Annotated in this window: 50 protein-coding genes (1 of these 50 running past the window's edge); 22 read left to right on the plus strand and 28 right to left on the minus strand. The window is 41.6% G+C overall.

Annotated features, from left to right (window positions below; all coding sequences use genetic code 11):
• Positions 1–466: 466 nt before the first annotated feature.
• The 3 genes from HWQ42_RS17825 to HWQ42_RS17835 all read right to left on the minus strand — a co-directional run bounded on the left by HWQ42_RS17825 (position 467) and on the right by HWQ42_RS17835 (position 3,911).
• Positions 467–1,555, minus strand: a complete 1,089-nt coding sequence (locus HWQ42_RS17825) for a fatty acid desaturase (protein WP_292814521.1) — start codon at positions 1,553–1,555, stop codon at positions 467–469.
• A 584-nt stretch (positions 1,556–2,139) separates the two neighbouring features.
• Positions 2,140–3,042 carry a S1 RNA-binding domain-containing protein gene (locus HWQ42_RS17830; protein ID WP_292732559.1) on the minus strand — a complete coding sequence of 301 codons (903 nt, stop codon included), beginning with the start codon at positions 3,040–3,042 and terminating at the stop codon, positions 2,140–2,142.
• A 128-nt stretch (positions 3,043–3,170) separates the two neighbouring features.
• Positions 3,171–3,911 (minus strand): dienelactone hydrolase family protein, encoded by a 741-nt coding sequence (locus tag HWQ42_RS17835; RefSeq protein WP_292814523.1) that lies wholly within the window; start codon positions 3,909–3,911, stop codon positions 3,171–3,173.
• Between the two features lie 286 nt (positions 3,912–4,197).
• Here HWQ42_RS17835 and HWQ42_RS17840 point away from each other — a divergent pair, with 286 nt between their 5' ends.
• Both HWQ42_RS17840 and HWQ42_RS17845 read left to right on the plus strand, forming a co-directional pair.
• The gene (locus tag HWQ42_RS17840) at positions 4,198–5,181 is read left to right on the plus strand and encodes a GntR family transcriptional regulator (protein WP_292732563.1); all 984 of its coding nucleotides are present in this window, start codon (positions 4,198–4,200) and stop codon (positions 5,179–5,181) included.
• Positions 5,182–5,235: 54 nt separating this feature from the next.
• A complete protein-coding gene (locus HWQ42_RS17845; protein ID WP_292814979.1) occupies positions 5,236–6,435 on the plus strand; it encodes an FAD-dependent monooxygenase in 1,200 nt (399 codons plus the stop codon).
• 135 nt (positions 6,436–6,570) lie between these two features.
• Here HWQ42_RS17845 and HWQ42_RS17850 read toward each other — a convergent pair whose 3' ends face one another.
• The 4 genes from HWQ42_RS17850 to tig all read right to left on the minus strand — a co-directional run bounded on the left by HWQ42_RS17850 (position 6,571) and on the right by tig (position 11,395).
• Positions 6,571–7,491, minus strand: a complete 921-nt coding sequence (locus HWQ42_RS17850; RefSeq protein ID WP_292814526.1) for an alpha/beta hydrolase — start codon at positions 7,489–7,491, stop codon at positions 6,571–6,573.
• A 90-nt stretch (positions 7,492–7,581) separates the two neighbouring features.
• Entirely contained in the window at positions 7,582–8,922 is a 1,341-nt protein-coding gene (gene clpX, locus HWQ42_RS17855; RefSeq protein ID WP_094348623.1) for an ATP-dependent protease ATP-binding subunit ClpX, read from the minus strand.
• Between the two features lie 9 nt (positions 8,923–8,931).
• A complete protein-coding gene (gene clpP / locus HWQ42_RS17860) occupies positions 8,932–9,630 on the minus strand; it encodes an ATP-dependent Clp endopeptidase proteolytic subunit ClpP (RefSeq protein WP_292814528.1) in 699 nt (232 codons plus the stop codon).
• A gap of 325 nt (positions 9,631–9,955) precedes the next feature.
• On the minus strand, positions 9,956–11,395 hold the full coding sequence (gene tig / locus HWQ42_RS17865) for a trigger factor (RefSeq protein ID WP_292814531.1): 1,440 nt from the start codon (positions 11,393–11,395) through the stop codon (positions 9,956–9,958).
• Positions 11,396–12,286: 891 nt separating this feature from the next.
• On the opposite strand from tig, the gene HWQ42_RS17870 reads away from it, so the two are divergent.
• The 4 genes from HWQ42_RS17870 (at position 12,287) to HWQ42_RS17885 (ending at position 17,542) form a co-directional block, all read left to right on the plus strand.
• Entirely contained in the window at positions 12,287–13,324 is a 1,038-nt protein-coding gene (locus HWQ42_RS17870) for an aspartate-semialdehyde dehydrogenase (RefSeq protein WP_292814534.1), read from the plus strand.
• Between the two features lie 141 nt (positions 13,325–13,465).
• The gene (gene dapA / locus HWQ42_RS17875) at positions 13,466–14,350 is read left to right on the plus strand and encodes a 4-hydroxy-tetrahydrodipicolinate synthase (protein WP_094348620.1); all 885 of its coding nucleotides are present in this window, start codon (positions 13,466–13,468) and stop codon (positions 14,348–14,350) included.
• Positions 14,351–14,631: 281 nt separating this feature from the next.
• Positions 14,632–16,404, plus strand: coding sequence for a ribonuclease J (locus HWQ42_RS17880; RefSeq protein ID WP_292814539.1), 1,773 nt, complete (start codon positions 14,632–14,634; stop codon positions 16,402–16,404).
• 760 nt (positions 16,405–17,164) lie between these two features.
• Positions 17,165–17,542, plus strand: coding sequence for a Mo-dependent nitrogenase C-terminal domain-containing protein (locus HWQ42_RS17885; RefSeq protein ID WP_292730353.1), 378 nt, complete (start codon positions 17,165–17,167; stop codon positions 17,540–17,542).
• Positions 17,543–17,652: 110 nt separating this feature from the next.
• Here HWQ42_RS17885 and HWQ42_RS17890 read toward each other — a convergent pair whose 3' ends face one another.
• Positions 17,653–19,509 carry a caspase family protein gene (locus HWQ42_RS17890; RefSeq protein WP_292814542.1) on the minus strand — a complete coding sequence of 619 codons (1,857 nt, stop codon included), beginning with the start codon at positions 19,507–19,509 and terminating at the stop codon, positions 17,653–17,655.
• A gap of 202 nt (positions 19,510–19,711) precedes the next feature.
• Between HWQ42_RS17890 and HWQ42_RS17895 the strand changes: the two genes are divergently transcribed.
• The 3 genes from HWQ42_RS17895 to HWQ42_RS17905 all read left to right on the plus strand — a co-directional run bounded on the left by HWQ42_RS17895 (position 19,712) and on the right by HWQ42_RS17905 (position 21,683).
• On the plus strand, positions 19,712–20,203 hold the full coding sequence (locus HWQ42_RS17895; protein WP_292814545.1) for a hypothetical protein: 492 nt from the start codon (positions 19,712–19,714) through the stop codon (positions 20,201–20,203).
• 405 nt (positions 20,204–20,608) lie between these two features.
• The gene (gene rpmF / locus HWQ42_RS17900) at positions 20,609–20,782 is read left to right on the plus strand and encodes a 50S ribosomal protein L32 (protein ID WP_012407602.1); all 174 of its coding nucleotides are present in this window, start codon (positions 20,609–20,611) and stop codon (positions 20,780–20,782) included.
• A 295-nt stretch (positions 20,783–21,077) separates the two neighbouring features.
• Positions 21,078–21,683 carry a sulfite oxidase-like oxidoreductase gene (locus HWQ42_RS17905; protein ID WP_292814547.1) on the plus strand — a complete coding sequence of 202 codons (606 nt, stop codon included), beginning with the start codon at positions 21,078–21,080 and terminating at the stop codon, positions 21,681–21,683.
• Positions 21,684–21,751: 68 nt separating this feature from the next.
• Here HWQ42_RS17905 and HWQ42_RS17910 read toward each other — a convergent pair whose 3' ends face one another.
• Together HWQ42_RS17910 and HWQ42_RS17915 are read right to left on the minus strand one after the other, a co-directional pair.
• A complete protein-coding gene (locus HWQ42_RS17910; protein WP_292814550.1) occupies positions 21,752–23,134 on the minus strand; it encodes an aldehyde dehydrogenase in 1,383 nt (460 codons plus the stop codon).
• Positions 23,135–23,325: 191 nt separating this feature from the next.
• Complete coding sequence (locus tag HWQ42_RS17915; protein WP_292814552.1) at positions 23,326–24,465, minus strand: hybrid sensor histidine kinase/response regulator; 1,140 nt, start codon at positions 24,463–24,465, stop codon at positions 23,326–23,328.
• Positions 24,466–24,638: 173 nt separating this feature from the next.
• Between HWQ42_RS17915 and HWQ42_RS17920 the strand changes: the two genes are divergently transcribed.
• The 4 genes from HWQ42_RS17920 to HWQ42_RS17935 are packed head-to-tail and all read left to right on the plus strand — an operon-like array spanning position 24,639 to position 30,653.
• Positions 24,639–24,983, plus strand: coding sequence for a CU044_2847 family protein (locus tag HWQ42_RS17920; protein WP_292814555.1), 345 nt, complete (start codon positions 24,639–24,641; stop codon positions 24,981–24,983).
• A gap of 9 nt (positions 24,984–24,992) precedes the next feature.
• Positions 24,993–27,146 carry an AAA-like domain-containing protein gene (locus tag HWQ42_RS17925; protein ID WP_292814557.1) on the plus strand — a complete coding sequence of 718 codons (2,154 nt, stop codon included), beginning with the start codon at positions 24,993–24,995 and terminating at the stop codon, positions 27,144–27,146.
• A gap of 3 nt (positions 27,147–27,149) precedes the next feature.
• Positions 27,150–28,298, plus strand: a complete 1,149-nt coding sequence (locus tag HWQ42_RS17930; protein WP_292814560.1) for an AAA-like domain-containing protein — start codon at positions 27,150–27,152, stop codon at positions 28,296–28,298.
• A 30-nt stretch (positions 28,299–28,328) separates the two neighbouring features.
• Entirely contained in the window at positions 28,329–30,653 is a 2,325-nt protein-coding gene (locus HWQ42_RS17935; protein ID WP_292814562.1) for a family 16 glycoside hydrolase, read from the plus strand.
• A gap of 68 nt (positions 30,654–30,721) precedes the next feature.
• Here HWQ42_RS17935 and HWQ42_RS17940 read toward each other — a convergent pair whose 3' ends face one another.
• From HWQ42_RS17940 to HWQ42_RS17980, 9 genes are all read right to left on the minus strand, one after another.
• Positions 30,722–30,937 carry a hypothetical protein gene (locus HWQ42_RS17940; protein ID WP_292814565.1) on the minus strand — a complete coding sequence of 72 codons (216 nt, stop codon included), beginning with the start codon at positions 30,935–30,937 and terminating at the stop codon, positions 30,722–30,724.
• Positions 30,938–31,062: 125 nt separating this feature from the next.
• Entirely contained in the window at positions 31,063–32,016 is a 954-nt protein-coding gene (locus HWQ42_RS17945) for a transposase (RefSeq protein WP_292814567.1), read from the minus strand.
• Between the two features lie 3 nt (positions 32,017–32,019).
• The gene (ureC, locus tag HWQ42_RS17950; protein ID WP_292814568.1) at positions 32,020–33,735 is read right to left on the minus strand and encodes an urease subunit alpha; all 1,716 of its coding nucleotides are present in this window, start codon (positions 33,733–33,735) and stop codon (positions 32,020–32,022) included.
• Positions 33,736–33,797: 62 nt separating this feature from the next.
• Entirely contained in the window at positions 33,798–34,103 is a 306-nt protein-coding gene (locus HWQ42_RS17955) for an urease subunit beta (RefSeq protein ID WP_292814571.1), read from the minus strand.
• Positions 34,104–34,117: 14 nt separating this feature from the next.
• Positions 34,118–34,420 (minus strand): urease subunit gamma, encoded by a 303-nt coding sequence (gene ureA / locus HWQ42_RS17960; protein WP_012407584.1) that lies wholly within the window; start codon positions 34,418–34,420, stop codon positions 34,118–34,120.
• Between the two features lie 39 nt (positions 34,421–34,459).
• Complete coding sequence (locus tag HWQ42_RS17965) at positions 34,460–35,299, minus strand: urease accessory protein UreD (RefSeq protein WP_292814574.1); 840 nt, start codon at positions 35,297–35,299, stop codon at positions 34,460–34,462.
• A 276-nt stretch (positions 35,300–35,575) separates the two neighbouring features.
• On the minus strand, positions 35,576–36,658 hold the full coding sequence (locus tag HWQ42_RS17970; protein ID WP_292814577.1) for a photosystem II assembly protein: 1,083 nt from the start codon (positions 36,656–36,658) through the stop codon (positions 35,576–35,578).
• Positions 36,651–37,571 (minus strand): radical SAM protein, encoded by a 921-nt coding sequence (locus tag HWQ42_RS17975; RefSeq protein WP_292814579.1) that lies wholly within the window; start codon positions 37,569–37,571, stop codon positions 36,651–36,653. Before HWQ42_RS17975 ends, HWQ42_RS17970 begins: the two co-directional genes overlap by 8 nt.
• Positions 37,572–37,637: 66 nt before the next feature.
• Entirely contained in the window at positions 37,638–38,417 is a 780-nt protein-coding gene (locus tag HWQ42_RS17980; RefSeq protein WP_292814582.1) for a class I SAM-dependent methyltransferase, read from the minus strand.
• Positions 38,418–38,516: 99 nt separating this feature from the next.
• Here HWQ42_RS17980 and HWQ42_RS17985 point away from each other — a divergent pair, with 99 nt between their 5' ends.
• Entirely contained in the window at positions 38,517–39,371 is an 855-nt protein-coding gene (locus HWQ42_RS17985) for a ParA family protein (RefSeq protein WP_292814585.1), read from the plus strand.
• Between the two features lie 96 nt (positions 39,372–39,467).
• Here HWQ42_RS17985 and HWQ42_RS17990 read toward each other — a convergent pair whose 3' ends face one another.
• The 3 genes from HWQ42_RS17990 to groES form a co-directional block, all read right to left on the minus strand.
• Positions 39,468–40,271, minus strand: a complete 804-nt coding sequence (locus HWQ42_RS17990; protein WP_292814588.1) for a DUF4351 domain-containing protein — start codon at positions 40,269–40,271, stop codon at positions 39,468–39,470.
• 83 nt (positions 40,272–40,354) lie between these two features.
• Entirely contained in the window at positions 40,355–41,989 is a 1,635-nt protein-coding gene (groL, locus tag HWQ42_RS17995; RefSeq protein ID WP_099099977.1) for a chaperonin GroEL, read from the minus strand.
• Positions 41,990–42,091: 102 nt separating this feature from the next.
• Positions 42,092–42,403 (minus strand): co-chaperone GroES, encoded by a 312-nt coding sequence (groES, locus tag HWQ42_RS18000; protein WP_094348596.1) that lies wholly within the window; start codon positions 42,401–42,403, stop codon positions 42,092–42,094.
• 309 nt (positions 42,404–42,712) lie between these two features.
• On the opposite strand from groES, the gene HWQ42_RS18005 reads away from it, so the two are divergent.
• Both HWQ42_RS18005 and HWQ42_RS18010 read left to right on the plus strand, forming a co-directional pair.
• Complete coding sequence (locus HWQ42_RS18005; RefSeq protein WP_292814590.1) at positions 42,713–42,907, plus strand: hypothetical protein; 195 nt, start codon at positions 42,713–42,715, stop codon at positions 42,905–42,907.
• Between the two features lie 606 nt (positions 42,908–43,513).
• Entirely contained in the window at positions 43,514–44,191 is a 678-nt protein-coding gene (locus HWQ42_RS18010) for a response regulator transcription factor (RefSeq protein ID WP_012407592.1), read from the plus strand.
• 77 nt (positions 44,192–44,268) lie between these two features.
• Here HWQ42_RS18010 and HWQ42_RS18015 read toward each other — a convergent pair whose 3' ends face one another.
• On the minus strand, positions 44,269–44,577 hold the full coding sequence (locus tag HWQ42_RS18015; RefSeq protein ID WP_181927876.1) for an NIL domain-containing protein: 309 nt from the start codon (positions 44,575–44,577) through the stop codon (positions 44,269–44,271).
• 402 nt (positions 44,578–44,979) lie between these two features.
• On the opposite strand from HWQ42_RS18015, the gene HWQ42_RS18020 reads away from it, so the two are divergent.
• Together HWQ42_RS18020 and HWQ42_RS18025 are read left to right on the plus strand one after the other, a co-directional pair.
• Entirely contained in the window at positions 44,980–46,413 is a 1,434-nt protein-coding gene (locus HWQ42_RS18020; RefSeq protein ID WP_334813409.1) for a serine/threonine-protein kinase, read from the plus strand.
• A complete protein-coding gene (locus HWQ42_RS18025; RefSeq protein WP_292814596.1) occupies positions 46,410–47,084 on the plus strand; it encodes a hypothetical protein in 675 nt (224 codons plus the stop codon). The genes HWQ42_RS18020 and HWQ42_RS18025 overlap by 4 nt, the downstream gene beginning before the upstream one ends.
• Positions 47,085–47,195: 111 nt before the next feature.
• Here the strand turns inward: HWQ42_RS18025 and asnS are convergent, their stop codons facing one another.
• Both asnS and HWQ42_RS18035 read right to left on the minus strand, forming a co-directional pair.
• Positions 47,196–48,587 (minus strand): asparagine--tRNA ligase, encoded by a 1,392-nt coding sequence (asnS, locus tag HWQ42_RS18030; protein ID WP_292814597.1) that lies wholly within the window; start codon positions 48,585–48,587, stop codon positions 47,196–47,198.
• Positions 48,588–48,589: 2 nt separating this feature from the next.
• Complete coding sequence (locus tag HWQ42_RS18035) at positions 48,590–48,952, minus strand: hypothetical protein (protein ID WP_292814599.1); 363 nt, start codon at positions 48,950–48,952, stop codon at positions 48,590–48,592.
• Positions 48,953–49,074: 122 nt separating this feature from the next.
• Here HWQ42_RS18035 and HWQ42_RS18040 point away from each other — a divergent pair, with 122 nt between their 5' ends.
• Positions 49,075–49,353 carry a DUF6439 family protein gene (locus tag HWQ42_RS18040; protein WP_292730277.1) on the plus strand — a complete coding sequence of 93 codons (279 nt, stop codon included), beginning with the start codon at positions 49,075–49,077 and terminating at the stop codon, positions 49,351–49,353.
• Positions 49,354–49,407: 54 nt separating this feature from the next.
• On the opposite strand, the gene HWQ42_RS18045 is transcribed toward HWQ42_RS18040, so the two are convergent.
• Together HWQ42_RS18045 and rlmD are read right to left on the minus strand one after the other, a co-directional pair.
• A complete protein-coding gene (locus HWQ42_RS18045) occupies positions 49,408–49,857 on the minus strand; it encodes an anti-sigma regulatory factor (protein ID WP_094348589.1) in 450 nt (149 codons plus the stop codon).
• Between the two features lie 390 nt (positions 49,858–50,247).
• On the minus strand, positions 50,248–51,654 hold the full coding sequence (gene rlmD / locus HWQ42_RS18050; protein ID WP_292814601.1) for a 23S rRNA (uracil(1939)-C(5))-methyltransferase RlmD: 1,407 nt from the start codon (positions 51,652–51,654) through the stop codon (positions 50,248–50,250).
• Between the two features lie 187 nt (positions 51,655–51,841).
• On the opposite strand from rlmD, the gene HWQ42_RS18055 reads away from it, so the two are divergent.
• The 3 genes from HWQ42_RS18055 (at position 51,842) to purF (ending at position 57,460) form a co-directional block, all read left to right on the plus strand.
• The gene (locus HWQ42_RS18055; protein WP_094348587.1) at positions 51,842–52,327 is read left to right on the plus strand and encodes an allophycocyanin subunit alpha-B; all 486 of its coding nucleotides are present in this window, start codon (positions 51,842–51,844) and stop codon (positions 52,325–52,327) included.
• A gap of 859 nt (positions 52,328–53,186) precedes the next feature.
• Positions 53,187–55,637, plus strand: coding sequence for a phosphoribosylformylglycinamidine synthase subunit PurL (gene purL, locus HWQ42_RS18060; protein ID WP_292814604.1), 2,451 nt, complete (start codon positions 53,187–53,189; stop codon positions 55,635–55,637).
• A 323-nt stretch (positions 55,638–55,960) separates the two neighbouring features.
• Entirely contained in the window at positions 55,961–57,460 is a 1,500-nt protein-coding gene (gene purF, locus HWQ42_RS18065) for an amidophosphoribosyltransferase (protein ID WP_292814607.1), read from the plus strand.
• Positions 57,461–57,552: 92 nt separating this feature from the next.
• On the opposite strand, the gene lysS is transcribed toward purF, so the two are convergent.
• A protein-coding gene (lysS, locus tag HWQ42_RS18070) for a lysine--tRNA ligase (RefSeq protein ID WP_292814609.1) crosses the window boundary here: on the minus strand, positions 57,553–57,671 show its 3' end. It continues 1,405 nt past the right edge of the window; 119 of the gene's 1,524 nt are visible here — the last part of the coding sequence; its start codon lies off the right edge, out of view — the gene reads right to left on this strand; its stop codon occupies positions 57,553–57,555.

The following is a 57,671-nucleotide window of genomic DNA, read 5'->3' on the forward strand; positions in this document are numbered from 1 at the left end:
TTACTTGCGGAAAACACCAAAATGAGAAAGCAAACTGGGGTTTGAGTAAGTCAAATGTCATTTTACTTGCGGAAAACACCAAAATGAGAAAGCAAACCGGGATTTGAATAAGTCAAACGTCATTTTGCTTGCGGAAAACACTGAAATGAGAAAGCAAACACAGCTTTTGAGTAAGCAAACTGGGGTTTGAGTAAGTCAAATGCCATTTTGCTTATTAAATTAGACTTTATATATTTTTTCGATAAATTAACTAGTACAACACGGCGGAAATAAACCACCCATTCCAAATCAATGAAATGCTTATGCTATATTCATTTTTAATTTTTAATTCCGCCTTGCGGTACTAGTTATTGTCCATCGTGACCTTTTCGGCTTATTTCCTGGCTTGGACTGTGGTCGATATTTCTTGCAAAATCCTTGGTATTTAGCAGTGTATTCATTTGCAATTCATTTGCAATAAACCTTTTTAACTGTCGCTTGTAGGACAAGGAACAGACTTTTCTCCTGACCAATCTGTAAGAGTATTTTCATCTTTATAATGCCGGGGAGTTTTCAGCAACAAATACCAAGCTTCCCCAGCATTCAATAAATTAAACTTTTCAGAATATTGAGTTTCTAATAAATCCCTAACCATCACATAATAGTCAGAGTTCATTGCTGGGAAAATATGATGTTCAGTGTGGTGAGAAAAATTTAAATGCAACAAGTCAAATATTTTGTAAACCCGGAGAGACATACTATTAATTAGTGGGTCATTAACGTAGGTCATCGGACAAAGTAAATGATTTGTATAAATATAAAAAATTACTCCAGCATAACCAATTGCAATCGGTAAAAAGTAACCAAGTATGAGCTTTATGGGTTCAAATTGAAGATAGATGATGATACTCAGATGAATCACGATCATCATCAATAATTCCCCTGCGATCGCTTGACGATCTTTAGCACTGACTGTAAATGCAGCAGGAACATAATCGACGGATTCATGATTGAAAAACAGCACAGATGTCAGATTACGAAAAGTATGTACACCCCAAGCAGAAGTCATTCCCACTATGAACCATATAGGATTGACTTCAGTAGAAGGCACAAATAAGTCCTGAATCCATTTTCCCCAGGTTGAAGATTGTTTATATAAGTAATTACGATCTGGGTCGCCTAAATCATTAGTGTGATTATGATGTACTCGATTATGAACTGCTTTCCATAATGTTGGTGGCATCCACAACATTGTTAGTCCTATAAAGCTAATTATATAGATTAATCGCGGGTTTTTAATTACGCTACCATGCATCAAATCGTGGGTGCTAAATAGTAAGACAACGACGCTATTGCCCATAACTATGCTTAAAGGTACATAAAGCCATAAAAGGTATGGCGACCAAGAATCTAACCGCGCTGCTATCATCCAACCTAGTATCAAAATTGCCAGATTAATGAACAAGATAATTAACTTACTTGGATCGGGAATAAATGCTTCAGGTGGCATCAGAGAACGTAATTCTTTCGCATATATTTTCTGGTGAATAAGTGTCTGATCTGTACTAACATTCATAAATAATTTTTCAGTTAGATAATTTCACTGGGTAAAGTTTTGCGGGAAATCGTAGCGTTTTTCAACTGGAATAATTAAATTCACAAGTACGTAAGTATCTAAATCGTAACACAAAATATTTCTGCGGTAGACCTCTTGCATAATTTTGGCATTGCCTACATGTCTTCCTCAGAATAATTTCTGTGGTTCAAAGTGAAAGTTATCTGAAGCTGACTAAAATTATTGTTTTACCCACATTACTAGCTAGAGGCTATTAGGATGTCAAGTTTATCTTGGTAGGTAGTAAATTTTTTAGTAATAGCTTTAGTCTTTATTTTCTAATCACTAAAGTGCTTACTAAAAACCCTCGATACTAGCTTGACAAAGTACTAAAAAAACGTAAGTTAGTTAAAAGTTTTCCCAATTTCCAATCCCCCCCACATCTTTATAGATGCAGGGGGAGTAATAAAATAACCCACAATTTGGATTTTTGCTCAATTTTTGGGCAGTATTCACCGATTAATCCTACATACCGCAGGTGCGATGTCTACGAAGAGCTACGCCTACGCACTATTTATACTTTGTGCAAGCAGCCCACCTCAAAACTATTCAGACGCTTTGTTATTAGCTCTATTAGCACGCGCCTCAGCTGAAGCCATGACTTCATCAAAATTTTCTAGCACTTCGCCAGGGAAGTTTTCCAAAACTCTGGTAGAAAGAGCAACCCGCCCTTTACCTTCATCCAAGTCAATAATTACAGCTTTAATTGGCTGACCAACTTGAAATACTTTTTCTAAAGAATCAATAAATTTCTGGCTTACTTGCTTGATATGAAGTAAGGCGCTCATCCCACTTAAATCGACAAATACACCAAAAGGTTTGATGCCAGTAACTTTACCTTCCACCAGTTGACCTAGTTCTAATAAGCTGAAGTTGCTAGAACGGGTTGCTAAACGCTGGGAAAGGATGAGTTTGTTGGTGTTACGATTAATTTCCAAAAAACCCACAGTCAGATTTTGGCCTTTGAGTGCTTCTAAATTATCACGCTCTGCCAGGTGCGATCGCGGAATAAATCCCCGCAAAGAAAGAATATCGACAGTTACACCACCTTTATTCACACCCATAACTCGTACTTGCACAGTCTGAGCATTTTCCTGCATTTCAGTCAGTCGTTCCCAGATGTGCTGAATTTCCAACTGCTTTCGGGAAAGGGTAACTTGCCCTTCTGCATCCTGATCTCGGATAATCAAAAACTGCATTTCCTCTTGCAATGGCAGCACTTCCGATAAATCGGTAACTGCTCTCAAAGAAGCCTCATCGCGTGGCAGAAAAGCTGACGACTTACCACCAATATCCACATAAGCTCCATCATGGTCAAGTTGGAACACTTTGCCATGTACAAGCTGTCCCTTTTGAAATTGGTAGTCGTGTTTTTCTAGTGCTTTGGCAAAATCGTCCATTGTAAAGGGCGAATTGGCTGTTTGAGAAAGTTTCGATTCGGAATTCATGACTTTTGAAGATTAATTGTTATTTGATATGGTGCAACTGAAGTTTAGATTGTCATTTGTCATTTGTCATTTGTCCTTTGTTATTCACCAATGACTAATGACCAATGACGAACTTGGGTGCGTATGCTTCAGTTTAGTTGACCAAAGAGTTGTTTTACTTGCTCCCAAGCATCGGCCGCAGCTTTAGGATTATAACTGGCACGGTGGTCGCAGAAAAATCCGTGATCAGCTCCATCGTAGCGAAACACACGATGAGGAATTTTATATTTTTCTAACTCTGTTGCAATCTCATCTACTTGTTCGCCTGGAATGCTAGCATCTTCTGCACCAAAAAAGGCATAGAGAGTACCTGTTATTTCTTTGGTGCGGGTGACAGTAGGAGCGCCGCCTCCCGGTGTGCGAGTGGTAATTCCAGCACCGTAGAAGGAAGCCGTAGCTTTCATATCTGGCAAGGTGGCTGCAAGATATGCAACATGACCGCCAAAGCAGAAGCCAATACAGCCAAAGCCATCTTTTTTCACTTGGGGCAGATTTTTGAGGTAGTCAATTGCTAGTTGAATATCGCTCAATAACTCTGAGGCTTTAGTTTGTATGGCGTAGCTTCTGCCCGTTTCAATATCTTCGGGTGTATATCCAGTTTCAAAGCCAGGAGCAATACGTTGAAAAAGTGCAGGTGCGATCGCTACATAACCAAGTTTGGCAATTCGTTCTGTAACTTCCCGAATGTGAACGTTGACACCAAAAATTTCTTGTAATACTACAACTCCTGAATAAGAACCAGATTCTTTTGGCTCTGCTAGATAAGCAGACACTTGAATATTATCTTGCAAAAGATTAACCGTTGTGGTAATTGTTGCTTGCTCTGTCATAATAATTTTTACCAGTGCTGTGTGATTAGCCGTGTGTTTATTTGATATAACTATGCCAGTATGCCCAACTTTTTTCTAATTAAATTATCAATTACCAATAGTGAGAGCATTAGAAATTGAGTTTAGAAAAAATTTATATGTAAATAACTGATTTTATATGTAATAAATACAACTAGTTATCCAGGGATGCTGAGTTAAAAGTGCTGAGTAGGAAAGCAACACCTAAGACTCAAACCTCAGCACTCAAGACTCAGCACTCAGCACTTAGTATTCAGGAGGTTTGGTGATGATTCAATTCCGTATTCAGCCAGACAGCGAAATTCCCGCATCAACCCAGCTGTTTAATCAAATCCGATTTGCGATCGCTTCTCGGCAATATCCCCCTGCTTACAAATTACCAAGCACACGCGCGCTGGCAATGCAAACAGGGTTACATCGAAACACCATTAGTAAAGTTTACCGTCAACTGGAGGAAGACGGATTTGTTGAAAGTATGGCTGGTTCGGGTATTTATGTTCGTGCCCAAGGTCATGAGGGCGGTAGCAGGTTACAATCACCAATTCTCAAACAAAATCCTGATGCATATCAAGTTGTCCAGCAAGCACTTGACGAGTTGCTCTCACAAGGATGTTCGCTGAATCAAGCCAGAGAGCTATTTTTAGCGGAAATTGACTGGCGCTTGCGTTGTAGTGCGCGGGTACTGGTTGCAGTGCCATCTTATGATATGGGTGCTGGTGAGTTGATGGTGTATGAATTAGAGCGATCGCTAAAAATACCAGTCCAGTTGGTAGCAATGGAAGAATTAACAGCTGTGTTAGATAAAACCACCTCTGCGACAGTAGTCACAAGTCGGTATTTTATCAGTAATGTGGAAGCGATCGCAGCTCCAAAAGCTGCACGAGTAATTCCTCTCGATATCTACGACTACAGCAAAGAACTCAGCATCTTGAAAACCCTACCAAAAGAAAACTGTGTTGGGATAGTTAGCCTCAGTTCCGGTATTGCACGAGCCGCAGAAGTCATCCTCCACGGTTTGCGCGGTGATGAACTATTGGTGATGACTTCGCAACCAAAAGATGCATATAAACTTCAGGCAATGGTTAAGCGGGCTGAGGTAATCATAAGCGATCAAGCCAGTTTTGCGGCAGTACAAGCAGCCGTGCAAGCATCTGATGAAGATATTATTCGCCCACCAAAGCTGATTAAGGTTGAAAATTATATCGGTGCTAACTCGATTAACTTGCTAAAACGAGAATTGGGTTTAAGTTAATCTCAAGATAATTCTACCAACATCTTTGAGAGCAACTAATACAGGAGGGATGGGATAGTGCAGATTGTGATTGTGGGCGCAGGCCCAACAGGTGTAACCCTTGCCCTGCTCCTTGTAAAACGTGGTATTGCTGTAACGTTAATTGAAGCGGCAAAAGACTTTCATCGTGTATTTCGCGGCGAAGGATTAATGCCCAGTGGCTTAGAAGCTTTAGAGGAAATGGGCCTATCAGCGTTGTTGGAACATATTCCCCATCGGCAACTCGACGCGTGGGAATTCATTATAGGGGACAAGCAGTTGTTTCGAGTTGATGAACCAATGGGGGCAACTCGACCCTGTACACTGGTTTCACAACCACCACTGCTCAAAGCACTGATTTCAGAAGCCCAAACCAATGATGGGTTTGAATTTATCCAGGGTGTTCCGGTCAAGGATTTACTGTGGGGTAACCAACGTGTCGCAGGTGTAGTATTGAGCGATGGGAGAGAACTAACTGCTGACCTAGTGATTGGGGCAGATGGGAGAAATTCTCTTGTGCGACAACGTATAGGATTGGAATTGGTACGCCAACCCAAAAATATTGATATTCTCTGGTTTAAACTTGCTGCTACTTCTGAGTTTGCAGGCGATAATGTGTTTCGTACAATTGTAAATGGCGATCGCGTATTTACCATCTTTCACGGAGCAGAATCAGGAAAACTGCATCTGGCTTGGGTGATGTCCGCAACCGAAAACACTGACTCCAAGCAAGCCAACTGGGTAGAGATTTTTGCCTCCTTATCACCCTCATGGCTAGCAGAGCATTTCCGTAATCATGCAGACACCATCGAATCTCCCATTCGGCTCTCTGTTGTGGTTGGTTATTGTCCCCAATGGCACGCACCAGGAGTACTGCTTCTAGGTGATGCTGCACACCCAATGTCTCCCGTCCGTGCCCAAGGAATTAATCTCGCATTCCGTGATGTGATTGTCGCTGCTAATCATCTTGTGCCGTTGTTGCAAAAAGAAGCTGGACACCAGGATATTGACATCGCACTATCGCACATCCAAGCGGAACGTCAGCCAGAAATTATCCGCGCCCAGCAACTCCAGTTAGAAGAAGCTAAACAAGGCGAACTACTGCGAAAAAATGCACTGCTGCGATCGCTATTGATTCAACTTGCTCCCTTACTCCGTAAAATAATTAAAAAGTCTTGGTTAAGGCGACAATATAAAATGCGTCAAGGTATCACACAGGTACACTTAACTGTCTAAAAATCAATACAGTTCAGTTAAGCATTTTTTCCTTCTCTCTGTGTTCTCTGCGCCTCTGTGGTTCGTTAAAAAAAATTAACTTCACAAAGGGTTTTAGCCTTAACCCAAGCGTATTGGTCTAAAAATCGCTATCAGTTATCCGACTTGTGATTGTGGCGTGTTAATTTGCAAAAACTCTTGTACCTGTTGCATATAAGTTGGCGCATCTTCCAACATTGGGAAATGCGCTGTGTTACGAATCATCACAAATTTCACTTTGTCACTCAATGCAGCGGCTTGACGCCCCATCTCGGCTGGAATAATTTTGTCATACTCCCCTGCCACAAGCAGAGTCGGCACTGTCAGCTTGGCAAACTCTTGTGGCATCACTTCAGATTGAGCCTTACTGACTGAAGTAAAAATTGTTCCTAAAGCCGCATCGTAATCTGCTTCAAGAAAATCTTCTAAAAAAGCTTGCCGCTCAGAATGTGGTATGGAACTATATAAAAATCTGGCCATAAACATCCGGTCAACAAATGGAATTTTGCTTAACCACTTGGGACGGAATTTCACTACATAGCCACCGAATTTATGAAAGGCACTAAAAGATTTTTCGTCGTACTCGAAAATGCCGCTACAAGTTAAAATTCCTCGTTCTACTCGTTCGGGATAGCGGTTAAAAAATAAAGTGGCAACAGAAGCGCCCATTGAATGAGCATTGATATAAACATGCTGAAGATGCAACCCATCTAACAAGGCTGCCAAATCATCAGCGTATTCCTCTAATTCATAGGTTAACTCTGTGATTGCCTCTGATTCTTCCTGTGGGGAATCAGATTCAGCAACAGCTTCACTTGCTTGGGCGATAGTTGGCTTTCCACTAGAACGGCCAAATCCCCGCATATCGTAGAGTAAACAATCAAATTGCTCTGATAAAACATCAGCAGTATTTTGCCAATATCTAGCCGAACCAGCCCAACCATGCATGAAAACCATCACTGGTTTTACCAAAGAACCGGATGGTTTTTTCACCCATTCGTAGTAATGCTCAACGCCACGAACATTAATATAAGGCATTAGTCATTTGTCCTTTGTCAGTTGTCATTAGTCCCTGGTATATGGTTATTATTCCTTATTTTTTGACCAATGACTAATGACCAATGACTATTAAGCTGATTCTGGCTTCGGTAGTGAAGACGGATGTATTATCAGTTCAGCAGTCGATCGCTTCTCGACCATTTCCCTTGTAACTGTACAGCGTGTCACATCCTTACGGGATGGTAACTCATACATTACATCCAACATCAATTCTTCGACAATACCACGTAATGCTCTTGCACCAGTTTTACGGCGGTAAGCTTCTTGAGCGATCGCTCGTAAAGCATCTGCTTTAAAATCTAGCTGGACATTATCCATCTTCAGCAGCTTTTGGTACTGCTTCACTAAGGCGCTGCGTGGTTGGGTAAGAATCGCCATCAGTGCTTCTTCATCTAGCGGATCTACTACTGCTACCATTGGCATCCGCCCAATAAATTCTGGAATCAGACCAAATTTTACTAAATCATCCGGTTCTAGATGGCGAAGCGTGTCTGCTGCTCGTTTCTCTTTCGATTGGCCTTCTCCTGGCTGCACAAAACCGATTGCTTTTTTGCCAACTCTCTGATCTACAATCTTGTCTAAGCCTACGAAGGCACCACCACAGACGAACAAAATATTACTTGTATCAATCTGAATGCAGTCTTGATAGGGATGCTTGCGCCCTCCTTGGGGTGGTACATTAGCGATCGTTCCCTCTAACATTTTCAGCAAGGCTTGCTGCACACCTTCGCCAGAAACATCACGGGTAATTGACGTGTTCTCGCTCTTACGAGCAATTTTGTCAATTTCGTCAATGTAAATAATTCCTCGTTGGGCTTCCTCTATATCCAAATCTGCCACTTGCAACAGTCGCAGCAAGATATTTTCCACATCTTCTCCTACATACCCCGCTTCCGTCAGCGTTGTCGCATCGGCTACGGCAAAGGGTACATCCAGGATTTTCGCTAGGGTTTGCGCTAAGAGAGTTTTGCCGCAACCAGTCGGGCCGATTAACAAGATGTTGGACTTTTGCAGTTCTATGGCATCATCTGACCCAGGTTTGCCACTGGCCTTAGACTGAATGACTGCCAGCCGCTTGTAGTGATTGTAAACAGCTACTGACAGAACTTTCTTCGCTTCGTCTTGACCAATAACGTGTTCGTCTAGATACTTTTTAATCTCTCTTGGCTTGGGTATTTGATTAAACGAAATACTAGCAGAGTGAGTACGCCGTTTTTCAGGTGGCTCTGCTCTTGGTGCTGGTTGTGCTGCCGCACCATTAGTATCGAGTAACTCCTCGTCTAGTATTTCATTACACAAGTCAACGCATTCATCGCAGATGTAGACTCCCGGCCCTGCGATTAATTTACGCACCTGCTCTTGAGACTTGCCACAAAATGAACATTTCAAATGGGAGTCGTACTTAGACATACCAGCCTCTTATTTCAGAATGGTGACGTTTTCCCCTGCTACGGGAAGATTTTGCCTGGAAATGACCTGATCAATCAAACCGTAGTTTTTTGCCTCTTCTGCCGACATAAAAAAGTCGCGCTCAGTATCTGCTTCAAGTCTTTCTAAGGGTTGACCAGTATGGTGAGCCATTAACTGATTCAACTTAGCCTTAACGTAAAGAATTTCTCTGGCTTGAATTTCAATGTCAATGGCTTGACCTTGAGCGCCACCAAGTGGTTGGTGAATCATAATCCGGGAGTCGGGCAGAGACATTCGCTTACCGGCAGCCCCTGCTGTCAACAAAAATGCCCCCATGCTCGCGGCTAATCCAAAACAGATGGTAACAACATCAGGGCGAATTTGCTGTATTGTATCATAGATTGCCATCCCTGCGTAGACGGAGCCGCCAGGAGAATTAACATACAGTTGGATGTCTTTTTCTGAGTCTTCGGCGTCTAGGAATAACAACTGAGCCACAATTGAGTTGGCTACGGCATCGTCTATTGGCGTTCCTAAAAAGATAATCCGCTCTCGCAGCAGGCGGGAGTAGATGTCGAAAGCTCTTTCTCCCATGCCAGATTGCTCTATCACCATCGGCACGATGTTGTTAGGGCTGCTTAACTGGGAGTTAATGTTTATTCGACTTAAGTTGCTGATTGGGGAATTTCCCGACTGCGATTCAAGCATACAAGCTTTCTTTGACAATTATTTAGGACAAATGTTTCAGCAGCAGATGCTGCTTTTTCAACGAATGGAATTTTTATAAGCTACGTGTTAACCATTATGCCTCATATAATTTCCTCTCGTGTAACACAGTATCAAGCCTAGGCAATAACAGGTGTCACTATTTGCCGAAAATTCATTAATTATTTAATTATTCCGACTTAATCCCTGAGTCATTGGGCATTGGGCATTGGTTATTTCTCTCCCTATTTCCTCATCTCCCTTACCTTACCCATTTCACCAGTACTTTAACTCAGAACTGGTGAACTCATGGTTGTGGGATTTTTTATTATCCTTCTGTAACTTCTGTAGAAGCTTCGCTGTTTTCTTCCTCAGTCTGAGGTGCATCAGCATCAGCATCTGCTTCTGTGTCTTCCGTTTCCTCCGCAGGACTTAATGAACCTTCCGGTACAAGTTCAACTGATGAGTGTTCTAAGAGCCAATCGATGATTTTTTCGGTTAACAGTTCGTTTTCCACGATTGAGCGCAGTTTATCTTCATCAACATCCTGTTCCTCCGAGTATTGTTCCAAAAGTTCTGTAACTCTGGCTGCGATTTCTTCTGGTGTTACCTCAATAGATTCGCGTTTTCCTATTTCCCGCAAGGATAAGGAGCGTTTGATGCGTTCAATTGCTTCAGTACGCGATCGCTCCCGCAATTGCGGAATAATATCTTGAGTAAACAGCTTTCTCACATCCAATCCCTGCTGAGACAGTCGCATTGCTGTTTGCGTTAGCATCGCATCCACTTCTTGCTCAATCAAAGTTGCTGGTAAGTCAACTTCTACGTGCTTGAGCAGTTCCGTTAACAAAGCTTCCTGCTTATTGGTTTTTGTTTTGTCGTCCGCCTCTTTTTGATATTGCTCTACCAAAGAAGCGCGTAACTCCTCTAAGGTTTCAAAATCGCTGACTTCCTGGGCGAAATCGTCATTTACTTCTGGTAGCTCCTTTTCCTTTAATTCTTTGAGTGTCACGGTGAAAGTTGCCGCTTTTCCAGCTAATTCTTCATTAGCATAAGGATCTGGGAACTGTGCCGCAATTTCTTTCGTTTCTTCAGGATTCATCCCTACTATTCCCGAAATAAAGCCTGGAATAAACTTATCTTCTTGCAACTCAACTTGAAAATCAGTTGCTTCGGCTCCGGGAATCGGTTCTAGTTCAGCTGTTTCGTCCTCGCCCTCAACTCTGGCGAATGAACCTTTAAAATCGACTACGGCAATATCGCCGATTTGGGCTGCACGTCCTTCTACAGGAATCAATGTCGCCAATTCTTGACGTTCCTTATCCAGCGTGTTCTCCACTCGCTCTGGATCGTACTTAACTTCTTCGGCCTTGGCTTGCAAATCAGTGTACTGCACTAGATTCACTTCTGGTTCTACATCGACAGCAGCCGAAATCGTCAGGGGTTTTCCAGGTTCATAATTATTAATCAAATCCTCAAAAGAGGAGCGCAATTGCGGCTGACCGATTGCTGGGATGGCTTCTTGTTTGACTGCTTGCTCAATGCCATCTTGAATTAGTTCTTCCAGCGCCGCTGCCTTGATTCGAGTTGTACCCAGCCGTTGTAGTAATATCGGCCGAGGCACCTTGCCTTTACGAAACCCAGGAATATTGGCAGTACTCGCTAAGTTTTTAATGACCTGTTCGTAAGTTTGCTTGGTAATTTCCGGCGTAATCTCTATTTCCAGACCAATTTGGCTGGCGGGAAGTTTTTCCTGGGTAACTTTCATGCTTCGTCTCTAGTTTTCTGGTATTTTATACTCCGAGTACACACAAAACGCAATAAAATAATTGTTTGCGTTTATGGCTTGATGTCTCTTAGGGGTAATGGGAGTTTGCCAAAAGGTCTTGTGACATCCTAATGATGGATGTTTGTCCTGGGGCAAACATCCAGTTTACTGCCAATTATCAAGGACTTGACATTTTACCTTCATAACAATTTAGTTAATGGGGCATTTGGATTAAGGGGAGGTGAGAGTTGATAGGGAATAAATCTGTAAACTTTACCCTGTAACCTATTCTCTTCTTCACTCCCGGCTCACTCTAAAACTTGGGAATTAATTATCCAGTGGGCTAATGCCGTGATATCCTGGTTCTCAAATAGTGGTTAGTACCCCCAGGTTAAAGGTATAGTATTTAGTCTAGCTATTATCTAGCTATTATTAAGTTGTGTGTGGTACGAGAGTGCATCTGTTACTTAACCACATCGCTCAGTTTGACCTTGTGCTGGCTTTATGGATTTAGATCCTAGTATATTCATCATCTTGGCAAGCAAGCTTGCAGCCAATACATTTGTTTCTTTACGGTAAGATGCTTGTTAAACCCCTAAGTGCAGATATCTCCATTTATTATAAAAATGGCGGATTGTTGTATAATATATATTTATAGTTAGAATAGATAAAAAAATAAATATACTGTTATTTTAAAATGCAATATCATTTAACTTAATTAAATAAGCAAAAAAATAAATGTATTAAATATATAAAGATAGACTAAATTAGAGAAAAATATAATACCTATTAAAAATGTATTTCCAGACTGCGATCGCTATTTAAATATAACTAAATTGTCAATTGTTCCAAGAAATTGCAGATTAAGTCTCTTATAAGGAGGAAGCAAGTTTGTCGAAATCCTATCGTTTAGCTATTTTGGGAGCGACTGGTGCAGTAGGCACAGAGTTGCTGGAATTATTAGAAAGCCGTAATTTCCCGATTGCTGACTTGAAGTTATTGGCATCAGAGCGGAGTGTTGGGCGATCGCTGCAATTTAAAGGTGAAAATATACCAATAGAAGCAGTGAGCGATCGCGCCTTTGAAAATGTCGATATAGTACTAGCTAGTGCAGGTGGTTCCACATCCAAAACTTGGGCAGCTGTTGCCGTGGAAAAGGGCGCAGTGGTAATTGACAACTCCAGTGCCTTTCGGATGAACCCAGAAGTTCCCTTAGTAGTGCCAGAGGTGAATCCCCAAGCCGCAGCGCATCACCAAGGCATTATTGCTAACCCCAACTGCACAACGATTTTAATGGCTGTGGCAGTCTGGCCATTGCATAAAGTTAAGCCAGTGCAACGCATCGTCGCTGCAACCTACCAATCTGCTAGTGGTGCAGGTGCTAGAGCAATGGCGGAAGTCAAAACCCAAACAAGCGCTATACTACAAGGACAGCCACCGATTGCCGAAATATTGCCTTACCCATTGGCATTTAATTTATTCCCGCATAACTCCCCATTAAACGATTTGGGTTATTGTGAGGAAGAAATGAAAATGGTCAACGAAACCCGGAAAATATTTGGTACGCAGCAAATCAGAATCACTGCAACCTGTATACGGGTTCCCGTACTCCGCGCCCACTCAGAAGCCATTAATTTAGAATTTGAGACTCCCTTTAGTGCGAAGGAAGCCAGAGAAATTTTAAATTCCTCCCCTGGAGTAAAATTGGTAGAAGATTGGGGAGCGAATCATTTCCCGATGCCAATTGAAGCAACCGGTCGAGATGAAGTTTTAGTGGGAAGAATTCGCCAGGATATTTCTCATCCTTGTGGCTTGGAATTATGGTTATGTGGCGACCAAATTCGCAAAGGCGCAGCATTGAATGCAGTACAAATCGCTGAGTTATTAGTAGAGAAAAATCTACTCAAACCATTAGCTATTAGTCATTAGTAATTGGTCATTGGTCATTAGTAAAATGACAAAGGACAAATAACAAATGACTAATGGCACTTGAAAGCAATTTGCAGATAGGTTATTACAATAGAGAACCACCAAGATATAAAAACATGGGTAATCAGGAGTGAAAAAAGGGTGGGAGATTTTGGCAATGTTTTAACCGCTATGATTACACCATTTAAAGCAGATGGTAGTGTCAACTATGATGTAGCGGCAGAACTGGCGGCGCATCTAGCTAACAACGGTACAGATACATTGGTGATGTGCGGCACAACAGGAGAATCCCCGACGCTAAGTTGGGATGAAGAATATCAGTTGTTTGTCGAGGTATTGCAGTCCGTGGCCGGAAAAGCCAAGGTAATCGCAGGTTGTGGATCGAATTCCACCAAAGAAGCGATCGCAGCCACCCAAAAAGCGTCTAAGATAGGAGTACATGGTTCCTTACAAGTTGTTCCTTATTACAACAAACCGCCGCAAGCGGGACTGGAAGCGCACTTTAAGGCAATAGCACAAGCCTGTCCCGACTTACCGTTGTTGTTATATAATGTCCCAGGTCGTACCGGACAAAACCTTCAGCCAGAAACAGTTGCCCGGTTAGCTGAGGTTAGCAATATTGTCGGAATTAAAGAATCCACTGGTAATATAGATCAGGCAAGTGAAATTCGTCGCTTGACACCAAAAGAATTCCACATCTATTCTGGTGATGATTACATGACTTTGCCCTTGTTAGCGATCGGGGCAAAGGGTGTGGTAAGTGTAGCTTCTCATCTGGTAGGAAACCAACTACAGCAGATGATTCAAGCTTTTAATGCGGGAAAAATTGAGGTAGCAAGCGAAATTCATCTCCAACTTTTCCCGTTGTTTAAAGCTCTATTTCTCACTTCAAATCCCATTCCAGTGAAAAAAGCACTGCAACTTCAAGGTTGGGAGGTTGGTTCAACTCGTCCGCCGCTATGTGAAGCTGATTTAGAAGTCAGTCAAAAATTAGAAGCGGTTCTGAAAGAACTTAGTTTAATTTAAGCACCAACTTATTTAAATGCTGGTAGTCTCCTCCTTGTCAAAGATACATATAAACAACGATCATAATTGTTCATAAGTTGCAATTTAAAAACCTGTGCTAGGACTGATAGATATACTATGAATCCTTGAGTCTTACAGTTGATTTTATTGAATAAAAAATTGAAATCTTCAATTAAAACTTGATTGCTTTGGGACTGACTTAAGAGACAGATGATGTTGTCTTAAATACAAGTTCGTTAACTATCAACTTAATTAACCACAAGTAACAATCTAAGGAGAAAATGGCTAAAAACGAAGCTAATAATTCCGCCTTGAAAATTATTCCTTTGGGCGGTTTGCATGAAATTGGTAAAAATACCTGTCTTTTTGAGTATGACGATGAAATAATCCTGTTAGATGCAGGATTGGCTTTTCCCACAGAGGCGATGCATGGTGTCAATATTGTTTTACCAGATACGACTTATTTGCGGGAAAATCGCCACAAAATTAAAGGGATGATCGTTACTCATGGTCATGAAGACCATATTGGCGGGATTGCCTTTCATCTCAAGCAATTTGATATCCCGGTGATTTATGGGCCCAGGCTAGCAATGGCAATGCTAGAGGGTAAATTAGAAGAAGCAGGAGTCCGCGATCGCACAGAAATCAGAACAGTTCTACCACGGGATGTAGTGCGGATTGGCAAAAACTTTTTAGTTGAATATATCCGCAACACTCATTCCATCGCTGATAGTTTCACTGTTGCCATTCATACTCCCCTTGGTGTAGTCATTCACACAGGGGATTTCAAAATTGACCATACCCCAGTGGATGGTGAAAAGTTTGATTTGCAACGCCTAGCAGAACATGGTGAAAAAGGCGTTCTTTGCCTCCTAAGTGATTCCACTAATGCTGAGATACCAGGGTTTACACCTTCGGAACGCTCAGTTTATCCCAATTTGGAGAGAGTATTTAGTCAAGCCACTGGACGATTATTCGTCACGACCTTTGCTTCTAGCGTGCATCGCATCAACATGATTTTGGATATCGCCAAGAAGCAGAACCGTGTAGTTACGGTTGTAGGGCGTTCCATGCTGAACTTGATTGCTCATGCCCGCAATTTAGGTTACATCAAGTGTGAAGATAATTTGCTGCAACCATTGCACGCAGTTCGTAATCTCCCTGACGAAAAAGTTTTAGTCTTAACTACAGGTTCTCAGGGTGAAACGATGGCAGCAATGACCCGCATTGCCAACAAAGAACATCCTCACATTAAAATCCGCCAAGGAGATACGGTAGTATTCTCTGCTAACCCAATTCCCGGAAATACGATCGCAGTAGTCAACACCATTGATAAATTGATGATTCAAGGTGCGAAAGTGATCTACGGTCGGGATAAAGGGATTCACGTCTCCGGTCACGGCTGTCAGGAAGAACAAAAGCTGATGATTGCCTTAACTCGACCCAAGTTCTTTGTGCCATTTCACGGCGAACATCGGATGCTGGTGAAGCACGCAGAAACGGCTCAGAGTATGGGCATTCCCGCAGAAAATATGATCATTATTCAGAATGGTGATATTGTCGAACTGACTGAAGATGCCATTCGCGTCGCTGGGAAAGTGCCATCTGGTATCGAATTGGTGGATACTACTAGTTCGGGGATGGTAAGTGCCAAAGTGCTACAAGAACGGCAACGCATGGCTTCAGAGGGGATTATCACGATCGCAGCTGCCATTGATTGGAATGGTAAACTGTTGGCGAAACCAGAAACTCACCTTCGGGGTGTAGTGACAAGTGTAGAGCGATCGCTTTTACAAACCTGGGTAAAACAACGCATTGAAGAAATCCTCACTGTGCGCTGGACAGAATTTGCTCCTAGCGAAGGTGAAGCAGCAGATATAGACTGGGGTGGATTGCAAGGAACTTTAGAACGAGAATTGCAACGTTCCATCCGTCGGGAATTGCAATGTCAACCATCTGTGACTTTGTTGATGCAAATCCCTGATGAGCCACCTGTAAAAGTTGCTGATGGGAGAAGACGGCGGACTCGGACTGCTGCTCAGGTAGCATCATAGAGAATTTAAGGTAAAAATCTCATACAAAGAGAAGTTTGAGCAGTGGCTTTCACCGCTCAAACTTCGATTGGCGCAAAGACACAGAATTTTTCTGAACGTCTTTGCGTTTTCTTTTGTAATGGGTATAGAAATTATCTATAGTTCTTGGAGGCGATCTAACTTGTTAGGCTACTGCCACCGGAGGCGTGCGTACAGCGTACTGCCGGGAGGAATTGCGCTGTAGAGTACAAAAACACCCATAAGTAAGTTCATCTCATTTTAAGGCTTCAGACTGTATTATTTTCAAATCGCCACTGCCAACCTAAGTTTTGTGAAATGAAATCGATTCTAGCCGCTCAAAAATCACTACTTCTACAGTATTCAGCCAGGGGTGAACAAGACACACTTACGTGAGAAAGTGGGAACACGGAGAGGAAAAATGTCTTCTAGGATATTACTGATGTTTATACTTAGCAAAAATACTTTCAGAAAGACCTTATATTAAGTTGTGTAAATGTTACACTAAAACCTATCCAATGATGGATGTCTTTATTAAAATTTAAACTGTGTCAAGTTATGAACAAGATCGTAATATTACACTACCGATCCCCAGAAATTTGCGATTAACTTGACGTAGTAATAAATTAGGTTCTGACTTAAGTGGCTAATCAGGTATTACATTATATCGCAGTCAGAACGCGATTTTTCCGGGAAAGTTCGTTGCCACGTTGTATATATTCATCAAAAAGGTGAATAGCCTCAATAACACAGAGGGTTAACCATGAAGGTATTCGACAATACCACCAAAAAGATTTTCCTGGCTAGCTGGGTATCAATCAATCAAGCAGAAACTACTGACCATAAAGCAACCCAGCTAAACCATTCTCCTTCCAAGCCCTACTGGGATATTCTCCAACCCTTACGGCAACGAGTAGAAAACATTCAAGTCAGCGATCGCCAACTAGCTCACCGTTTGTGCAAACTGATTCCATCTCAGTGCCCCTTTGAGCGCGATGTCAAATTATTTGGGAAGACCTTGTTTCACATCCCACCCATGTGCAAGCTCAACCCCTTATATGAAGAAGTTGTTGGTTTACGTTTCCGAGCGTTGTGCTATCTAGCCGACGAGTGTGGCGAAGATGTATCGCAGTACTGCTAATACTGAGATATGAACGCTGAGGAAAAAGTTAGGAGTCAGGAATAAGAGGTCGGGGATCAATAATATAACTCCTAATTCCTAACTCCTAACCATTTTTTATTATTTTTTTACTATTTCTTTTGCCATTTTTGAATGGCATCCTGAGCATCTTCATAAGCGGCTGTTTCCTCTGGCACTAAAGCTGCGGTGGCAATTGCGGCGTTACGTTCTCCTTCGGCGGCACGACGCTTGGCCAGGTCTAAAATTTTCTCACTCCATTTATTGATCGATTTTTGGGCTGCATCGAAGCCTGGTTGATCGGCTGGTACTTTCTTGGCAACTTCAATCGCCCGATTGTAGGTAGATGCCTGTTCGGGCTTAATTAAGGCATTAGCTGCATCTAAAAGAGTTTTGTTACTCACATACTGCTTACCCTCTAAGCGCCACAGGTTAATTGCTGCTTGTGCTTTGGCGTAGGGGGCTTCGTCTTTGGTGATTAATCGAGCCGCAGCAATCGCGCTGGCATACTGTCTTTGTTTAGCACGACCTTCTGCTAAATCTAAAATCATCTGGCTCCAAATCTGAATATTCTCTTGAGCTTGTTCGTACAGTGGTTCGCCAGGTTGAATTTTTCGGGCCGTAGCGATCGCCATGCTCAAATCGCTCGCCTGAGTTTGTCTGAGCGACATTTTCGCCAGGTCTAATACTGCTTGATTCCGCTTTTTTGACTGGGAACTAGAAGTTATTTGGGCGCTAGATTGGTTGTTAAGTCTAACTGGTGAAGTGCGATCGCTTGGTAAATTTTCGACAACCTGGCGATCGTTAACAGTAGCATTGGGTGATGCAGTTGATATTTGCTTAATTCTAAAAGTTTCTTGATTACGCAGAAAAACTACGGCGATTAAACCTGCTACCAGCAAGCTGCCTCCGCCCCACAAGATAAACTGTTTCCAAAAAGGGATGCTTGGCTGATTCGATGGCAATCGAGAGACGTAACCTTTGGAAGAATTAGGGATAAATCTTCCTCTGGTATTCACTCCCAAGGAAGTTTCTGCCATTGGCTGGGCAACTAATCCGCTACCTGACGCCTGGACTTTTTGACCCTTCACCTGTTGGGAGGAGTTCACACTAGCTTCTCCCCGCCTGCCCCGATCTACTGAAGTTTTAGAGAAATCATCGAGGGGAGGAGCCGCAAGGGCAACAGCAAAAGATTCTTCAGGATAAATCACTACTTCTGGCTGAAAATCACCCTCCATTGCCAATTTTGGCAAGATTACTTGCTGCCTTGATGGGATGATAGTGGCAGGGTTTTGGATAGGACGCCAGTGATGGTGACATAATTTTGGCACGATCAGGCTTAGGTAGCTTTCTAAATCTGCCAAGTTGCTGCCATTACCAGAACGTAAAGCTTCTAACAAAGCTGCTGTAAAGAATCCGTGGCCTAGTTCGCTACTCTCATGGGAAAATTGCTCTGGTTGGCAAGAAAGAATTGTCGCCAATTGTAGTTCTTGAGCTAGTTCTATTGTTTCTTCACCAACGGGAGCATCCGCTTGAGTGCCAAAGGCGCGGTTGATATCGAGTAGTAGCAATACATTCAGGTTAGCAAGTTGCAGACTTTGCATTAGCGATCGCAATTCTATGCCAGTCTCTTGCACGAGTTCCGGGTTGCCCTCTGCTGGCATTAAGTAATCTTTGCCTTTGTAGTTGACTCCATAACCGCTAAAGAATAACCACAGATAGTCTTCCGGCTGCCAACTTGTTGCTGCCAAATCTTCAAGCAGCAGCAAAATATTCTCCTTCGTCGGGTAAGTCGATCTATCCCCAATCGGCGGCGAAGTATCTGTCATCACTAGACAGTGCTTGGGGAGAAAACCTGCCTCTGTCACCAAAAAATCTTCTAGTGCCTCAGCATCTGCTTGGGCACAACTTAAAGGTTGAAATAACTGATATTGATTGATACCAATCGCGATCGCCCAGTAATTTGCCATCCCGCTCTTTGTCAGTTATTGTTGTTTGCTGGTCTTAAAATTGTGGTTGGCTTTGCCAAAAAAACAAAGCTAACCGATGTCTTATACTCTAGGTGATTCTAATTGAATCTTAAGTTAGAATGTAATTTTTATTACGTTAATTAGCCGGAAAATACCTTTACCTAATTTCAATAACAGATCATTACTAAGGAGATAGAAGGTCATGAGCAAAATTTCTGCTCACCTACCATCATCGCTCGCTCCCTTTTCAGTTATTAGCCAAATTGCCAGAAGAATCCGGATAATTCCTTTAGTAGTTTTGCTTATATCTACTGTCCCTGCGTGGTTTTTGATGGAAGCGCTCGCACCGCAGGTTGTGCGAGCTTACACCGCTAGAGTCGATCTAGCTATTGACCGCCTGCCGGAAGAAAACTATGAAACCGTTCTCAGGAGAGCGGAAGCGGTCGCTAGAGCAGCTGCTCAAAGGAGCTTCGACCAGGATATCTTGGTGACAGATGTTTCTATCATTGTGTCCGTACAAAATTATGGAGCGATCGCACCAGTCCTGACATTAGATGTCAGTCGTCCTCAATGGCGATCGCGTCCCGATGCTCAAAATTGGGCCACTTACTTCAAAACTGCGCGATCTTTACTTTTCTTTGAAAATAACTCTAATCAAGTTCCAGCAGCTAGCGCTGTGTCAACGCCAAAATGACGGGTTGAGCTAGACACGTAGAGAAAGTCCGAGCCAAGGATTTCATTGGCTCGGAATTTCTCTTAAAGGAAACGCTACCCATTGCTTGCTTGTTTGTCAGAGTAGAGGTATACGGTTCGGTTAAGGCAAGAGACGCGATGAATCGCCGTCTCTACAAAGGACTGATTATTGTAAAGACGGCGATTTATCGCGTTTTTGCAATCTAGGGCGTGTCATCAAAAAACCTTATCCGAACCGTATTGAGAGTAGAGGAGACGCAAATAAGTCACTTTTAGAACTCCTTCTGTAAAAGCATCACCACGCCAGTCTTAACCCAACTTACTTATTCCTGACTCAACTGTTGTCTTTGGCGTCAGTGGATGGCCTAGAATAAGAAGGTTGTCAAGAATCGCGATATCTGCTGACATGGCTGTTCCTAAGAAGAAAACTTCCAAATCAAAACGAGATAAACGTCGAGCTACCTGGAGGCATAAAGCCGTCGTTGAAGCTCAGAAAGCCCTATCTCTGGGCAAGTCAATTTTGACTGGACGTTCTACATTTGTTTATCCAACTGCTGAAGAAGAGGAAGAAGAATCATAATTTCTCAGTCAGGAAAAGCACGAACAGCACCGATAGATTTGATTGCCAAACTCAACAATCAAACTTCTGATCGCTAGATAAATGCTTTTTCTTAGCTTTCCTGATTGCATTATGAATCATAGACACTCTACATAAGCTCATTAGATCGAAAAAAATTGGTAGTGAGTAATTGGAAATATCCATTACCCATTACCTATCATTCAAGAGTTCATATAAAGAGTAAAACATTTGGTGCTGTTTGCAACTCAGCAAAAAAGCTTGTAAACATCTTGAGAAAACTGATTTTTCTCTAACTATGCTAGGAAAATTTTTTCAAAAACCAGGTAAAGAAGAGGGCGAACGCGTTCCTCCTGGCCAACACTTAGCTAAAGGTTTCCCCGTATTAACTTATGGTGAAACTCCCCAAGTTAGCACTGAAGAATGGGAGTTTCGAGTTTGGGGTTTAGCAAAATCTGCTACCTTTAGTTGGTCAGACTTTATGGCGCTACCTCAACACGAATTCACAGCTGACTTCCACTGTGTAACGCGCTGGTCTAAACTTGATGTCAAATGGACTGGCATTAAAGTTACAGATTTCATGGGTCTGATTGAATTAGACCCGAAAGTAGCCCACGTTATGGAACACTGCTATGGCGGCTACACCACCAATATTTCTGTAGAAGATTTTCTACGCGAAGAAAACTTCTTTGCTTTTAAAGTCTTTGGTGAAGACCTTCCATCTGAACACGGTGGCCCGATGCGGCTAGTTGTCCCCCACCTCTACGCTTGGAAAAGTGCTAAGTGGATTAATGGTTTAGAATTTTTAGCTAGTGAAGAACTTGGTTTTTGGGAGCGCAATGGCTACCATCGCCGTGGTGAACCTTGGGCTGAGGAGCGTTACAGCAACGCTTTTGGGATTTAATAGTTCAGAAGGGAATAGGTTACAGTCAAGAAAAACTGTACCCTATCATCTGTACCCTTTAACCTTATTTAACCTAGAAGTTTCTTGATTAGCGGCAATTTGCCCTGATATGGAGCATATCGCCATTTTAAATCGAGCCAGAAGGAGTTTTGCAATACACTTTTCTTATGGGAAAAGGTGTCAAAACTAGCTTTACCGTGATAGTTACCGATACCGCTATCTCCCACTCCACCAAATGGTAAAGACGAGACACCAACCTGCATCACTGTGTCATTAATACAAACTCCACCAGAGGAAGTTTCCTGTAAAACTCGCTTTTGCAGGTTTTTGTCTTGAGAAAATAAGTATAACGCCAAAGGTTTGGGTCTAGAGTTAATTAAGGCGATCGCTTCTGTAATGTCAGTATATTCAATGATGGGTAAAATGGGCCCAAAGATTTCTTCCTGCATGACAGAATCTTCTAGTGAGACATTATCAATAAGTGTTGGGGCAATATAACGCTCCGAAGGTTTATTTTCTCCACCGATGACAACTTTTCCATCTTTGAGAAAACTCACCAACCTTTCAAAGTGTTTTTGACTGATAATCCTGGCATAATCAGGACTATTTATAGGATTCTCGCCATAAAATTCTTTTAAGGATTTTTCCAGACCATCTATTAAATCTTTTTTGATTATTTTATTAACTAAAAGATAGTCGGGGGCGATACAAGTTTGTCCAGCATTAATAAATTTGCCCCAACTAATTCGTCTGACAGTGTGTTCCAGATTAATGTCAGTATCTACAATACAAGGACTTTTGCCACCCAATTCTAAAGTCACTGGTGTGAGATATTTTGCTGCTGCTGCCATGATGATTTTGCCGACAGCTGTGCCACCAGTAAAAAAGATATGGTCAAACTTTTCTGCAAGTAGTTTTTGACTTGCTTCCACGCCTCCTTCTACTACTGCAAGATAAGCAGGGTCAAAATGTTTGGCAATAATCTTAGCTATGATATCAGACGTATGAGAAGCAATTTCTGAAGGTTTGATAATTGCACAATTTCCGGCTGCGATCGCACCTATTAACGGTGAGATAATTAACTGAAATGGATAGTTCCAAGGCCCAATAATTAAGACAACCCCTAATGGTTCTGGATAAATTTTCGCTGAGTAGGAAAAAAAATCCCAAGAAACTGCTGCTTTTTTTGGCTTACTCCAGTTTTGAAGATGTTTGATGGCGTAATCAATATCCTTAATTACGCTGATTTCCGTAAGATAAGTTTCTACTTCTGGTTTATGTAAATCCGCTTGTAATGCCTCGACTATTGACTTTTCATGCTCAATGATTGCTTGCTTCAGATTTTTCAGTTGTTCAATGCGAAAATTTACATCTTTAGTTTTGCCCGTTTGAAAAAAATCTCGCTGAGTCTGGATAATATTGCCAATGTTATATAATTCAGTGGTAATCATTGTTTTGTCCTATCAAAAACTATTTAATGCTAATGCTCTTATCTCAGCATATTTGATTCGTCAATTTTTAGCGTTTGATTTTGTAATTGAAATTTGTACTTTAAATTATCGCTAGATAGTAGTAAGATTGTAAATCATGAATTACCAGGATAAAAAACTCTATAATTCATAATTTATAATTACTAGTTTTTTCATGCTTTGGTAGGTAGAAGCACAATAAATATACTACCTTTGCCCAACTCGGAATTAAGCAGAATAATGCCTTGATGTGCCTCGACAATTCGACGAGCAAGATACAGTCCTAAGCCACTACCAGAACTTTTATGACTGCCTTGGCGAAATCGTTCAAATATAGTGGCTTGTTCTTCAGGGGGAATACCTAGGCCTGTATCCGCTATTTCAATTCTAATGTAGTCAACGGAATTGGATGCTTCAGAGAACTGAGATTGATTACTTTTGTTGAACTGGCGTTGAGAAGTAAAACGAATAGTAATAGACCCGGAGTCGGTAAATTTGATCGCATTGCCTATGAGATTGGTAAATAGACGATGCAATTCTAAGCGATCGCCCATGACTGTGTTTGATTCTTCGGTAAGATCCACACTTAGCGACAGTGCTTTGTCTTGAGCTAAGGGTGATAATTCTCCAGTTACCTCTTCTAGCAATTGGCCCAGATTAACTGGTTGAAACGCTAAACTTTTGCGACCTGCTTCAAAACGATAAACTTCCAATAAGGTATTGACCATAGAAAGCAAGTTGATATTGCTACGGGCCATGATGGTGATTACTTCCTGCATTTGCGTTGATAATGTTCCCAACGCACCTTGCTGAAATAGCATTAACATGCGATCGGCGGCTACTAAGGGAGTGCGTAAGTCGTGGGTAAGGCGGGAGACAAAATCTTCTCGCTGACGGGCAATTTCATCACGTTCATCCATACTATGCTTCAAACGCAGGAGCGATCGCACTCGTGCCAACAATTCATCTACTGTTACAGGTTTGCGGATAAAATCATCAGCACCCAAGTCTAAACCGTGGGCGACATTGGGCGCATCGTGGGCAGTGATTAGCAATATGGGGATATATTGCGGCAATTTCATGTCTCCACGAATGTGTTTAGTAACTTCGTACCCGTCCATACCTGGCATCATCAGATCCAACAGAACCAAGTCACAAGGCGATGCTTTCAATTCTGCCAAGGCTGAAATACCATTTTCTGCGGTGCTAATCGTGTAACCTTCTTCCTCCAAAATAGTTTTGATCAAAAACACGTTATCAGGAGAGTCATCAACAACTAGAATTTTGTCAGAGCGAGAAGATTGTGAAGTCATATAGATGCAGGGTATGGGGTAAAAGTAAATTTTTCAGAAAACTGGTTTATTTGGTATAGTTTTTAAATAAAACTTTTAGGTAAATTCCTTCTAAATCAAAATTTTTACCAATAAATTTATTTAAAAAATACTTTACTTACCTTTTTAACAGATAGCCACAAGCTAATTGAATTATGGCTCGTAAACTTCTAGAACTGAATACAGAGGATGGCGGCACGATTTTGGTAGCAGTTGAGCTACCAGAAGCATCAGTAGGTCGTGTGTCCCCCACTGGCGAGTTACCTATAGAAAAAGTAGAGGCTAACTTCGATGCAGTTAAGGAATTGATTGTTCGCGGATGTCGCCCAATTACAAAGGCGTTTCGTACCTTGCAGCAAGAATCACAACCCGTAAGCGGAGAAGTTGAGTTTGGCGTAAATTTTACCGCCAAAGGCTCGGTTTATGTAGTCGAATCCACTGGACAAGCATCATTGAAGGTGAAAATAACTTGGAAACTAGCACTCGAAGAAAACAAGTAATAAATTTTCATGAATTGGGAATTAGTTAAAGCTTGTACCGTGGCGATCGCTACCCCAGAAGGTTGCATCCAAGGCACGGGCTTTTTTATCTCACCCAATGGACATTTACTCACCTGCGCCCATGTAGTTGAGTCCGCAGGGGGTTGGGAAAATGTGCGAGTCAATGGACAAGGGGTTGAGTTGGTTTATTTAGGCGATCGCACCCGCGATGATTTCGCCATATTGCAATTATCCGGTTATCAAGGTGCTTCAGTTCCCTTAGCTTTTAATTTTCAGCCGATGGATCGATTTCTGTCTATTGGCTATGGGCGAACGGATTTTCCTCAAGGTGCTTCGATTGATGGCACGATCACTGATATGAATCCCCAATCTGAATTTAGCAACTTACCAATGTTGCGGTTGCGAGTCAAGGCGAATTCGCAACAAGTGCAAGGGGGTTATAGTGGTTCGCCCGTATTTGATGCGGAAACTCAACGAGTTATTGGCATAATTGCCGCTTATGACAATACAGAAGGCGCATTGGCTCTACCTCTGGTTACAGTGCAACAAAAATGGTCAAATTTGTCAACATTTCTGGATATTAATCAGAAAGTGCCACTGTTGCCACCAAATAGCGACAGCGCCAGAGTTTTTATTAGCTATCGCAGTCAAGATCCAGACTTGAGCCTTGCCCAGTATTTTTATGAAGCAATCAAAGCTGCTGGATATGAAGTATTTATGGCGGGTGAAAGTATTCGCTTGGGGGAAAACTGGCCCCAGCGGATCGATACAGAATTAGAACGGTGTGATTATTTTTTGCTGCTGTTATCTCCACAATCAGCAACCAGTGAGATGGTTACAGAAGAAGTAAGAAGGGCAAAGCAATTAAAGGATTTGCGTCCTGAGCATAAACCAGTAATTCTGCCCATTCGTGTCAATTTTCCTTTAAGTTCACCACTAAATTATGATTTACGGGGTTATTTGAGTCAGACTCAGGAGCGAGAGTGGAAATCGCATACTGATACTCTGAGGATTTTGCAAGAAATCTTATCACTGCTGGCTGTGGGTAATTCACAAAGGCTAGTGCTATCTGAAATAAGTGCAATTCCAGTGTTTGAAAGTCCTGATCATCCGCCCTTACCAATAGCAGAGCCAGAGTTATATAGAGAACCAGGGGGATCAGTTTTTCTCAAATCTGTTTTGTATGTAGAACGACCACCAATTGAATTGGACTGTTACCAGGAAATTTTGCAGCCTGGAGCTTTGATTCGGATCAAAGCTCCCAGGCAGATGGGGAAAACTTCACTGATGTCCAGGATTATTGAGTGTGCAAGAGAACAAGGATATCAAGCTATGTCTTTGAGCTTACAACGTGCAGATAGTGTACTTTTTACCAATCTTGAACAATTCTTACGGTGGTTTTGCGAACAGGTTGGTCGGAGACTAAAGCGATTAAATCAATTAGAAGCTTATTGGAGCGGTTCAGGAATTAAAGATCGTTGTAACACTTACTTTGAGGAGTGTTTGTTAGAAGAAATCGACAGTCCTCTTGTCTTGGGCTTGGATGAAGTCGATCTTCTGTTTTCTCATCGTGAAGTTGCCGACGATTTTTTCGGCTTACTTCGCTCTTGGTATGAATCTGCTCGGTACGGGGATTTTAGTAGCGAACGCTGGGAAAAACTTCGGTTGGTAATCGTACATTCTACGGAAGTTTATGTTCCCCTCAATCGCAATCAATCGCCTTTTAATGTAGGTAAGAATGTCGAGTTACCAGAGTTTAACTCAGTTCAGGTACAAGATTTGGTAAGGCGTTATGGATTGGAATGGCGAGAGACTCAAATTGAGAAATTGATGGCTCTGGTGGGAGGGCATCCTTATTTAGTGCAAAAAACGCTTTATCATCTTCGGCGTCAAGATGTATGTTTAGAACAGTTAGTACAAACCGCTCCTACAGAAGCAGGAATTTACGCTGGTCATTTGCGGCAACATCTATGGACGCTTAAGAAGTATCCCCCTTTAGCAGAAGCATTTCTGAAAGTTTTGATCAAAAACAAATCAGTAGAATTAGATACTGAAGCAGCTTTTAAATTGGAAAGTATGGGGCTAGTTAAGCGGCATGGGAATGAATGGATAGCACGCTGTGATTTGTATCGGTCTTATTTTCGAGATCATCTAAAAAATTGAAAGATGAGTACAGCACCAAAACCAGCATATAAGTATCAAGTCGGAGGGAGTTTAGCACAAGATGCTCCCAGTTATGTGGTGCGGGAAGCTGATCAAGAATTCTATGAAGCTTTAAAAGCTGGAGAGTTATGTTATGTCCTTAATTCGCGGCAGATGGGCAAGTCTAGTCTGCGAGTACAAGCGATGCGCCGATTGCAAGCAAATGGCATTGCTTGCGCTGTGATTGACATTACTTCCATTGGTAGCCACGGTATTGACCCGAATCAGTGGTATGAGAGTTTTATTGGCAGACTAGCACGGAGTTTAGGATTTAGAAAAACAAAAGAAGTAGAAACCTGGTGGAATGAACGTTCAGGATCGCCAGTGGATCGTTTGTACTTATTTATAGAAGAGGTACTGCTGGCAGATATTCCTCAAAATATTGTCATCTTTATTGATGAAATTGATAGCATTCTTAACTTAGACTTCAATGATGATTTTTTTGCCCTAATCCGAGCTTGCTATAACCAACGTGCTGACAATTTAGAATACCGACGTCTTACCTTTGCTCTTTTGGGGGTAGCGACACCCTCAGATTTGATTCAGGACAAGAGCCGTACATCATTTAATATTGGCAAAGCTATTGATCTGCGAGGCTTTCAGTTAGATGAAGTGCAACCCTTAACTGAAGGATTAAAGGAAAAAGCAGATACTCCTGGCAATGTGATCAGAGAAATATTAGCTTGGACAGGGGGTCAACCATTTTTGACGCAAAAGCTTTGTCAGTTAGTTATCTCATCCTCATTTTATATCACCTTAGGTAGTGAAGCCGACTTAATTAAACAACTGGTTTGCTCGCGCATCATTGAAAACTGGGAATATCAGGATGAACCGGAGCATTTAAGGACGATACGCGATCGCATTTTGAGGAATGAACAACGAGCAGGTCAGATGCTAGGACTGTATAAACAAATCCTGGAACAAGAGAGGATACCATCTGATGACAGTTTAGAACAAATGGAACTACGGCTGACAGGTTTAGTCCTTAAGCGACAGGCTTACTTAGAGGTATACAACCGCATTTATCAGAAAGTTTTTGACAAAAACTGGGTGAATAAACAATTAGCTGAACTAAGACCACAGTTTTATAGGGAAGCAATAACAGCTTGGTGAGACTCCAAATGTCAGGTTGAGTCATGGCTTTTGCGTGGAGAAGAGTTAAAGAATGCACAGAAATGGGCAGCAGGAAAAAACTTGAGTAAAGAGGATAACGATTTTTTAAATGCTAGTCGAGAGCTTCGTACCAAAGAACTAGAAGAGTCTTTAGGCCCAACTAAATTAAAGTTTAAAAATGAGGAAGTCTTCTCAGTTTCTGATTTAATTGACAAGTGTGATAAGTATCCAGATACAACAGAAGATTATTTATTCAACAGAAAATATCTTGAAGAGTGGCTATTCTTGCGTAGTGAAACAGATTTAGCAAATCTGTCTCGGAAGATTGTTGATAAGTACAAGCAAGAAAAGCGTAGAGGTGTAGAAATGTTCGTAAGAGAACTTTGTAGACATCTAGGCAGACCTCCATATCCAAAAATATTTTTTGAACCGAATCAGGTAGAGCTTGGTGAAATCCCAATTGGATACCAACATAAGCTTTCCTTGAAAATTAGTAACAATGGGCGTGGGTTCGCATGGGGAGATGTAATTAACCCTAATCTCCCAGGTCTGAGTGTACCCGAAAAATTTGATTCTTCTACTGACACAACATTCGATATTAATTTTGATGCTATTGAAGTTGAACCGGGTGATTACCAAGGTAGCATTTTCATTTGCTTAAAAGAGATTGAGTATACCTATCGGATTCCTATAAGTTATAAAATTACAAAACTAAATATCAGCAAGCCAGAAAAATTAGACTTAGGAGTTATTTCACATGGTAGGCATTCGTTTACTAGAAAATTAATAATTACTTGTGAGTCTTCTGGTGGAAGACTTAAGGGAATTGCTTCAACTAAGATGAATGAAATAGAAATAAGACAGCATAGTTCGGAAGGACAATCATTAGAATTTTCGTTGACTATAGATACCACTAATCTAGAGGCTGGTAACTATAATACTGAAATAACTATAAAAACAAATACTGGCAAATTTCAAGTATCCATTTGCTTCAAAAAATCTCTAAATTGTGGCACTATAATCCTATTAACTGCTAGAATTTGTCTCCCTTTAGGATTAGTCATGTTTTTAATCCGCTATCTTTTGGGCAACTATTTATCAGTAGGCTTAGATGATAATTGGGTTTTGTCATATCCACCCGAAGTTAGTCAAGCTTCTTATTTACCAGATTTTTATCCTTGGTTCTATCTAAGCATATTTGGGATACCAAAGGTGCGGATTATATATACGATTTTTGGTAGTTTAGTATGCCTTATTTGTGTATTTATATTTCGTAATTATCTAAATTCATTAAAAGGAAAAGTAAAATCAGAATTAGGAATATTTTATAATTCGATAAACGAATTAATAGAAAGCTATAACAATCGAGCGAATGGGAGTAATGAATGGGTTGATAACCTCGAAGATTCTCCAATTAAAGAAATGATTTGTATTCTTATATGTTGGCTAACCAAAACAGCATTTATATTATTAGTACTATTATGGTTAATTGTATTTATCTTTAATTTGACAATAAATATTCTGGCATGGATTGGTTCGAGCTTTATTATCATTACTGACTTAACTACATATCTATTTAAGACAATTGGCATAGAACAACCAGCATTTGGTTGGTTAGCATTTGGTTTATTTATCGGTGGAGCTATAGGATTAATTCAATCTTTCAAAAGTATAGGACAATATTCCTATTTAAGTAGAGTTTATTTCATTGCTATTTTCATACCTTTCATGCTATTCATGGCTGGCTTGATAACCGCTAATTTCCCAGATAAAATAGAGTTTTTTCCAGATACTGTACTTTTCGATGATTTTAAATCTCCATCAAGAAATTGGAATAAAGATACATTGCTAAGTATAAAGGATGGAGGTTTATTCCATCCTGGAACTAAAAATAATAATTTTAAACTATCTATTTGGGGCAATAAAAATCAGATATTTAAAGACTTTGATTTTTCAGCTGATGTTAAAAAAGTTAATGGAACTGATGATTCAGCATTCGGTGTAATTGCCCGAACTAGCAAGAACAATAAATCTACTGTAAGGCAGAATTTTTATTACTTACTAATTAAAGGTAATGGCGAGTTTGCGATGGGAAAACTCATAGCAAGTAACAAATGGGAAGAGAAAGTGGGCTGGCAACATTCTACTAGCATCAAGCCAGGTAATAATATAAATCGATTAAGAGTTGTTTGCAATGGTAAAAAGGTAATTGGATGGATTAATGGCCAAAGAGTCGGGATATTTGAAGATGACTCTTACACTTCTGGAAAAATTGGAGTTATCTCATTACGAGGCAGCGATGATGGGGCTGCTGTATATTTCGATAATGTTATTTTTAAAACAAAGCCAGAATAGAATGCCCCGCATCACAAAATTTGCAATGGCTAAGTATTAATTTGTATCCATCAAAATTAAAGGTTGTGTTAACACCACTCATCCCTAATTTGCTGCTGATGTTCCAGAGGGTCTTGAGTTAGTTGAATTACACCCGCATACTGGTTTAAATTAAACTTTTGTTGTTGTTGTGATTGATGAGCTTCTAATATCTTCTCAATTTGCTCCCAGTCCTGATAATCAATCAACACCGCTACCGGACGCATGGCTTCATCAGTAAGAATTTTTTTCTTAAAAGGTAGCATTATTTTCTATATCAGATACGACGTTTTACTATTTGATCGTAACTCCAAAACAAAAAATTGATGAGGGCAACTTTACTCTCATCTTTAAGAGGTATATCTGGTAATTAACCACTCGATGTCTACGCTTATTTCCCAGAAGTGAGATTATCTAAAACTTGCTGGAATTCTGCTGTGGAAGGAATTGCGATCGCACTTTTGAGAAGTGTTTTTAGTACAGATGGTTCTTCTATCTTATTGATAACTTCGACAATAGAGCTTGGCACTTCTCCAAATCGTGTTTCTAACACTGCAATCAGGCTTTCTCTCGCATTTTCAACAATTCCTTCTTCTTTTGCTAGCCTTTCAATACTAGTTACGTACCGCATTCTATCTGCCTCCTCGTAACTTCTAACTTCTGTTTTAAAACTAAGTGCTAACTCTTTTGGCAAAACCATTATCCAGTCGATAAACCGAAATAATTCCCGAATATCTTCCCGGCTATATCCCCGTTCATACAGCCGTCTGACTAGGCTTAGTTTCCACTGTAGCCGATTTTGTGGGTTTCGTTGCGTTGCCTTGGTCTTGAGATGCGCCATCACAATTACACCAAAGGGGTTGGTAGTTTGCTCTAGGGTTTCCCACCTTTGCTCATAGTCCAACAGTTTCGCCACAGGAAACTCTAAGCTGACGCGACATCCGCCCAGTTGATAGCTGTAGCTGGAAGGTCGCCAATTCGCTTGTTCATCTGCTAAAACTGCTAAAGTAATGACTCGCTTTTTATGGCGGTCAAACAAACGGTAATTATATGTGTACATCCGTTCCGCAAATTGGCTGTCATATTGCCCTTGGACTTCCACATGAACCAATACCCAAGCTTCCTCTCCATCCAGTAGCCAAACTTTTGCGACTTTATCGACCAAACGCCGCCCTATTTCTGCATCCGGTTCTAGCTGTTGCAGTTCTGTGTCCAGAAATTCATAAGGTCGCGTCCAGTCGATTTCGGCATAAGCTTGGGTGAAAAAGAATTCTAAAAAGCGGGGAAAATATAGCTCAATAACTTCTTTCCAAGGACTATCATAATCAGTAAGTTGCTCAGTCATGAATTAAAACAAAAAGTACCTCTGTGCCATTGGTAAAACTGTCGCAGGTTCACAAATCAGCAACTCTCCATCTGCCCTGACTTGGTATGTTTCTGGATCTACTTCAATGTGGGGTAGTGCATCATTCAGCTTCATATCCCGCTTACTCAATTGGCGTGTCCCAGAAACTGCAACTGCTGCTTTTTGTAATCCTAGCTGGCTGGGAATTTCTTTCTCTAAAGCTGCTTGCGAAACAAAAGTTAATGATGTGGCATGACGCGCCCCTGCAAAACTACCAAACATCGGTCGCATATAAACTGGTTGCGGTGTGGGAATACTGGCGTTAGCATCGCCCATTTGCGCCCATGCAATCATTCCGCCTTTAATAACTATTTCTGGCTTCACGCCAAAAAATGCGGGACGCCACAAACATAAATCTGCTAATTTTCCCTCTTCCACTGAACCAACATATTGAGCAATTCCGTGAGCGAGCGCAGGGTTAATTGTATACTTAGCAACATATCTTTTCGCCCTAAAATTGTCTGCTTTTTGCTTAGTTCCTTGTGGGTTAAGAGTTCCCCGTTGCATCTTCATTTTGTGAGATGTCTGCCAAGTGCGAATTATCACTTCGCCTACTCTTCCCATCGCCTGGGAATCGGAAGAAATCATGCTAAATGTGCCTAAGTCGTGCAAAATGTCTTCGGCGGCAATAGTTTCTCGACGGATGCGAGATTCGGCAAAAGCGACATCTTCAGCGATCGCAGGGTCGAGGTGATGGCATACCATCAACATATCTAGGTGTTCGTCTAAGGTGTTGAGGGTGTAAGGGCGTGTGGGATTGGTGGAAGATGGCAGAACGTTGGCTTGTCCGCAAACTTTGATGATATCTGGTGCGTGTCCGCCGCCTGCGCCTTCGGTGTGGTAGGTGTGGATGGTACGGTTCTTGAAAGCTGCGATCGTATCTTCGACAAATCCGGCTTCGTTTAGGGTATCAGTATGAATCGCTACTTGCACATCATACTCATCGGCAACGCTGAGGCAAGTATCAATTGCTGCGGGTGTGGTTCCCCAGTCTTCATGTAATTTTAATCCCATTGCACCGGCGGCTACTTGTTCTACAAGTCCTTGGGGTTGACTGGCGTTACCTTTACCCAAAAATCCTAAGTTGACGGGAAAAGCATCAGCAGCTTGCAACATTCGGTAAATATTCCAAGGGCCGGGGGTGCAGGTAGTGGCATTTGTACCTGTAGCTGGGCCAGTACCACCGCCGATCATGGTGGTAATACCGGAAGCGATCGCAACTTCAATTTGTTGGGGGCAAATAAAATGAATATGGGCATCGATACCGCCAGCAGTGAGAATCATTCCTTCACCTGCTAAGGCTTCGGTTCCGGGGCCAATAATAATATCTACATTGTCTTGAATATAAGGATTTCCGGCTTTACCAATTTTGAAAATCTTGCCATCTTTAATGCCGATATCCGCTTTGACAATACCCCACCAATCGAGAATTAAGGCATTAGTAATAACTAAATCTACAGCACCATCGGCGTTAGAAATGGGAGATTGTCCCATTCCGTCTCGGATGACTTTACCACCGCCGAATTTCACTTCGTCGCCGTAGGTGGTGAAATCTTGTTCAACTTCTATAAATAATTCTGTGTCTGCAAGTCGGATGCGATCGCCTACTGTTGGTCCGTAGGTTTCGGCGTAGGCGCGGCGATCCATTCTGTAAGGCATATAAAATCCTTTTTTTTAACGCAAAGGGACGCGGAGGGAAGCGCAGAGGTACGCGGAGGTTTTTAGAGGTTTCCGTTAATTTTGGCGTTGAAGCCGTAGACTTGGCGAGTACCGACTAATGGGACTAAAGTCACTTCTTTTTCATCCCCTGGTTCAAATCGAACTGCGGTTCCGGCGGGGATATCGAGGCGCATTCCTCGCGCTTGTTCTCTGTCAAAGTTTAAGGCGGTGTTGACTTCATAAAAGTGAAAGTGAGAACCTACTTGTATGGGGCGATCGCCTGTATTTGACACTTGCACTTTTATAGTTGGACGACCAACATTTAGTTCAATTTCACCTTCTGGTGTGATAATTTCCCCAGGAATCATAATAAATTCAAAAGTTAACGAATTGGATTATGTACTGTCACTAACTTTGTGCCATCAGGAAAAGTTGCTTCTACCTGCACATCATGCACCATTTCAGGTATTCCTTCCATGACATCATCCCGCGTCAATAGAGTTGTACCATAACTCATCAATTCAGCTACAGTTTGCCCATCTCTTGCACCTTCTAAAATGGCAGCAGAAATATAAGCGATCGCTTCTGGATAATTCAGTTTTAAACCCCTTCCTTTTCGTCTTTCTGCTAATAAAGCAGCAGTAAAAATTAGTAACTTATCTTTTTCCTGGGGCGTCAATTGCATTCTTATCTCCTCTGTGTTCTCTGCGCCTCTGCGGTTCGTTCAAACTTGCCACACTCTTGGTATACAATTACCACGATTCAAAAAAGAAACTCGCAGCAACTGCCAAACATCAATAAACCAGTTTCTCACCTCAGATGTGGAAGAACCGCGATATCGACACAATAATCCATGTTGTAACCGACTAACACCCGCTTCTCCTTCCCCATTCCATAAATTTCGCGTTTTTTCGACAATTTCTGCTGAAACTGCACCACCAACCCAAACTAGACTACCTACGATTGGTTTTCCACCCAAGCCGTGGGGACTGTGAAAAGTTTCCTCGCTACCCCGTAACCATTGCCGATCAATCCACAAGGGAATACCTTGCTGCCATATTTCCGTGTGCGATCGCCATTCCCCTTGCAAGAATTTCTCTCCTCTAGCACTGCGACCAAATCGGGTAATTTCCCAGCCTAACCAACTGCCCCCGGTTGCTAATTCTACCCGTAAATCTTGCCGATAAATCGCGTCGTTAAATAAAATTGTCTCTTGCGGCAACCATTCTAAACAAGCATCAGTGTCAACTTGTATCTGGATGGTTTGCCTAGCTTGTAAGCCATTACTGCGATATATCTTGCTTGCAGCAGCTGTAGTGATTAAGGCTTGGGCTTGGGGTTGAAGGTGGATGTTAGAGGATAAGCGATCGCCTCCTACCATTCCCCCAGCCGTGTGTAAAATGACGCTATGACAAACTTTTTGACCCTCTGGATAAAATGGGCGTTGTACCTTCAGGGGCGCTTGTTGGTGATTGTAAATTAATTGGGTTGCACCCTGGCGATCGGCATAGACTAAATTAAGTTTGCCATGCCAACCTTCTGCTATTTGTGAATTGCAGGTCATTTATAAATTCAAGATTAAAGTTCAGATACCTTATATTTCTTTAATATATTCTCTGCTACTTTACCTGCAATTTATCATGATTTTTAGCCAAGATTACATAATCATCTAATGCATAGTTTGACTGATGCTTCTGACCAAAATACTGTTGCAGTATTGGACTCATATACAGTTTTTTGGTAATTTGTCTTGAGCAAACTTAGCAAATTCAGCACCAGGCAAAGATGTTCTTGAACTTGTTGAGGTTAGATACCTATACCAGACTAACTCTAATCCCAGTTATGCTAGAAATTTATCCACTACATTTTTTTCCTGCTCTTGGTTTTCAACTTGGTGAATATCGTAAATTTTGAATAACTTTTTATTTTGCACAATGAGCAGAATGTAACCTGATTTTTTTAAGCTAGTGGCAAATATTTGCTTGTAAGTATTATTAGCTTCAACCCTCTTCGCTTTATCTATAAAGAAGCAGTGGGAAATTACGATAAAGTCGAAAAAATCTTTGGGTAGATTATTCGATTGAGTTTTCCAAGTAAAAATATCAGTAGTAACAAAGCGGAAGAAAGCATTTACTGGGGTTAGACGCGATTCTATATATCGTCGCCAAAACTGAAGCCCACGAAACTGGAAAGCATCTTGTTTTTCTAAAGAGTAGTAGGATATATGCATTTGTGGGATATGAAAAAAACCGCTACTACTTTGGAGAAATAAAGCTAAACCATAAGCAACTGTTCCTGGCCCTGCTGCAATATCAAGGATATTAACCTTACTTGGTAGTAAAGCATCCTGGTAAATGAGAAACCAAGCTAAATATATGCAATATACATTGTCTAAAAAATACTTCATAAAGTAGACATGAGGAGTTAGACTAAAACGGTAGTCTGGATCTTGTCCAATTTTTAAGTTATTAATATCCTCAAGAGCATCTTCTAGCTTAATAAATAATTGTTTTTCAGGAATCTTGCTAAATTCTTCTTTGAGATATTCAACTAGCTTTGATTCAAAATCATCAAATATCCGTTCATCAATACCAGTAGATTGCAGTTTATATTCATCGTGCTGTATTAAATTAAAAGCTTTATAGATATATTTAACAAATTCCTCCTCTGGGATTAATATAAAATCATCTTTTTGCTGAGATGCTTCTGTTAATTGTTTACTTAAAGTTTCTGTTTGTCGTTTGTGTTCTTGGGAATAACGTTCAAGTTGAAGTTTATCCCTAAATAGTTTTTCTAACCATGAGAATTTTGCACCTGATTTTTTAATTTCTTGCAATAATTGCGTTGAACGTCGGATATCCCCGCGTCTCAAAGATAATTTAAACTGCTGACTTCGCCACCAATTTTTGATAGGATTATTCATAACCAAATCCCTCTTTACCTTCCATAATTTCTACACTTGGAAGCCGAGAAACTAACTTTTCCTTAAATTTCATATAGCTTAATTTCTCATCGTCATACCACCAAGCGTATTTTTGCTTAATTTCTTCAGCTTCTTGGCGAGTTGATGCGATGAGAGAACGACTCTGGCTTGCATGAAAAGTTTGAATTACAACCCTATCGGCGATGGCTAATTTGTCAATAAAAGTAGCTTCATCAGTTGGGAAAGTAGGAAGTAGAGGGGTGATAGTGATAGATATTTTAGGAACAAAACCTTTGAAATAATCAATACTTTGTTTGATTTTAGTGATAGCATTTAGTCTAGCTTTAATACTGGGCGATCGCGGTTCAAAATCTTTCCTCACTAATTCACTCCCGGTGGGAATACTCATATTAATTCGCAATCGCTGAAATCGTTGTAAATAATCAATATCTCTAACAATAATTGGGCTACGAGTTTGAATTACTAATGTTGGACGATAATCAACCATGACTTCTAACAAACTACGAGTAAGTTGATGTTTAGACTCTAGTGGTTGATAAGGATCTGTAACGCTACTCATGTAAATTCTAGGAGGCTGATGAGGATTTTTTTTGTACCATTTATCTAACTCTTTGGCTAAAATTTCAGCAGCATTTTCCTTATAAATTACCCATTTACCCCAATCTTGGCGCATTTGCGAATTAGGGCTAAACGCCGCAGCATAGCAATAACTACAACCATATTGACAACCCCTATAAGGATTCAGAGTAAAATCATAAGCAGCAATAAAACCTGTGGCTTTTGTTAAGAGTGATTTCGCATTTTGTGCATAAACATTAACATCTCCAAATTTTTCTTGAACTAATTTGGTAGGAATGCATTCGCAATAACCTTCATATTTTGGTTGTGCCATGTAAATCCTGATATTTATTGAGAGTGAATTAACGCACCCTACTTCTTATGATTCCCATTTTGATTTTTAAATTACTTCACCAAGGTGTACGCTAGTGCGATAGACCATATAGACAAAACCACTCTCATCACGAAAGCGCTGATATAATTCTTGAAAGTTATCAAGAAGCTGTTCATATCCCAAGCCTTCACGCGGAAGGTAAGAAACACTCATTGCTCGTCCAATAAGCCCAGTTAAATCTAACTGTTGTCTATAAGTAAAATTATATTCACGGATGTTAATAAAATGGCGAGTTGCTAACAATGGCTCTACCGACTGCATTCGAGATTCTGCTGGGTGATTATTAGATGCTTCGCGGACTATTCGGCTATATTCTGTAGTTAACGCATCTTCTTGATCGCGATTATTCCATACCACAGCCAAGCGTGCTGATGGTTTTAAAATACGGTGGAATTCCAATAAAGTTGGTTCGGGATTGAACCAGTGGAAAGCTTGAAAACAAGTAACTAAATCAACTGAATTATCAGGTAATTGGGTAAATTCTGCTGTTCCATCACGAAACTCAATCAAAGGATGTGATTCAGCAGCTTCTCGCATCGCCGCGTTTGGTTCTATAGCAATAACATTAACTCCGCGTTCAGCTAGCAATCTTGAAGAAATTCCTGTACCTGCACCAATATCTGCTGCTACGAGTTGTGAACTTTCACCTAATCCTTCCAAAATAATATCAATTGCATCTGCGGGGTAACTAGGTCGATATTTTACATAATCCTCTGCTCTTTCAGAAAATCGGTTGAGTGGGTTTAAGGTATGTAAGGGGGTTGTTTCAGGATTAATTTGGCTCATGGGTTTTTATGGAAAAGTAAAAATGAACCTGTTAGTTGAGCATATTTTCAGGGAAACATAGAATTGTAGACCAGGAAATGTGTCAATCTACCAGAAATTATGACAGCTAAAGTGATAAGCATTTGCAACCTCAAGGGTGGAGTTGGCAAAACTACCATCGTGATGGCATTAGCGGAATATTTAGCAGGCGATACCATGTATGGTAAGCGAGTGCTGGTTATTGACCTTGATCCTCAGTGTAATTTAACGAATATTTTAATGTCAGAAGATGTGTGGTTTAGCCAATTTGAAAGGAATAAGTTGACTTTACCTTATTTATTTAAACAACCTAAAGATTATTTGGAGAATTTGGATAATGAGAACTTTATAGCTAAACGAGATATTTCTAATATAAAAGCTAAATTTAAATCTTTACACCTTATACCTAGCAGTCCTATATTATTTGAAATTCAAGAAGAATTACCGGAAGGATTTTATTATAATCTAGGATTAAAACCGATTGATTTACTAAAAGAACTTCTAAAAAGTATATCTAAAAATTATGATTATGTTTTGATTGATTGCCCACCAACAATTAACAAAACAATTAAAAGTGCATTTTTAGCCAGTAATTTTTGTATTTTGCCTTGTACCCCTAATCGTATGTCAATTGGTGGATTAAGATTAATCCTAAGACATATTAAAAAGTTTAATAATGAAAATGGGCATAATTTAAAATCTTTAGGAACTTTAATATCTAGATTTAATGTATCTAGAGCTAATGAAAATCAATTGGTTGAGTTGATTATGAATAGCTCTGATTTTCCATCAGTATTTAAAACTAAAATTGCTGAAAGAGCACAATTAGCTAAAAATTTGGATTTTGGAGAGAAGTTGACATATAAGCAAAAATATGGTGATTTGTATGACTCTCTAAAAGATTTTGCCCAAGAAGTTATTCAGAGAGCTAAGTAAATAAATGGACACATCAAAAATCACAAATTTATTAAGGGCGATCGCAGAATTTATAAAATATACAGCTTGAAAAGTAAATTGTTTTTATTAATTCCTCTATTGCTGCTCTAACCAAGCTATCAAATCAGCAATTTCCGAAAAATCAAGCAGTTCCTCTCCCAATTCCTCTAACTGTTCAGCGGATAAATTACGAACCTGCTCAACTAATGATCCATCAATATCACCAAAACGCCGCTTAAGTAGACGACTAATCAATTTAAACGCTTCCTTTTGAACAATATCTTGATAAATTACAGATTCTTTCATAATATCCTCCCGCAAAAATTGCCGAACCAAATCCTTTTCAAACCGCAAACCCGCCAGAATTTCTACACAACCCGCAATATTTTGCCGCTCCTCTCTATCTGGAATTGTAGCGACTTGTTCAGCCACTTGTGCCAGTAAAGTTTGTGGCGAGTCAGTTCGCGTCAAACTTGCTAAAGGTAACAGCGCCGGATTAGCCAAAAATAGTGTTGAATCTTGCTCCCAGAGACGAACAACCTGATATTGGTGAATCGTCGTATTGTCCCGATATTCTTCGGTAAAAGCCATTTCATTAGTAGTTTCCTGCAAAAAGATTAGCACTTGCATTACAGGACAACGATATTGGCGCTTCAGTCTCACAGAATAATCGAGCATTCGGAAATTAAGCGCCGGATTAGATTTCGCCAAAGTTTGAAATTCAATGTGCAAAATTTGGTTAGCTGCTTGCAAAAATGTCACAGAATCCGCGCGAATTGGTTCAAGCGTGAGTTCCGTTTTTAAGACTTCAATTTGTTGCACCTCTACCCCAAGTAACCAACGCACAAAGTCGGCTGGGTACTGTTCAGCTAAATATTTACAAGCGTTGTCGTAACTCACCCTCTTCCTCTTCTTTTGACACAAAAAAACAGCCGCCTCCACAAGGGAAGCAGCTATTTTTCAACTTATGTAACTACCAAGTATTAGTAATCGAAGTCGCCGCCACCAGCACCAGCGCCAGCAGGGGCGCCATCCTTAGGCTCAGGCTTGTCAACTATAATACATTCGGTTGTCAACACCATGCCAGCGATAGAAGCAGCGTTTTGCAGAGCAGAACGAGTCACTTTTGCAGGGTCAACAATACCAGCCTCTAACAAATCGACGAATTCGTTTGTCGCAGCGTTGTAGCCAACGTTGAATTCTTTCTCTTTGACGCGTTCAGCGATTACAGCACCATTCTGACCGGCGTTTTCAGCAATCCGCTTCAGAGGTGCAGGTAAGGCACGAACGACAATCAACGCACCAATCAACTCTTCATCTTTAAGATTGCTCTTTGCCCAAACTTCCAATTCAGGAGCAAGGTGAGCCAGAGTTGTACCACCACCAGGAACGATACCTTCTTCCACAGCAGCTTTGGTAGCGTTGATAGCGTCTTCTAGGCGCAACTTCTTGTCTTTCATTTCGGTTTCGGTTGCTGCACCAACTTTCACTACAGCAACACCACCAGAGAGTTTAGCAAGACGCTCTTGTAATTTCTCTTTGTCGTAAGAAGATTCGGTTTCATCGATTTGACGACGAATCTGTTCTACACGAGCTTTAACAGCAGCTTCGTTACCTTCGGCAACAATTGTGGTGCTGTCCTTGGTAATGGTGATCCGGCGAGCTTTACCCAGGCTATCCAGCTTGGTGTTATCTAGCTTCAGACCTGCATCTTCGGTAATTAGTTGACCACCAGTTAAAACAGCGATGTCTTCTAGTAGTGCTTTGCGGCGATCGCCAAAGCCAGGAGCCTTAACAGCAGCCACGTTCAGTACACCGCGCAAACGGTTTACTACCAAGGTTGCCAAAGCTTCTTTTTCAATATCTTCGGCGATAATCACCAAAGGACGACCAGCACGAGCTACTTGCTCTAACACTGGTACGAGGTCTTGTACCAAAGCGATTTTCTTATCGGTCAGCAGGATGAAAGGCTCATCAAAAACCGCTTCCATCCGCTCAGGGTCAGTAGCGAAATAAGGAGAGATGTAGCCTTTGTCAAAGCGCATCCCTTCAGTGATTTCCAACTCGGTGAACATAGATTTCCCTTCTTCTAGGGAAATTACGCCTTCCTTGCCCACCTTGTCCATTGCTTGGGCAATCATCTGACCGACTTCTTCGTCATTACCAGCTGAGATTGCACCAACTTGGGCAATGGCTTTGGAATCTTCCACTGGACGGGCGTGTTCTTTGATTTTGTCTACCAAAAAGGCAGTAGCTTTATCAATACCACGCTTCAGCGAAATTGCGTTAGCACCAGCTGCAACGTTCCGCAAGCCTTCTTTGACGATCGCATGAGCTAAAACGGTAGCAGTGGTTGTGCCATCGCCCGCAGCATCATTGGTCTTAGAAGCAGCTTGACGAATCAGAGCTACGCCAGTGTTTTCAATGTGGTCTTCTAATTCGATTTCTTTGGCGATCGTTACACCGTCATTAACAATTTGCGGTGCGCCAAATTTCTTTTCTAGGACTACGTTACGACCTTTGGGACCAAGGGTAACAGCTACAGCCTCAGCCAGGATGTCAATGCCTCGTTCCAAGGCGCGACGGGCGTTTTCGTTGTAGATAATGCGCTTTGCCATAATTATTCTTAGTTGTCCTTTGTCATTTGTCTTTTGTTCTTCGTCATTTGTCATTTGTCCTTTGTCATTGGCTAATGACTAATGACCAATGACTAATGACCACTAGATAACAACTGCTAAAATATCTTTTTCAGAAAGCAGTACATATTCTTCAGTACCGAGCTTGATGTCAGTACCAGCGTACTTAGAGTACAGCACCTTATCGCCGACTTTAATTTCCAATTCCTGACGGTTTCCATCGTCATTACGCTTGCCAGGACCAAGGGCCACTACTTCCCCTACTTGGGGCTTTTCCTTGGCGGTATCGGGCAAATACAGACCACCAGCGGTCTTTTCCTCAGAGGCGCTCACTTTTACGAAAACGCGATCGCCTAAAGGTTTAACTGTAGAAACGCTTAGAGATAAAGCAGCCATAATTATTTTCTCCAGAGTTTAGCACTCTCAACTCCTGAGTGCTAATTTACCGAAAAGTGGCGTCCAATGGCAAGAATGCCTTGAGTACGGGTTCCCGAACTAGAAGGTCATAGATGTACTTAAGTATAAATGCTTAATTGTTTATACCTTGCGGGTTTTGTTCTGTAAGTTACGAAGAGAGTAGGGAGTGGAGAATTAAGAGTTATGAAAATTCTTCCCTATTCCCCATTCCCACTCCCCAGTCAACCCAGTCAACTTTATTTGCAAAGCTTGCAAATTGTTATAGAACTGTAATCAGGGAGCCGCTCGATGAGTAACAATACAGTGACAGCGATCCAGTCCAGCCATCAAATTCCCAAAACCACTAAGTCCCTGGAACATAAGATCCTGAGTAATTGTGTAGAAAGTTTAGGACTTGCAAAAATTCAGCGACACATTTTTATTTGCGCTGACCAGACAATTGCTGCTCAAAACGAGCTAGTCTGGAATTCTGGGATTACTTAAAAAAGCGACTTAAAGATTTAAAACTCAATGAGTCGCACTAAAGTCATTCTATTTGCGTCTATAAAACTAAAGCCAATTGCTTGCGTGTTTCTTCTTCTAGACCCATAATGGTGGTTTACCCTGATGGTGTCTGGTATCGCCAAGCAAACCCGGAAGTTACCCTGCGGATTATCCGAGAACACTGAATAGGCAATAAGGTGGTAGGAAAATATGCGTTTTCAATCCATCTTTTGCCAGAAACTTCCCTAGTTTCTTGTGAACACCTCATAGAGGCTTAACAACCAAAAGATATGGTATAGCAGTAAGCTTTAAGAAAGTGCGGGTTGGTTTTGAGGTAGGGTCATCTTTAAGCCAATACTTACTTGTGAGTCCGAAAGATTATTATTTAATCAGTGTTTTTTACCCCGCCCCTTTCAAAGCGATATATAATAGCGCATTATAGATACTACTGCTATACGTATCCTTGCTGGACTTTTGCTATCGAGCTACTAGTCTATTGAAAGTGCTCGGCATTTTTGAGACTTCGAGACAGCAAAGGCAAGTTAAGTAGGAAAAAGGACAACATCTCGAATAACCCACCATAGAGGATAAATATTCAAGACTTTGATGGACCGAAGCGCGACAAGTGCCACTGCTATGAAAGAGCCCAGCATGAAAGATCACAAACGACTTCTATTGATTGATGATGACCCTAACCTCATCTTGCTGGTGAAGGATTACTTAGAATTCCGGGGATATGAAGTCATCACCGCTGAGAATGGACGTGAAGCTCTGGAAATTTTAGAGCAAGATGTTCCAGACATGATCATCTGCGATGTGATGATGCCGGAAATGGACGGATATACTTTTGTGGAACAAGTCCGGCAAAACGAACGCACCAGCTGGATTCCGGTTCTTTTCCTTTCAGCTAAGGGACAAAGTGCAGACCGAGTTAAAGGTCTAAACAAAGGTGCTGATGTTTATATGGTCAAGCCCTTTGAACCAGAAGAACTCGTAGCGCAAGTTGAATCCTCGCTGAAACAAACTATCCGTTGGAAAGAACACCAAGCAAAAGGAGGCGAAAACGGTTCCCGTATCCAGGTTCCCTTCGATGTGCAATTAACCCCAACCGAACTGAAAGTAGTTCAGTTTGTTGCTAGGGGTTTAGCTAACCGTGAAATTGCTGAAGAACTCAATGTTAGTCAGCGCACGGTTGAAAGCCATGTGTCCAATATGTTGGGCAAAACCAATCTCCACAACCGCACTGAACTAGCGCGGTGGGCGATTGAAAATCAAATGGCCTAAAATCAGTAACGAGTGCTGAGTCCTGAGTGCTGAGTGTTTTTGACTCAGCACTCGTAACTCAGGACTCAGCACTGAATTTACCAACCATCTTCTTCAGGGCTGGATTGGTGCAAAACTTCTAAATCCAGTTCATCCAGGTAAGTCAAGGCACTTTCAATCTGGGAAACAGTGCCCCGTAGTTCCAGATCGAAGCAGCTATATTGTGGCACGTTTGCGCTTACCTGAGCATCAGCAATAATAACTGTGATACCGTAGTGAGAAACCAGTCGTGAAATGACTGGTTCCTCATGCAAGTCTTTAGGAATACGAACCTGGATGCGAGTTTGGGTGCGTCTATTATCTAAAATATCAGTATTAGATTTTACTTGTTTATTGGGAATTGCCATTCTAGCTTCCTACTTGACTTCTGGGATGAGGGTTTTGCTTTGCACGATTTCTTTTAACACTAGCGTCACTTATCCCACGCAGGCAAGCAAGAAAGTATTTGCCTTGGCAAACCATTAATCTAGATGTAGTAAATGTGAAGAATTGCTCATAATTCGGCATTTATGAGGTTAATTGTTATTTTATAGTGATTTTCGAGCAGATTTAATATAGCGAATCTGTAGGGTTACAACAATTGTTGTAACCCTAATTTATTGTGTATGAGATTTAATACTGAAGCGAGAAATGCTATATATGTTACTTTGTCAAAATTTTAGGGAATTCTATTAATAGAAACTTATAGATTTAGCCCTCTGTTTAGATATCAATAAAAATCGATTTTTTAGGATATTTACTTCTGTGTAATGACCTATTGTATAAATCCCTATTGCCCAAAACCTGTTGACGCAGTGAATGCAAACAACCTTATTTGCCGTAACTGTGGGTCAGAAATATTTTTGCAAGGTCGCTATCGGGTACTCAAACAACTAGGACAAGGTGGTTTTGGTAACACTTTTGAAGTTGACGAGTGTGGGAAAACTAAAGTTTTAAAAGTGCTGACTGAGAATAGCCCCAAAGCCATTGAACTGTTTCAACAGGAAGCAAAGGTTTTGAGTCAGCTAAACAGTGCGGGTATTCCCAAGGTAGAACCAGATGGTTATTTTACTGTTTTACCTAAAAATAGCTCTGTACCATTGCACTGTTTAGCAATGGAGAAAATTGAAGGCGTAAATTTAGAGCAGTGGATGGAATTTCGTAATTATCAACGTCTTTCTGAAGCTCAAGCTCTCAATTGGCTTAAACAACTTGTAGAAATTCTCGCTTTAGTACACGCTCATCAATATTTTCATCGTGATATTAAGCCTCAGAATATCATGCTGCGACCAAGTGGACAGCTTGTCTTAATTGATTTTGGTGCAGTTCGACAAGTCACGACAACCATTTTGGCGGGAAATTCCCATACCAGAATTATTTCACAAGGCTATTCACCGCCAGAGCAACAAAACGGTTATTCAGTACAGCAGTCAGACTTTTTTGCATTGGGACGGACTTTTATTTTTCTGCTCACAGGTAAGGAACCCCAGGATAAAGAAATTTATGACCCTCTGACTAACGAGTTGCACTGGCGAAAATATGCACTCAATCTTTCTCCACTTTTGGCAGATTTAATCGACCATTTGATGGCTCCTACTGCAAATCATCGTCCTCAAAATACGCAAGTGATTTTGCATAAATTGAACGAAATTGAAAAAGCGTTACAAGTGCCTAGAATACTATGGCCACAAACGGCAATTCAATCAACCAATTGGTCTAAATCTGCTGCGTCATCTAGTTCTGTAGCTACTGTATCAGTCGGTGGAGCTAAATCAGTCAATGCGTCTTCTAGCCAGACTCAGAAAAGCCAAAAACTTTGGCAAATTCTCATTGGTTTAGGACTGGGATGTTTTGCTGTTGTTATGGCTGGATTGAACCAACGCACCAATAAAAACATAGTTGTACCTGAAGAAAAATTACCCTATGTTAGTCCTAGTATTTCTAATTCATTACCAATTATCTCAATTTCTCAACCTACATCAAAGGCTAAAAAAACTTTACGAATAAAACCACCAAAAGCAACTGTGGGAAATCCGAATAAACGACAATTACCACTTAAAGCACAAGTAGCGAATAAACAAATAGAAAATACAGTACGTTCAAATAATAATGTGATTGATGTTACCAAACCTTGGGAAGCGACATATCCCCTTCCTAACACTCCAGATAAATTAGAAGATGTAATAAGAGAGAGAAGTCAATGATTAAATTAGCTGTTAAAGCTTTAATTACTTTGTTTGTAACTAGCTCTGCTTTGTGTTTAATGCCGATGAAAAGTTATGCAATTAATATGAAAATACTGGTTAAGGTTGCTCAAAGCTGTCAGAGAGATGTATTTTCTTCTCAATATAGCAACCAAATGGGATTGGGTACTATTACTGTTGATGATAGGAATGATAGGGATTTAAAAGACTGTATTAGATATAGATACCATTACTCCTCAGTTTTTTCTCAATTTCCTTGGCTCATTTCAACAGGAGAAATACTACCAGGTTATCCTGGTGCTGTAGTTATTGGAATACTCGCAAATAATATAGCGTATTCAAACACAGGGAATACAAACATCTTAGATTGTCTTGCTAATCAAGATGCTTCTAGCAGAGAATGCAATTATGCAGAAAATAATATTGCTAAAGGAGGTTGGATTACAAGTTTGCAAATAGATCCGCTTTATCCTATTTTTATTTATCCTATTAATGATGAAAATAGTTCATATCTAATACATACTTGTCCGTCCTGTGTTGTTGCTCATAATAATGTACGAGGTTCTCAAACAATAATCTTGCAATCTTTTATAAAATGGTTTTTTACAAATTATCTATTGAGCAAGTTCAAGTTTTACAAGAGGAGATTCAAAATCCTTAATTTTAATTAATCGCTTTATAAAAGTACGTGCCTATACAAGCAAAACCCGCATTAGCGGGTTTCAAAGTTTTTATAAGTCCGTGCAGACGCGATTTCTAATCGCCTGATTGAAATTCTCCAACTAAAACTCAGCACTTTGGGGTGTACGCGGGAAGGGAATCACATCACGAATATTTCCCATACCAGTCATAAATTGCACGAGTCTTTCAAAACCCAACCCAAAACCTGCGTGTGGAACAGTACCATAACGACGCAAATCAAGATACCACCACAAGTCTTCTGGCTTTAATCCTTGCGCTAACACACGGCGTTCTAGAATTTCTAGGCGTTCTTCGCGCTGGGAACCACCGACAATTTCGCCAATTTTGGGTGCGAGAATATCCATTGCCCGGACGGTTTTTTCATCGTCGTTCAAGCGCATATAAAAGGCTTTGATTTGCGCTGGATAATCTGTAACGATCGCAGGCTTTTTAAATAATTGTTCAGCTAGATAGCGTTCGTGTTCTGATTGTAAATCTAAACCCCAACTCACTGGATATTCAAATTTAACATCAGCTTTTTCTAAAAGTTTGATGGCTTCTGTATAAGTTAAGCGTTCAAACTGATTATTAATAATATTCTCGGCTGTTGCCAATACAGATTTATCAATGCGTTCATTGAAAAATTCCATATCTTCTGGGCAAGTTTCCAACACATATTTAAAAATGTGTTTGAGAAACGCCTCAGCTAAATCCATATCACCCTCTAAGTCACAAAAAGCCATTTCTGGCTCAACCATCCAAAACTCTGCTAGGTGGCGGGAGGTGTTGGAATTTTCTGCACGGAAGGTAGGGCCAAAGGTGTAGACGTTACTAAACGCCATCGCCATCACTTCCGCTTCCAACTGGCCGCTAACTGTTAAATATGTGGGTTTAGCAAAAAAATCTTGGCTGTAATCTACCGCTTGGTTTTCTGTGCGGGGGATATTCTTTAAATCTAAACTGGTAACGCTAAATAGTTCACCTGCGCCTTCGCAGTCGCTAGCAGTGATGATGGGTGTGTGTACCCACAAAAAGCCTCTTTGTTGGAAAAATTGGTGAATTGCTGTCGAACAAGCATTTCTGACGCGAAAAACTGCGCCAAAAGAATTAGTGCGCGATCGCAAATGTCCAATGGTTCGCAGAAACTCAAAGGAATGCCGTTTCTTTTGCAGGGGATATGTATCGGGATCAGCTTCGCCGTAAACTTTCACTGTCTCGGCTTTTAACTCAATCCTCTGTCCTTTACCGAGAGAAGCCACTAGTACCCCTGTAGCCTCAACAGCAGCACCCGTATTCAATTTTTTTAATATAGCTTCATAATCTGGCAAATCCTGATTAATGACGACTTGCAAATTAGCTAGCGATGAGCCGTCATTGACTTCGATAAAAGCAAATCCTTTTGACTCACGTTTTGTCCTCACCCAGCCTTGCACTTGGAGAGACTCATCAGGTTGGCCACTTCGCAATATTTCTGCAATCCGTCGATTTACCATATTTACCCAGCATAAGACTTTAATATCCAGCCTATGATAACGCCCATTCCACCAAAGCGGACTACTTGCCAGAAAGGTTTTTTGAGGCTACGCCAAGAAAATAACTGGCTTTCTAAGTTTAGTTCTAGCATTTCCAACTGTCGTTGAATTTGCCGTAACTCTGCTTTGATTTCTGGTGTCTGAGATTTATTGTGCTTTAGTTGATCCCGGCGCTGTTGCCATTGTGCCTGTTGCTGGCGATCGCGTTGCACTTGATCGTAACGTTCTTTTAAGGATAGGAGCGATCGCTCTACTTCCTCTAATTCTTGCTCAAAATCTGGTTCTGGATTTTCTGCTGACGACTGTGATTGTTTTAGCGGCTTCATGTACAAGTAGTAAACTAAGATTAAAGGCGAGTCTGCCAATAGTCAAAATTAAAACTATGAGTTTTGACTTAGCACTCAACACTGGCTCAACGCCCCGCTAACAGCACTCAGCACTCATAATTATGTCTCAATCTACTCAGCTGCCTAAAACCAGTCAACTGAATGAACTTAGTACTCTGGAACTAGCTCAAGCCCTTATGGAAAGGCTCACTATTTCCCCTAACGATTGGCATCGCCTCAAGTCTAACCGCAATTCCCGCGCTAATGAACAAGTGGCAGCAGCGATCGTGTATCTTTTAAAGAATCAGCCAGAAGAAGCTCAAGCTAGATTACAACAAGCAGTTGGTTGGTTAGATCGCTCTATTTCTGCCCCTCCCTGTCCGACTCACGGAAAAAGTTAGGAGTTATGAATAATAATTCAACTCCTAACTTTTAACTCCTAACTCCTAATTACATCATCGCCGCAGAGATAATCCCCGGCGATTTTCCATTTGTTTACAAAGCCTCAATTCTGTGCCTTTACGGTTCCACTCTACCTGATCAAAAATTTGATGCAGAAGACATAAACCACGACCATTTTCTGACTCATCTGGTGGAAGATAATCTGTTGGTTCTTCATTACTAGTAGATGAAGGAGTAAAGCCACTACCTTGGTCTGAGATGATCCACCAATATTGATTATCTATTACGGAAAAACGAACTACAACTGTTTTACTCGGATCAAGATTATTACCATGTTTAGCTGCATTTACTAGGGCTTCTTGAAGTCCTAGCCGCAGTTCTGCTTGTAATCTTGCTGGAATTTCTGCCAACAATAAGTCTAAGATGGGACAAAGGTAGAGGGTTGAGGCAAAACTAATAGTGCCCCAATAACGTCCAACTGGACGGAGTGAAATAGTAATCACAAGAGAAACCCCATAGCTTTCAGTTAGCTAGACATCAGTTTGCTATTACAGTCACCCTGATAAAACTTGAGGTGGTCATGCTGCCTTCAAACTTGCGTCTTTAAAACTAAATTTTGAAAATGCTAGGGAGCATGGCTCTATAACTATGAATTGGGATTGTTTACCTATATATCGGCTGGAATAAGTTTGATAATGAACTCAGCAAATTAAGAATATGCTGTTAATTTTAGAGAGTATTGGCATACTCTAGTTAGTTGCCGATTTATAATTTACGCAGTCCTCTTCATGTTTTTAAGAACCTATGCAACTTGAATTTATTTAAACAAAATGAATTTTTATTTTTGCCTTAATTCAATTTTAGCATCTTTAGTATGCACTAGACTAAAATTTTCAAATTTCAGTTTTTTTGAAGGAATTACTACCCTTGTCAAAATGTGATAGCACAAGAAAGGCGGCAGTTTCAACATGAGCAGTTTGAGGAAAAAAATCAGCAGGTTGTACCCGTGTGATGGTATATTGCCCATCTTGACAAAGCAATTTCAGGTCGCGGGCGAGGGTAGCTACTTTACAGCTGACGTAAACGATCCGAGATGGTTTCAATTGCCGTAAAGTATCTATGACTGCGCGATCGCACCCCTTACGTGGCGGATCGAGTATTACTACTTCTGGTATTGTGCCCATTTGGGGAAGCAATTTTTCTACTGCCCCGACTTGGAATGTCGCATTATCAATTCCGTTGCGGTGGGCATTCAAAATTGCTTGTTCTACTGCTGCTGCTTGCACTTCTAATCCTGTAGCAATACGTACTTTTTTGGCAAGAGGTAAAGTTAAAGTCCCAATACCACAGTAGGCATCGACTAGGAACTCATGCCCTTGAAGATTGAGTTCTGATTGAATTACCTGCAATAGTGCCTCTGCTGTTTCGGTATACACTTGGAAAAATGTATCTGGGCGTACTTGAAATTCCAGTCCAGCAAAATTTTCACGCAGGTGGGGTACTCCAGCGATGCAACGGGTTTCTGATCCAAAGATAGCATTTGTGCGATCGCTATTGCGGTTGAGCGACACTCCCACTAACTGCGGATAGCGCTTTAACCATTCCTGGGCTTGGGTTTCAATTCCTGATAAATTCCAGTCCTTCACCACCAAAGTCAGCAACATTTCTCCAGTGTGTCGGCCAATGCGTAAACCGAGATGGCGAATTTTTCCTTGGTGGCGCTGTTCGTCGTAAATTTGCCAACCTTGCTGTTGAATATCCTGCTTAACTTCGGCAAGTAAGGGATTTAATCGCGCATCTTGAACTGGACATTGATTTAAATTAATTAATTGGTGACTACCTTTTTGATAGTAACCAGCCTGTACTTGTCCTGTTGCCGATAGCGAGAGAGGATATGTAGATTTGTTACGGTAGCCGAAAGCGGAAGGGGCAGCAAGTACCGGATCTACTGGTGGTTGAATAAAACCGCCAATGCGCTCTATTGCTTGGATAACTTGATTTTGCTTGGCTACTAGCTGGTAATCATAATTAATATGCTGCCACTGGCAACCACCGCACTTATCCGCCACAATGCAACTAGGTCGTATACGGTGGGGGGATGCCTCCAATAGCTGTTGAAGCTTACCGTGGGCGTATTTAGGTTTAACATGTACTAAGCGGACAATGGCGCGATCGCCTGGGACAGTATCTGGGACAAACACTACACGTTCATCAGCGCGTCCCACACCATCGCCTGTATCACTCAGGTTAGCGATCGTCACTTCAATTAATTCACCTTGTTGCCAAATTATTATAGTCATTTGTCGTTTGTCATTTGTCATTTGTTATTGGGCATGGGGCATTAGGAAAACACTTTTTTTATCCCCACTCCCCAGTCCTCACTCCCCCAAACAGATAAATTCAATACATAAGTAGCTCCGATCCCTTCACTTGTGTACCTCCAACTCGCTAAACTAACAGATAATATTTCAGGTGATTTCAATCATCATGACTGTAATTAGCCAAGTTATTCTCAAAGCCGACGACGAACTGCGTTATCCCAGCAGTGGCGAACTTAAAAATATCAAAGACTTTTTGCAAACCGGTGTACAACGGACGCGGATTGCGGCTACCTTAGCTGAAAACGAAAAGAAGATAGTTCAAGAAGCAACCAAACAACTTTGGCAGAAGCGTCCTGACTTTATCTCCCCTGGAGGTAATGCTTACGGTGAACGCCAACGCTCTCTATGTATCCGTGATTTTGGCTGGTACTTACGCCTAATTACTTATGGTGTACTTGCCGGTGACAAAGAGCCAATTGAAAAAATCGGTTTGATTGGTGTCCGGGAAATGTATAATTCACTGGGCGTTCCCGTGCCTGGAATGGTAGAAGCGATCAATTCCCTCAAAACAGCCTCTCTTAGCTTACTGAGTGCGGAAGACGCTGCCGAAGCAGCACCTTACTTTGATTACATCATTCAAGCGATGTCTTAATACAAAGTGTGTGCTGGTTCTAGGAATATAGTTCCGGTCTACTAGAGTGAGTGCAAAATATTAGCACTCGATAGGCATAAGATCCCCAATTTGATCATACCTTCCCCACATTTGGTAGTGGCTGTGGCAAAATCTCTGTCAAGTTACCAACCAGTTGTGGGGAAATTTTATGGGTATGGGGCAAAACAGTTCCGTTAGAGGTAGCGGGGCGTTTAGCCCGTTCCGAGTTCCGAGTTGAAATTTTCCCTACTCAGCACTCATTACTCAGGACTCTTGAGGGGCATTGCTCAAAAGACAAGGACAACAATATAGATACAAAAAACCGACAGTCCTTGATTAAGGCTGTCGGCTATTAAGTGTGTTCCCTATTAATGACTCGGCTAGAGTTCAGTTGTCATTAATTATGCCTAGTTAGCGAGATGAACGAGACGATCCTAATCATCGATATGTGTGATTCTCGTCACTTGATTGTTACATCTAAACTGCATATACCCGAATAATCTCTGAGTGAGACTAGACTCACGTAAGTAAAGGAGCTAGAAATTTCACCAACATTAAAAAATAAAGTTATCTTTAAAGACTAAAGCATTTGGTTGCTAATAATCTTCATCTTGTCTAGTTCATGCTCGGAATAATCCTGTTGAGTGCATTCTGGGGTTTTACTACCCCTCCATCCAAGAAACAAGTTTGCTTGTAATAAAGGCTGCACGGCATCTACTGCCAATATTTACCAAGATGAAAATACAGGTATTTAGTTAAAGTTTAATTGAAGAGCGATCGCGCTTCAATTAAGAACTGCACTTACAGGGCAAGTAAATCGATAGAATAATGCTCTGTCCCCCCAGAGTGCATTACTTCCATGACTGCAACCTCAAAACCAGCCTTTTCCCCCCAAGAAATTGCTGCTGAAGGTCTTAAACCAGAAGAATACGCAGAAATTGTCCATCGGATAGGCCGTCATCCCAACAAAGCTGAACTAGGAATGTTTGGCGTGATGTGGTCAGAGCATTGTTGTTACAAAAATTCTCGACCTCTACTCAAACAATTTCCCACTGAGGGCCCCCGCATCCTCGTGGGTCCTGGTGAAAATGCTGGTGTTGTAGACTTAGGTGACGGACTCCAACTAGCTTTTAAGATTGAATCTCACAACCATCCCTCAGCGGTCGAACCCTTTCAAGGAGCTGCAACGGGAGTCGGAGGTATTCTCAGAGATATTTTTACAATGGGTGCGCGTCCCATTGCCCTATTAAACTCGTTACGTTTTGGTTCCTTAGAAGATCCCAAAACCCAACGACTGTTTAGCGGCGTGGTGGCAGGAATCTCTCATTATGGTAACTGTGTGGGAGTACCCACCGTTGGCGGCGAAGTTTACTTTGACTCTGCTTACTCTGGTAATCCTCTAGTGAACGTTATGGCACTAGGGTTGATGGAAACCTCAGAAATCGTCAAATCTGGAGCATCTGGCTTAGGCAATCCCGTGCTGTATGTTGGTTCCACCACTGGGCGTGATGGTATGGGAGGCGCGAGTTTTGCTAGTGCAGAATTGAGCGATCAATCCATAGACGATCGCCCTGCTGTGCAAGTGGGCGATCCCTTTTTGGAAAAGTCGTTAATTGAAGCTTGTCTGGAGGCGTTTAAGACGGGTGCAGTTGTTGCCGCCCAAGATATGGGAGCAGCGGGAATCACCTGTTCTACCTCAGAGATGGCGGCAAAAGGCGGTGTGGGAATTGAACTAGATTTAGATAAGATTCCCGTCAGAGAAACGGGGATGGTTCCCTATGAATATCTGCTTTCGGAATCTCAAGAACGAATGCTGTTTGTTGCTCATAAAGGGCGTGAGCAAGAATTAATCGACATTTTTCACCGTTGGGGACTTCAAGCCGTTGTTGCTGGTACAGTCATCGCTGAACCTATTGTGCGGATTCTCTTTCAGGGTGAAGTAGCAGCAGAAATTCCCGCTGAGGCTTTGGCGGAGAATACGCCACTATATAATCGGGAGTTATTGGCAGAAGCACCAGAATATGCACGTCAAGCTTGGGAATGGACTCCTGATTCCCTACCTCCTTCTACAACTGCTGGAATAGAACTTCTAGGAGGGCTGCAAAGTTGGAATGATATTCTCTTAACTTTGCTTGATACACCCACGATCGCTTCTAAAAATTGGGTATATCGTCAGTATGACCATCAAGTACAAAATAATACAGTCATGCTGCCAGGTGGTGCAGATGCGGCTGTTATCCGTTTGCGCCCCCTGGAAGAGGACAAGGGGACAAGGGGACAAGGAGGACAAGGAGGACAAGGAGACAAGGAAACCCTCAATGCCCAACGCGGTGTTGCTGCCACGGTAGATTGCAATCCTCGTTATGTTTATCTTGACCCTTACGAAGGAGCTAAGGCAGTGGTGGCAGAAGCTGCACGCAATCTTAGCTGTGTAGGTTCTGAACCTCTGGCGGTGACGGATAATCTAAATTTTGGCTCTCCAGAAAAACCCATTGGTTATTGGCAATTGGCAGAAGCTTGTCGCGGTTTGGCGGAAGGTTGCCGAGAATTGGCGACACCAGTCACAGGTGGTAATGTCTCTTTGTACAATGAAACTCTTGATTCTCAAGGCATCCCACAACCCATTTATCCCACTCCTGTTGTCGGTATGGTGGGCTTAATTCCTGATATAACCAAAATTTGTGGTCAAGGTTGGCAAGCATCCGGCGATGTGATTTATCTTCTCGGATTGCCTCTGACATCTCAAATCAGTTTGGGAGCATCTGAATATTTAGCCACTATCCACGGGACTGTTGCCGGAAAACCACCACGGGTAGATTTTGACTTGGAACGCCGCGTCCAGAAAGTTTGTCGTGAAGGAATTCGTAATGGTTGGGTACGTTCAGCCCACGATTCTGCTGAGGGAGGAGTGGCGATCGCACTAGCCGAATGTTGTCTTGCTGGCAATCTTGGTGCGGAAATCAATTTAGAAATAGCACCTACACAGTTAAACCACGGCAGTTGCTCCACTTGGGGAGACCCCAAGACCGCACTGCCCCGCCTTGACGAGGTGTTGTTTGCCGAAGGTGGTGCCAGAATTTTAGTTTCTTTAGCATCAGCACAACAAGAAATTTGGGAATCATATTTACAGGAACATCTGGGTCAAGAGTGGCAAAAACTGGGTGTAGTTGGTAATTTTGAGACGGGTTTGGGGGTTTTCACCACTGATAACCAAACCTTAATCAAAGTTAGTATCGAAGATATGGAAGATCGCTATTCCCATGCGATCGCCAAACGTCTCGCCATCCATACCACTACTTCTGAGCGCTGAATGCTGAGTATTTAGACTTCACTCACAACTTTTAGCGTCTCTGAGCAAATTTACGGTACTGTTTTAATGGATGGTTAAAGATTTGTTAAGAACTCCGCAGCCATCTATCTAATCCCAGCGACTGACTACCAATTTTAGATTTTGAATTTTAGATTTTGGATTAGGGGCGTTGCTTCTAGTTCATATCTTGCTCTTACTGGGCAAAAAATCTAAAATCGCCATTCTAAAATCCCAAGCCGCATCTTTACTACGGTGCGATCAATCCAAAATTGTCAATCTCAAATTCAAAATTGATTGACCCCCCCACCAGGAGCAAAGCTAGCATGATTTCTATTCATTCTGTCACTTCGGATGAATACCCCGACCAGAACAACAACCCAATCAATAGTCATGAAAATCAGCCTGACAAGCCAGAAGAAGCTTGTGGTGTTTTTGGCATCTACGCCCCAGGAGAAAACGTTGCTAAACTGACCTACTTTGGATTGTATGCCCTCCAGCATCGGGGTCAAGAATCAGCTGGTATTGCTACCTTTGAGGGAACCCAAGTACATCTCCACAAAGATATGGGCTTAGTGTCTCAAGTCTTCAATGAATCTGTCTTGGATCAATTGCCTGGTAGTCTTGCTGTTGGTCACACTCGTTATTCCACCACAGGTTCTAGCCGCAAAGTTAATGCTCAACCCGCAGTGCTGGAAACCCGTTTAGGTTCCATAGCACTTGCACATAATGGGAATTTAGTCAATACCGTGCAACTACGTCAAGAGTTGCTTGAGAATAAATGTAACTTAGTCACCACAACAGACTCAGAAATGATCGCTTTTGCGATCGCCGAAGCCATAGATACGGGCGCTGATTGGTTAGAAGGTGCAATTAAGGCATTTCACCGTTGCCAAGGAGCCTTTAGTTTAGTTATTGGGACTCCCGTCGGCGTTATGGGTGTCCGTGACCCTAATGGAATCCGCCCCTTAGTAATCGGCACTTTGGCTGGTAATCCAGTCCGTTACGTTTTGGCTTCCGAGACTTGTGGTTTAGATATCATTGGAGCCGAATACCTGCGAGACGTAGAACCAGGTGAATTAGTTTGGATTACTGAAGAAGGTTTAGCTTCTTATCATTGGAGTCAAAAATCTGAGCGGAAATTGTGTATCTTTGAAATGATTTACTTTGCCCGCCCTGATAGCGTTATGCACAACGAGAGTTTGTACAGCTATCGAATGCGATTAGGACACCAGCTAGCTAAAGAATCTTTTGTAGATGCCGATATTGTCTTTGGTGTTCCTGATTCTGGTATACCTGCTGCTATTGGATTTTCCCAAGCGTCTGGTGTCGCTTACGGCGAAGGACTGATTAAAAATCGTTATGTTGGGCGAACCTTCATTCAACCAACCCAAACCATGCGGGAATCGGGTCTGCGGATGAAACTCAACCCCCTCAAAGATGTGCTGGTAGGTAAACGAGTAATTATTGTAGACGACTCGATTGTACGAGGTACTACCAGCCGTAAACTAGTCAAAACTTTGCGTGACGCAGGTGCAGTAGAGGTACACATGCGAATTTCTTCTCCGCCTGTAACTCATCCCTGCTTCTATGGCATCGATACCGATTCTCAGGATCAGCTAATTGCTGCTACCAAGTCAGTAGCAGAAATTGCCAAGCAACTGGAAGTAGACAGTCTCGCCTATCTGAGTTGGGAAGGAATGCTAGAAGCAACACGAGAAGACACCAATAGTTTCTGTTCTGCCTGCTTCACCGGAGATTATCCCGTAACGATTCCTGAGCAAGTGAAACGTTCTAAGCTGATTTTAGAAAAGGTAGTGGTGTAAGGGCTTAAAACTGAAGAACCCCACCCCGCCAAAGCTACGCTTTGTCTCCCCTCCCCGCAAGCGAGGAGGGGATTAAGGAATGGGGTGTAAGATTAGGATTCTTCTGGGGATGATTCTGATTTTTCTGGCTTGAGTAAGGGGAAGGCGATCGCATCCCGAATACTGGCACAATCGGTTAATAACATCACTAACCGATCAATCCCAATCCCTA

This window comes from Nostoc sp. JL23 (assembly GCF_017115065.1).
Taxonomy (GTDB): domain Bacteria; phylum Cyanobacteriota; class Cyanobacteriia; order Cyanobacteriales; family Nostocaceae; genus Nostoc; species Nostoc punctiforme_A.

Excerpts from the sequence above, each read along its gene's own strand:
- HWQ42_RS17825 (WP_292814521.1), bottom strand. The coding sequence starts at position 1,555 with ATGAATGTTAGTACAGATCAGACACTTATTCACCAGAAAATATATGCG.
- HWQ42_RS17830 (WP_292732559.1), bottom strand. The coding sequence starts at position 3,042 with ATGAATTCCGAATCGAAACTTTCTCAAACAGCCAATTCGCCCTTTACA.
- HWQ42_RS17835 (WP_292814523.1), bottom strand. The coding sequence starts at position 3,911 with ATGACAGAGCAAGCAACAATTACCACAACGGTTAATCTTTTGCAAGAT.
- HWQ42_RS17840 (WP_292732563.1), top strand. The coding sequence starts at position 4,198 with ATGATTCAATTCCGTATTCAGCCAGACAGCGAAATTCCCGCATCAACC.
- HWQ42_RS17850 (WP_292814526.1), bottom strand. The coding sequence starts at position 7,491 with ATGCCTTATATTAATGTTCGTGGCGTTGAGCATTACTACGAATGGGTG.
- clpX (WP_094348623.1), bottom strand. The coding sequence starts at position 8,922 with ATGTCTAAGTACGACTCCCATTTGAAATGTTCATTTTGTGGCAAGTCT.
- clpP (WP_292814528.1), bottom strand. The coding sequence starts at position 9,630 with ATGCTTGAATCGCAGTCGGGAAATTCCCCAATCAGCAACTTAAGTCGA.
- tig (WP_292814531.1), bottom strand. The coding sequence starts at position 11,395 with ATGAAAGTTACCCAGGAAAAACTTCCCGCCAGCCAAATTGGTCTGGAA.
- HWQ42_RS17880 (WP_292814539.1), top strand. The coding sequence starts at position 14,632 with ATGGCTAAAAACGAAGCTAATAATTCCGCCTTGAAAATTATTCCTTTG.
- HWQ42_RS17885 (WP_292730353.1), top strand. The coding sequence starts at position 17,165 with ATGAAGGTATTCGACAATACCACCAAAAAGATTTTCCTGGCTAGCTGG.
- HWQ42_RS17890 (WP_292814542.1), bottom strand. The coding sequence starts at position 19,509 with ATGGCAAATTACTGGGCGATCGCGATTGGTATCAATCAATATCAGTTA.
- HWQ42_RS17895 (WP_292814545.1), top strand. The coding sequence starts at position 19,712 with ATGAGCAAAATTTCTGCTCACCTACCATCATCGCTCGCTCCCTTTTCA.
- rpmF (WP_012407602.1), top strand. The coding sequence starts at position 20,609 with ATGGCTGTTCCTAAGAAGAAAACTTCCAAATCAAAACGAGATAAACGT.
- HWQ42_RS17905 (WP_292814547.1), top strand. The coding sequence starts at position 21,078 with ATGCTAGGAAAATTTTTTCAAAAACCAGGTAAAGAAGAGGGCGAACGC.
- HWQ42_RS17910 (WP_292814550.1), bottom strand. The coding sequence starts at position 23,134 with ATGATTACCACTGAATTATATAACATTGGCAATATTATCCAGACTCAG.
- HWQ42_RS17915 (WP_292814552.1), bottom strand. The coding sequence starts at position 24,465 with ATGACTTCACAATCTTCTCGCTCTGACAAAATTCTAGTTGTTGATGAC.
- HWQ42_RS17920 (WP_292814555.1), top strand. The coding sequence starts at position 24,639 with ATGGCTCGTAAACTTCTAGAACTGAATACAGAGGATGGCGGCACGATT.
- HWQ42_RS17925 (WP_292814557.1), top strand. The coding sequence starts at position 24,993 with ATGAATTGGGAATTAGTTAAAGCTTGTACCGTGGCGATCGCTACCCCA.
- HWQ42_RS17930 (WP_292814560.1), top strand. The coding sequence starts at position 27,150 with ATGAGTACAGCACCAAAACCAGCATATAAGTATCAAGTCGGAGGGAGT.
- HWQ42_RS17940 (WP_292814565.1), bottom strand. The coding sequence starts at position 30,937 with ATGCTACCTTTTAAGAAAAAAATTCTTACTGATGAAGCCATGCGTCCG.
- HWQ42_RS17945 (WP_292814567.1), bottom strand. The coding sequence starts at position 32,016 with ATGACTGAGCAACTTACTGATTATGATAGTCCTTGGAAAGAAGTTATT.
- ureC (WP_292814568.1), bottom strand. The coding sequence starts at position 33,735 with ATGCCTTACAGAATGGATCGCCGCGCCTACGCCGAAACCTACGGACCA.
- HWQ42_RS17955 (WP_292814571.1), bottom strand. The coding sequence starts at position 34,103 with ATGATTCCTGGGGAAATTATCACACCAGAAGGTGAAATTGAACTAAAT.
- ureA (WP_012407584.1), bottom strand. The coding sequence starts at position 34,420 with ATGCAATTGACGCCCCAGGAAAAAGATAAGTTACTAATTTTTACTGCT.
- HWQ42_RS17965 (WP_292814574.1), bottom strand. The coding sequence starts at position 35,299 with ATGACCTGCAATTCACAAATAGCAGAAGGTTGGCATGGCAAACTTAAT.
- HWQ42_RS17970 (WP_292814577.1), bottom strand. The coding sequence starts at position 36,658 with ATGAATAATCCTATCAAAAATTGGTGGCGAAGTCAGCAGTTTAAATTA.
- HWQ42_RS17975 (WP_292814579.1), bottom strand. The coding sequence starts at position 37,571 with ATGGCACAACCAAAATATGAAGGTTATTGCGAATGCATTCCTACCAAA.
- HWQ42_RS17980 (WP_292814582.1), bottom strand. The coding sequence starts at position 38,417 with ATGAGCCAAATTAATCCTGAAACAACCCCCTTACATACCTTAAACCCA.
- HWQ42_RS17985 (WP_292814585.1), top strand. The coding sequence starts at position 38,517 with ATGACAGCTAAAGTGATAAGCATTTGCAACCTCAAGGGTGGAGTTGGC.
- groL (WP_099099977.1), bottom strand. The coding sequence starts at position 41,989 with ATGGCAAAGCGCATTATCTACAACGAAAACGCCCGTCGCGCCTTGGAA.
- groES (WP_094348596.1), bottom strand. The coding sequence starts at position 42,403 with ATGGCTGCTTTATCTCTAAGCGTTTCTACAGTTAAACCTTTAGGCGAT.
- HWQ42_RS18005 (WP_292814590.1), top strand. The coding sequence starts at position 42,713 with ATGAGTAACAATACAGTGACAGCGATCCAGTCCAGCCATCAAATTCCC.
- HWQ42_RS18010 (WP_012407592.1), top strand. The coding sequence starts at position 43,514 with ATGGACCGAAGCGCGACAAGTGCCACTGCTATGAAAGAGCCCAGCATG.
- HWQ42_RS18015 (WP_181927876.1), bottom strand. The coding sequence starts at position 44,577 with ATGGCAATTCCCAATAAACAAGTAAAATCTAATACTGATATTTTAGAT.
- HWQ42_RS18020 (WP_334813409.1), top strand. The coding sequence starts at position 44,980 with ATGACCTATTGTATAAATCCCTATTGCCCAAAACCTGTTGACGCAGTG.
- HWQ42_RS18025 (WP_292814596.1), top strand. The coding sequence starts at position 46,410 with ATGATTAAATTAGCTGTTAAAGCTTTAATTACTTTGTTTGTAACTAGC.
- asnS (WP_292814597.1), bottom strand. The coding sequence starts at position 48,587 with ATGGTAAATCGACGGATTGCAGAAATATTGCGAAGTGGCCAACCTGAT.
- HWQ42_RS18035 (WP_292814599.1), bottom strand. The coding sequence starts at position 48,952 with ATGAAGCCGCTAAAACAATCACAGTCGTCAGCAGAAAATCCAGAACCA.
- HWQ42_RS18040 (WP_292730277.1), top strand. The coding sequence starts at position 49,075 with ATGTCTCAATCTACTCAGCTGCCTAAAACCAGTCAACTGAATGAACTT.
- rlmD (WP_292814601.1), bottom strand. The coding sequence starts at position 51,654 with ATGACTATAATAATTTGGCAACAAGGTGAATTAATTGAAGTGACGATC.
- HWQ42_RS18055 (WP_094348587.1), top strand. The coding sequence starts at position 51,842 with ATGACTGTAATTAGCCAAGTTATTCTCAAAGCCGACGACGAACTGCGT.
- purL (WP_292814604.1), top strand. The coding sequence starts at position 53,187 with ATGACTGCAACCTCAAAACCAGCCTTTTCCCCCCAAGAAATTGCTGCT.
- purF (WP_292814607.1), top strand. The coding sequence starts at position 55,961 with ATGATTTCTATTCATTCTGTCACTTCGGATGAATACCCCGACCAGAAC.